Source organism: Kineosporia mesophila, from assembly GCF_021129235.1.
Lineage (GTDB): Bacteria > Actinomycetota > Actinomycetes > Actinomycetales > Kineosporiaceae > Kineosporia > Kineosporia mesophila.
This window is the reverse complement of the sequence record NZ_JAJOMA010000005.1, coordinates 287462-343925: the sequence shown is the minus strand read 5'-3', so window position 1 is coordinate 343925 and position 56464 is coordinate 287462. Positions and strand designations below refer to the sequence as shown.

Here is a 56464-nt window from a genome sequence, read left to right as displayed (position 1 = left end):
CTCGCTGAACTTGGCCCAGGGCGCGTTCAGCGGCACGGCCAGCAGGTCGACGCCGTCCGGCTGGGCCCCGTAGGAGTCGCCGGGGTGGAACAGGTTCAGGTCGCCCGGTGAGCTGATGGTCAGGCCCAGGTTGCCGATCAGCGGGATGTCGGCGTGGATCTCGGCGTGCGTACCGCCCACCGCGGTCAGCGTCGCCCCGGCGATCGGGACCGGCTCGTCGAGCGCCAGCGGTTTCACGGCCACCCCGGCCTTCTCCAGCAGCGCCGCGGTCTCCGGCTCGGCCAGCACCACGGCCTGCGGGTTCCCGGCCAGCAGGGCGGGCAGGCGCTCGGTGTCGAGGTGATCCATGTGCTGGTGCGTCACGGCGATCGCGTCCAGCCCGGTCAGGTCCTCGAAACCCTCGGCGAACGCGCCCGGGTCGGTCAGGATGCGGGCGCCCCCGGTCTCGACCAGCAGGCATGAGTGTCCGATATGAGTGATCTGCACATCGTCCAGACTGGCACGCGGGGGCCGGTGATGCACTGGGGACAGGCCGTACCCCGGCGTACGTCTGGCCCGAAGGCCCCGGCCGCGCTGGTCGTACACGTTTCCGCAACACGTGGTGGGTAGCGTCGGCGGCATGGTGGAGTCAGGTGGACGGCTGGTGATCCGGGGCGCCCGGTGGCCGGGTGACGTCGCGATCGAGAACGGCCTGATCGTGGCGGTCGGTGTCGTGCCGCCCGGGCCCGGTGAACAGGTGCTGCGGGTGGACGGCGACATCCTCACCGCGGGTCTGGTCAACACCCACCACCACCTCTACCAGTGGGCCACCCGGGGCCGGGCCGTCGACTCGACCCTCTTCGGCTGGCTGACCGAGCTGTACCCGGTCTGGGCGAAGCTCGATCCGGACGACGTGTACGCCGCGGCCCTGGTCGGCCTGACCGAACTGGCGCTGTCGGGCTGCACGACCGCCGCCGACCACCACTACCTGGTGCCGCGGGGCGACGACCGGGTGTTCGACCGGATCGCCGAGGCCGCCGGGCAGGTCGGCATCCGGCTGCACCTGGCCCGCGGGTCGATGGATCTCGGCGAGGCCGCCGGTGGCCTGCCGCCCGACGACGTGGTCGAGGACACCGAGGCGATCCTGGCCAGCACCGAGGCCGTTCACGCGCGCCTGCACGACGGCGACCGGGTCATCGTGACCGTCGCACCCTGTTCACCGTTCTCGGTGACACCCCGTCTGATGACCGAATCAGCCTTGCTGGCAAGGCGTCTGGGCCTGCGTCGGCACACCCATCTGGCCGAGACCCTGGACGAGGAGCAAGCCGTCGTGCAGAGGTTCGGCCTGCGTCCCCTGGAATTGATGGACGAGTGGGGCTGGCTGGGCGACGACGTCTGGTTCGCGCACGGCATCCACTTCGACGACGCCGAGATCGCCCGGCTGGGAGCGACGGGAACCGGTGTGGCGCACTGCCCGTCGAGCAATGCCCGGCTGGCGGCCGGGATGTGCCGGGTGAGTGACCTGCTGCGTGCCGGGGCCCCGGTCGGTCTCGGGGTGGACGGCGTGGCGAGCAACGAGGACGGTGGTCTGGCCACCGAGATGCGGCAGGCTCTGTTCACCGGTCGGCTGCGCGCCGGTGACCCGGGGAATCTGACCGTGCGCCAGGCGCTCGATCTGGCCACGGTGGGGGGTGCCGCCTGCCTGGGGCGGGACGACATCGGTGTCCTGGAACCGGGAAGGCGCGCGGACATCGCGGTTTGGCCGGGAGATGATGTGCAGGACATCGCCGATCCGGTCGCCGCGCTGGTGCTGGGACCCCGCCGCCCCGTGCGGCACCTGCTGGTCGGCGGCGAGCCGGTGGTCCGGGACGGGATCCCGGTCGGCGTCGACCTGCCCCGGGCGAGAAAGGAACTCGCGCGGGTGTCGGAGCGGTTGTCCTGATCGGGCGGGCCTGACGATGAAACATGACGAACAGGAACAGGTGGAACATGGCCGACGAGACCACGTGGCTGAACCAGGCAGTGGCCCTGGCCGCCGAGAACGTCGCAAACGGAGGGGGCCCCTTCGGTGCCCTCGTCGTCCTCAAGGACGAACTGATCGCGACCGGCACGAACCAGGTGACCCCGACGCTCGACCCGACGGCGCACGCCGAGGTGATCGCGATCCGGGCCGCCTGCCGGGCGCTGGGCACCTTCAAGCTCGACGGTTGCCTGTTGGTGGCGTCGTGCGAGCCGTGCCCGATGTGCTTCTCCTCGTCGCTGTGGGCGCGGGTGGACCGCATCATCTACGCCGCCGACCGCCACGACGCCGCCAAGGCGGGCTTCGACGACCGGGTGTTCTACGAGGTGTTCGAGAACGAGCCGTCGAGCTGGCCCCTGACGCTGGCGCAGGTGTCGTTGCCGGGAGCGACGCTCCCGTTCGACCGCTGGGAGGGCAAAGCGGACCGAACGGAGTACTGACCAGGCGCGATGCGGCTCTGTCGGTGAGGTCGGGTAGCGTCTGACGTGCATTGAGCCACCTCTCCACCTAGGGAGCACACGTCATGGGTCGCGTCGTGATCGACGTCATGCCGAAGCCTGAGATCCTCGATCCGCAGGGCAAGGCGGTCGTCGGGGCCCTCGCCCGGCTCGGTTTCGCCGAGTTCGCCGGCGCCCGGCAGGGCAAGCGGTTCGAGCTCGAGTTCGAGGGCGAGGTCGACCAGGCCGTTCTGGACCGTGCTCGCGAGGCGGCGCAGACGCTGCTCTCGAACCCCGTCATCGAAGACGTCGTCGCGGTCCGCGCGGCCTCAGACCCGGAGTGACGGCCATGCGCATCGGTGTCGTCACCTTCCCGGGCAGCCTCGACGACCGGGACGCCGTGCGCGCGGTCCGCATCGCGGGCGGTACCCCGGTCTCCCTCTGGCACGACGACGCTGACATCAAGGGTGTCGACGCCGTCGTGCTGCCCGGCGGCTTCTCCTACGGCGACTACCTGCGCTGCGGAGCGATCGCCCGGTTCTCCCCGGTGATGAACGAGATCATCCGGCTGGCCGGCCCGCCCGACCAGGTTTCCTCCGGCCTGCCGGTGCTCGGTATCTGCAACGGGTTCCAGGTGCTGACCGAGTCGCACCTGCTGCCCGGGGCCCTGGTGCGCAACGAGAAGCAGCAGTTCATCTGCCGCGACCAGAAGCTCCGCATCGAGCGCACGAGCACCGCGTGGACCAACGGCTACGCCGAGGGCCAGGAGATCGTCATCCCGCTGAAGAACGGCGAGGGCGGCTTCATCGCCGACGAGTCCACGCTCGACCGGCTCGAGGGCGAGGGCCGCGTGGTCGCCCGCTATCTCGACGTGAACCCGAACGGCTCGCGCCGCGACATCGCCGGCATCAGCAACGCCTCCGGCACCGTCGTCGGCCTGATGCCACACCCCGAACACGCCACCGAGGCGGGCTACGGCCCCGAGGCCAACAACGGCACCGACGGTCTGGCCTTCTTCACCAGCGCACTGCAGGGAGTGCTCTCCGCGTGACCAGCGACAGCATCAACACCTACGGCGAGAACCTCGATGCTCTGGGGGCCTCCGCGCCCCTGACCGAGCAGCAGCGGCAGGCTCTCGACACTGTGGACAAGGCCCGCAAGACGCCCGACGTCGACCAGCCCTGGGCCGCGCTCGGGATGAAGGCCGACGAGTACGAGGCCGTGCGCAAGATCCTCGACCGCCGGCCCACCGGGTCGGAACTGGCGATGTACTCGGTGATGTGGAGCGAGCACTGCTCCTACAAGTCGAGCAAGGTGCACCTGCGCCAGTTCGGCGAGAAGACGACGCCGGCGATGCAGGAACACCTGCTGGTCGGCATCGGTGAGAACGCCGGCGTGGTCGACATCGGCCAGGGCTGGGCGGTCACCTTCAAGGTGGAGAGCCACAACCACCCGAGCTACGTCGAGCCCTACCAGGGTGCAGCGACCGGTGTCGGCGGCATCGTGCGCGACATCATCTCGATGGGCGCCCGCCCGGTCGCGGTGATGGACCCGCTGCGCTTCGGCGCCCTCGACCACCCCGACACACACCGCGTGCTGCCCGGGATCGTCGCCGGTGTCGGCGGTTACGGCAACTGCCTGGGCCTGCCCAACATCGGTGGCGAGGTCTCCTTCGACCCCTGCTACCAGGGCAACCCGCTGGTAAACGCGCTGGCCGTGGGCACCCTGCGGCACGAAGACATTCACCTTGCCAACGCCCGCGGAAACGGCAACCTGGTGGTGCTGTTCGGCGCCCGCACCGGTGGCGACGGCATCGGTGGGGCGTCGATCCTGGCCAGCGACACCTTCACCGAGGGCGGCCCGACCAAGCGCCCGGCCGTGCAGGTGGGCGACCCGTTCGCCGAGAAGGTGCTCATCGAGTGCTGCCTCGACCTGTTCAAGGCCGACGTGGTGCAGGGCATCCAAGACCTCGGAGCGGCCGGCCTGAGCTGCGCGTTCTCCGAGCTCGCCAGCAACGGTGACGGCGGCATGCTCGTCCACCTCGACCGGGCCCCGCTGCGTGACTCCACGCTCGCCCCGGAAGAGATTCTGATGAGCGAGTCGCAGGAACGCATGATGGCCGTGGTCACCCCGGAAGACCTGCCCGGTTTCCTGGCGATCACCACCCGCTGGGACGTCGAGGCCACCGTGATGGGCGAGGTCACCGAGACCGGCCGTCTGGTGGTGCTCTGGCACGGCGAGACCATCGTCGACGTGCCGCCGCGCAGCGTGGCCCACGACGGCCCGGTCTACGACCGGCCCTACGCCCGTCCGGACTGGATGGACGTGCGTCAGGCCGCGGTGCCCGACCTGCTGCCCCGCCCGCAGAACGACACCGAGCTCGGCGAGCTGGTCGTGACGATGGCCGGTACGCCGAACCTGGCCAGCCGCTCGTGGGTCACCGACCAGTACGACCGCTACGTGCAGGGCAACACGGCGCAGGCCATGCCCGACGACGCGGGCGTGCTGCGGGTGGACGAGTCGAGCGGCCTGGGGGTCGCCATCGCCACCGACTGCAACCAGCGTTTCGCGGCGCTCGACCCGTACACCGGTGCGCAGCTGGCCCTGGCCGAGGCGTACCGCAACGTGGGCGTGGCCGGCGGTCGTCCGCTCGCCGTCACCGACTGCCTGAACTTCGGATCCCCCGAAGACCCGGCCGTGATGTGGCAGTTCGCCGAGGCCGTGCGCGGTCTGGCCGATGGCTGCCAGCAGCTCGGCATCCCGGTGACCGGCGGAAACGTCAGTCTGTACAACCAGACCGGCACCACGGCCATCCACCCGACCCCGGTCGTGGGTGTGCTGGGCGTGCTGCAGGACGTGGCCAGGCGCACCCCGTCGGGCTGGAAGGCCCCCGGCGCGCAGCTGTTCCTGCTGGGCACCACCAGGGCCGAGTTCTCCGGTTCGGAATGGGCCTGGTCGCAGCACGAGCACCTGGGTGGCCTGCCGCCGGCGGTCGACCTGGAGGCCGAGCGGGCCCTGGCATCGGTCATGGCCACGGCCGCCGACGAGGGTCTGGTGTTCGCCGCGCACGACCTGTCCGACGGTGGTCTGGCCCAGGCCCTGGTCGAGGCGTCGCTGCGCCACGGTGTGGGCGCCTCGGTCTCGCTCGACGCGGCCCTGGAGCGTGACGGCGTCGACGCGTTCACGCTGCTCTTCGCCGAGTCCACGGCGCGCGCGGTGGTGGCCGTGAAGCCGGAGGCCGTGGAGCAGTTCACGCAGGCCTGCGCGGGCAACGGCGTTCCGCTGGTGGAGCTGGGCACGACCGGTGGCGACTCGCTCGCCGTGGCCGGCCGGTTCAGCCTCACTCTCGACGAGCTGCGGGCCTCGCACGAGGCCACGCTGCCGGCGGCGCTGAACGCCTAGTCGTTCCTGGTCCTGGTCATCGCCCGTCGATCCGGTGGATCGGCGGGCGATACCGTTTTGCCCATGAGCGTCTGGGGCGTTGTTCTCGCCGGTGGTGGCGGTACCCGGTTCGGTGGGCTGAAGCAGTTCGCTGTGCTCGGCGGCCAGACCCTGCTGGAGCGGGTGGTCGACATCGCCGCGGAGAGTTGTGACGGGGTGGTCGTCGTGCTCCCGGCCGGTCACCCCTGGTCTGGCAAGGGTGTCCGGGCCACCGGCGGTGCCACGCGGGCCGAGTCGGTGCGATCGGGCCTGGCGGTTCTTCCCGGCGACGCCGGGATCGTCTGCATCACCGATGCCGCGCACCCTCTCGCCTCGCCCGGCCTCTACCGCCGGGTGATCGACGCGGTGCGTGCCGGTGCCGACGCGGCCCTGCCCGGACTACCGCTCACCGATGCGGTCAAGAAGATCGAAACAGTGGACGACGAAAACCTTCTGGGTCTGGCCGGGGCCACCACCCCGGCCGGCGGCAGCGTTTCCGCGCAGATGCCCATGGCCTTCTCGCTGCCGGTGCTGCGCCGGGCACACGAGCTGATCGCGGACGCGGTGGAGGACTCCGCGATGGTCGCTGCGGCCGGCGGTCGGGTCGTGGTGGTGCCGGGTGAGGCGATCAACGTGCACGTGACCACGCAGGCCGAGCTGTCGGTGGCCCAGGCCCTGCTACCGCTGTCCCAGGCCTGGAGTCAATAGCTGATCATTCTCGATATGCGCGGTTGGTCCGCCTGTGCGACGTTGGTCGTCGATCATCTTCATGAGGAGTGAGAGGCAGACGATGGCCAGTTCCACGCCGACACGAAACGGCTCGTCCGGCGCCGAGGGCAAGGCGTCCGGCGCCCAGAACACTGCTGAAGGTCTTGCCCGCCAGGCTAATTCGAAATGGCTGAAGCGGCTGGGGCAGGTCGGTGTGGCAGCCATCGGTATCGTCTACCTGCTGCTCGCCTGGATCTCCCTGCAGGTCGCCTGGGGCGGCTCGTCGGAGAACGCCGACAACACCGGTGCTCTCCAGAAGGTGGCGGAGAAGCCCTTCGGCGAAGCACTTCTCATCATCATGGGCATCGGCCTGATCGGTTTCGCGGTCTGGCAGCTGCTGCTCAGCATCATCGGCCCGCCCAGTGACGACAGCGCCTTCAAGCGCGTGAGCGCCGCGGCTAAGGGCATTTTCGGCGCCTCGCTGGCCGTGCAGTCGCTGCGCATCGGCTTCGGCGGCGGCAGCAAGAGCTCCAGCAGCAAGACCGCCGACTGGACGGCTTCGCTGATGGGAGCCCCGGCCGGTCGCGTGCTGGTGGTCATCGTCGGTCTGGCCGTCATCGCCTACGCCGGGTACATGGCCTACAAGGGCGTGAAGAAGAAGTTCCTGGAGAAGCTCGAGGGCAACCCGGGCCAGGGCATCACCCGTCTCGGTCAGGCCGGCTGGATCTCCCGGGGCGTTGCCTTCGGCACGCTGGGCATCCTGATCGTCGTGGCCGGGGTGAAGTCGCAGCCGGAAGAGGCCCGAGGCCTCGACGCCGCGCTGAAGACCCTCGCCGGCCAGCCGTTCGGCCAGTGGATCCTCACCCTGGTCGCCCTGGGCCTGGCCTGCTACGCAGCCTTCCAGCTGCTGACGGCCCGGATCCACAAGGAAGGCTGAGCCCGAGACCCCGCCGACGAGGGTGTTCACCCGACCTCCTGGGTGAGGCGGGCGTCCACCATCCTTGTTCCTGATCAGGCAAAGTGTCCCCGGACCGAATCGTCGGTCCGGGGACACTTTGCCTGATCACGCCGGGTCGGGAGGCCGGATCTCGCCGGAGCCCCGGGCAATCAAACGGGTCGGCACCACGTGTGTTTCGGGCGGGCCCTCGTTGCCCCCGATCCGGTCGAACAGAACCGTCGCGGCCAGCCGCCCGATCGCCGTCGGATCCTGCGCGACCACGGTGATTCCCGGATCGAGCAGGTCGGCCAGCGGGAAGTCGTCGAACCCCACCAGCGCCACCGTGTGCTCGCGCTTCATCTGCCGCAGGGCCCGGGCCACGCCGATGGTGACCAGGTTCTGGGCGGCGAACACGGCGGTGGGCGGGTCGGGCTGCTTCAGCAACTGGATCGCGGCGGCCTGGGCCAGGGCCTGACTGGTCAGGTCACTCAGCACGATGCTGGTGTCGACCGGGATCCCGGCTGCGGTGAGAGCCTCGGTGTATCCCTCGTACCGCTGCTGCGCCGTGGTGATGTCGGCCCGGTCACCGAGGAACGCGATCCGCCGGTGACCGTGGTCGAGCAGGTGCTGCATCCCGGCCGCGGCCCCGGCCACGTTGGTGGTGAGCACCGAGTCCACGTCGAGCCGCTTGGCCTCGCGGTCGATGCAGACGATGGCCGTACCCGCGCGCAGCTCACTCTCCAGGTACGACTGGTCGTTGCTGGCCGGCGCGATGATCAGGCCGTCGGCCCGCCGCGCGCTGAAGGCCCGGGTGAGCTCGCGCTCGCGCTGCGGGTCTTCGTCCAGACTGGCGGTGAACACCATGACGCCGCGCGGTATCGCGACGTCTTCCACGGCTCGCTGCAAAGCTGACGAGAACGGGTTCGACACGTCTTCGAGCAGCAGCCCGACCGTGGCCGTGCGACCCCCGGCCCGGCGCAGGCTGCGGGCTCCGATGTTGGGCCGGAAATCGAGTTCGTCGATCGCCTCGCGCACCCGCCGGCCGAGAGTGCTGGACACCCCCGGTTCGCCGTTCACTACTCTTGAAACAGTTTTGAGACTGACGCCCGCGACCGCGGCGACATCCCGCATCGTTGGCCGTCGCCCCAGTTGCTGGCTTCGTATCGGCATTCCTGCAGTCTCCGGCAGCTGGCTGTCCATGGCCCGCCGCTCCCCTCGCGCCCGAGATCGACATCCCCTGCCGAGAACCTACCGCGCGGTTGTGATGCACGGTGTGCGTTCGCACTAGCTGCGCCCAGCGGACTCGTTCAGTGACGAGGCGGTTACCGAATCTCCGGATCTGGCGTAACTTGTAAGAGTTCGTCCAGTAGCCGACGAGGATGTCGGGAGCCTGTCCGGGTGTGCCCACGCACGCTTGAAAATGCCCGGCCACGGCGGCTCGACGCGAACCGAAGGAGCCGCTTCGTGCCGCGTTCAGGTCCCTACCGGCTTGCCGCCGTCGTTCTCGCCGTGTCCGCCGTGGGCCTGGCCGCCTGCTCCGGTGGCAACGACGGTCGTCCCATCATCGGACTGATCACGAAGACGGACACCAACCCGTTCTTCGTGACGATGAAGAAGGGCGCGCAGGCCCAGGCCGCGAAAGACGGCATCGACCTGCGCACGTTCGCCGGGAAGATCGACGGCGACAACGAGTCGCAGGTCACCGCGATCGAGAACCTGATGGCGCTCGGCGCCAAGGGCTTCATGATCACGCCGAACGACTCACGAGCCATCGTGCCCGCGATCGACCGGGCGAAAGAGGCCGGGCTGGCCGTGATCGCGCTCGACACCCAGCTCGACCCGGCCGGAGCGGCCGACTCGACCTTCGCCACCGACAACTTCACCGCCGGAAAACTGGTGGGGGAGTGGGCCAAGGCCAAACTCGGCGACCGGGCCCAGGACGCCCACATCGCGTTCCTCGACCTCACCCCCGACCAGGTCTCGGTCGATGTGCAGCGTGACCAGGGATTCATGGAGGGTTTCGGCATCGACGTCGGCGACCCGAACCGGATCGGCGACGAGAACGACCCGAGGATCTCCGGGCACGACGTCACCGACGGCGCCGCCGAGGGTGGGCGCACCGCGATGGAGAACCTGTTGCAGCGCGAACCCGACATCAACCTGGTCTACGCCATCAACGAGCCGGCCGCGGCGGGGGCGTACGAGGCGCTGAAGGCCGCGGGCAAGGCCGACTCGGTGGTGCTGGTCGCCGTCGACGGTGGTTGTCCGGGCGTTCAGAGTGTGAAAGACCGTCAGCTGGGCGCCACCTCGCAGCAGTACCCGCTGAAGATGGCCTCCGACGGGGTAACGGCCATCTCGAAGTTCGCCTCGACCGGGGCCCGGCCGAGCAACCCCGCGGGTAAGGACTTCACCGACACCGGAGTCACTCTGATCACCGATGATCCGCAGTCCGGCGTGGAGTCGGAAGACACCACGTTCGGCGCCGAGAACTGCTGGGGGTAACGAGATGACAACTGGTTTCGAGGAACGCCGGCAGGAGTCGGCGCAGGACCGGATTCAGCACGTACTGCACGACCGACCCACGCTCGGCCCGCTGGCGGTGCTGCTGCTGGCCGTCATCGTGTTCTCCGTCATCAACACCCGGTTCTTCAACCCGGAGAATCTCAGCCTGGTGTTGCAGCAGGTCACCGTGATCGCGTTGCTGGCCCTCGGGCAGACCCTGATCATCCTGACCGCCGGCATCGACCTGTCGGCCGGGGCGATCGCCGTGTTCTCCTCGATCCTGATGGCGAATCTGGCTTTCGACGCCGGTTTTCCAGGGGTCCTGGCCCTTCTCCTGGGGCTGGTGTTCGGGACGCTGATGGGTGCGGTCAACGGCATCCTGGTCACCCGCCTCGGCTTACCGCCGTTCATCGTCACCCTCGGCACGCTGTCCGTCTTCTTCTCGCTGAACTCGGTGGTCTCCGGCAGCGAGACGGTGCGGGGTAGCGACATGCCCGCGATCATGACCTGGACCGGTGAGACCATCCCGATCGGCAGCTTCCGCCTGACCTACGGCTCGATCATCATGTTGCTGCTCTTCGGCTTCTTCTTCTACCTGCTGGCGCACACCGCGTGGGGCAAGCACGTGCGCGCCACCGGTGACGACGCCGAGGCCGCGCGGCTGGCCGGTATCCGTACCGACCGGGTGCTGCTGTCGGTCTACGTCGTGGCCGGCGCGGTCTACGGTGTCGCGGCCTGGGTGCTGATGGGCCGCCTGGCCTCGGCCGATCCGAACGTCGGCACCGAGTACAACCTCGACTCGATCACCGCCGTGGTGCTCGGCGGTACCAGTCTCTTCGGTGGCCGCGGCGGCGTGATCGGCACGCTCGTCGGGGCGCTGATCGTCGGCGTGTTCCGGAACGGGCTGGTGCTGGCCGGGGTTCAGGTGGTCTGGCAGGGCTTCGCGATCGGCCTGCTCGTTCTGCTCGCGGTCACTATCGACCAATGGATCCGGAAGGTGAGGGCATGAGTACCCAGACGCCCGGCGAGGGCGAAGTCCTGCACAGGGTGGAACTGACCGACCGGACGCCGGTGATGCGGGCCCGGGGGCTGGTGAAACGCTACGGCCGGGTCACCGCCCTGGACGGCTCCGACCTGGAGCTTTACCCGGGGGAGATCCTCGCGGTGATCGGCGACAACGGGGCGGGGAAGTCCAGCCTGATCAAGGCCCTGTCGGGGGCGCTGGTCCCGGACAGCGGGGAGATCTGGCTGGACGGGGAGCCCGTGCACTTCCGCACGCCGATGGACGCGCGCACGGCCGGTATCGAGACGGTGTACCAGACCCTCGCCGTGGCACCGGGTCTCGATATCGCGGACAACCTGTTCCTGGGCCGGGAGGAACGCCGTCCCGGCCCGCTCGGGTCGATCTTCCGGATGCTCGACCACCAGCACATGCGCTCCGAGGCCCAGCGGCACATGGGCGAACTCGGCATCGCGACGTTGCAAGACATCGGCCAGGCCGTCGAAAGTCTTTCCGGTGGACAGCGTCAGGGGGTGGCAGTGGCCCGGTCGGCGGCCTTCGGCAGCAAGGTCGTGATCCTTGACGAGCCCACCGCGGCGCTCGGGGTGAAAGAGGGCAACCGGGTGCTGCAACTCATCCGCGACGTCCGCGACCGGGGTCTGCCGGTGATCCTGATCAGCCACAACATGCCGCACGTGTTCGAGGTGGCCGACCGCATCCACATCCAGCGGCTGGGGCGGCGGGTCGCCGTGGTGACTCCCGCGTCCCACTCGATGTCCGACACGGTGGCCATCATGACCGGGGCCGCGCCGCCACCACCGATCGAATAATGGTGGACGTCCGGGAGACTCCAGTGTTCGGCGGCCAGGAGTCTCGGGAGACTGTCGGACCCCTCATCTAGAGTCCCCTCATGACGTGGGAACAGCAGCGGGTTTCATTCGGTGCCAACGCGACCACCTACGACAGCATCCGGCCCGACTGGCCCGCGGCCACGGCTGCGTGGCTCACCGGTGCCGAACCGGGGTCGGGCCGCGAGGGGGTGGCGCTCGACGTGGTCGACCTGGGCGCGGGCACCGGCAAACTCACCAGCACGCTGGCCTCGTCGGGGCACCGGGTGACAGCGGTGGAACCTGACGAGGGCATGCTGGCGGTGCTGGCCGGGAAGCTGCCGCAGGTGCGGGCGGTCCAGGGCTCCGCCGAGCAGATCCCGCTGCCCGACCACAGCGTCGACGTCGTCACCGTGGCGCAGGCCTGGCACTGGATGAAACAGCCGGCCGCCGCGCTGGAGATCGCCCGCGTGCTGCGCCCGGGTGGCCTGCTGGCGGTGGCCTGGCACAACCGTGATGTCACGGTGCCCTGGGTGGCAGAGCTCAACCAGGTGGCGGGCGTTCCGCGCTGGAGCGCTGAGATCAACGCCCGGGCCGATAGCACCGGTTCTGCGGCGAATCGTGGTCACGCCGACAGCGCCGACGGGCCGGTGCACAGCGGTGATGCCGTGGTCGGCCTACCGTCACAGCTCTACGGTCCGGTCGCGGACGTGGTCTTCGACTACACGCTGGTCCTGCCGACGGCGGCGCTGCCGCAGCTGGCGTCGAGCTGGTCGTACGTCGCGGGCCGGCCCGACCGCGACGAGGTGCTGGAACAGGTGCGGCGCCTGGCTGAACGGGTGGCCGCCGAACAGGGTGATCATCAGACGCTGCGCGTGCCCCACAAGACCTACTGCCACCGGGCGCGCACCGTGACCGGGTGACCCGAGCGTCAAAGGTGCGCATCCGCGTCCCCCATCAGTGCTCTGCCCTCACCCGCTCCACTCTCACCCGACCGGCCGCTCAGCGAACCCGAACGGATGCCGACAGGCAGCCCGATGGACGCCCAGACGATGCTCCTCGTGCGACGAGCCACCTACGGCCCGACCCCTGCCCTGCTGGCCGGGGTGCAGGGCCTGGGCCGGCAGGCCTGGCTCGACCGTCAGCTGAGGCCCGAGACGATCAAAGACACCTCCGCGGAAAGCATTCTCCGGCGCTTTCCCCGGGTGAACTGGTCGATCTCGAAGGTCCGCAGCGAGTACGCCAAGAGCTTCGGCAGCTGGGACGTCATGATCGAGCTGACCCGGGCGACCATGGTGCGGGCGATCTGGAGCGAGCGGCAGCTGTTCGAGCTGATGGTCGAGTTCTGGTCGAACCACCTGAACGTGACCTGCCCGTCCAGCGACGTCTGGGACTCGCGGGCCGATTACGACCGGGTGATTCGCAAGCACACGCTGGGCAAGTTCGCCGACCTGCTGGTGGCGGCGAGTCTGCACCCGGCGATGCAGAGCTATCTGGACAACACCTCGTCCACCAAGGATCACCCGAACGAGAACCAGGGCCGTGAGCTGCTGGAACTGCACACGGTGGGGATCAGCGCCGGGTACTCCGAAGACGATGTCAAGAACAGCGCGCGCATCCTCACCGGGCTGGGCACCGATGGCTCGGGCGAGGCGACCTACCGGGCCAGCCGGCACTGGGTGGGGCCGGTGGCGGTGCTCGGCTTCAGCTCCGCGAACGCGACGGCGGCGGGCGGCCGCGACGTTGCGGTCGCCTACCTGAACTACCTCGCGCGGCACGAGAACACTGCCCGGCAGCTGGCGACGAAACTGTGCCTGCGGTTCGTCGGTGACAGCCCGCCCGAGGCACTGGTCGCCCGGCTCGCCTCGGTCTACCTGGCCAACGACACGGCGATCGTTCCGGTGCTGCGAGAACTGTTCGGCAGCAGTGAGTTCGCCGGTTCAGCGGGGCAGAAGGTGCGCCGGCCGTACGAAGACCTGGTCGCGACGTTGCGCGTGCTCGGGGTGAAGCCGGACGCCTCGGGTATCGAGGGCATCGAGAACCTGCACTGGATGATTCTCGACATGGGTCACTCGCCGCTCTACTGGGGTCCGCCGAACGGATACCCCGACGTGGCCACGGCCTGGCAGTCCCCGGCCGGCACCCTGGCCCGCTGGAACTCGCACCTGAACATCGCCGCCCGCTGGTGGCCGACCACGCTGACCGGCCCGGACCTGGTCGCTCTGATCCCCAGGCCCCGCCCGGCCACGCACGGTGCGCTGATCGACGCCCTCTCCGAACGCCTGCTCCAGCAGAAGGCCACGAAGGTGCAGCAGGTGGCGATCTGCGACTTCCTGACCGACGAATGGCACAAGATCACTCCGTCCACGCCCCTGGTGAAAGACAGTTACGCCATCGGGGGGAGGCTTGCGTACGTGGTCAGTCTGCTGCTCGACTCGCCGGCGCACGCGTTGCGGTAAAGGGCTTTCGGACGAGGAAACGCCCGGTTCCCAGGGGCTCATGACTTCTCGCCCCCGGCCGACGGAACCGCCGTACGAGCTGTACCGCTCCTGCCGGGGCGCCCGCGCCGATCCGACGACCTCCTGCCGCCAGACCGATCCGACGCCGAGGACACCACAGCCCGCATGAGCATCCCCCCTCTCGCCCCTGACTGTCTCTGCCCCGACGCCCCCACCGGCCTTTCCCGTCGCACCTTGTTGCGGGGACTTGCCGCGACGGGCGCCCTCGGTGGTGTGCTGACCGCCGTCGAGGGGTTCAATGCCCAGTACGCCTTCGCCGCCTCGCCCGCCGCCTACACCGGTGACGTGCTGGTCGTGCTCTCGCTGCGCGGAGGCTTCGACGGGCTGAACGCGGTGGTACCGATCGGCGACCCGGGCTATCTGAAGGCCCGCCCGACCATCGGTATCCAGGAGCGCTCGCTGATCCCGGCCGGTGGCGTCTTCGGTCTGCACCCGGCCCTCAAACCGCTGAAGAAGTTCTGGGACGCCGGTACTTTCGGGGCCGTGCACGCGGTCGGCCAGGACAACCCGACCCGCTCACACTTCCAGGCCATGCAGGAGCTCGAGCGCGCCGCCCCCGGTTCCAGCCTGCGCACCGGCTGGCTCGATCGCACCCTCGGAAGCCGTTCCCGCGGAACGATCTTCCAGGCCTCGCAGGTCGGCTCCACACAGGTGCCCCTGGCCCTGGCCGGCCCGAACCCGGAAATGGCCCTGGGCAGCGTCGACTCGTTCCGGATCAGTGGAGCCTGGGACACCACCGAGCGCAAGCGCTGGACCAAGGCCCTGACCGCGATGAACGCCGGTGCCCCGGAGGCCATCTCCGCCCCGGCCGCCGCCACCCTGAGCGCCACGGCCACCACCGCCTCGATGGCCGCCTACAAGCCCGCGAACGGTGCTGCCTATCCGAAGGATTCGGCGGTCGGTGACGCCCTGCGCGACGTCGCCCGGATGATCAAGGCCAACGTCGGCCTGCAGGTGGCCTGTGTCGACGAGGGTGACTGGGACATGCACGCGGCCATGGGCTCGGCCACCGAGGGCTGGATGCACGACCACCTCAGCGACCTCGCGCTGGCCCTGGCCGCATTCGCCACCGACCTGGGCTCGAGGTTCGGGAAGGTCACGGTGGTCACTCTCTCCGAGTTCGGCCGGCGGGTGGCCGAGAACGGTTCCGGTGGAGTGGATCACGGCCACGGCAACGCGGTGCTGCTGATGGGCGGGGGAATCGTCGGAGGAAAGGTGCACGGCCGCTGGCCGGGTCTGTCCGACCCCGACCTGGTGGACGGCGACCTGGCCGGCACCACCGACTACCGCCAGATCCTCGGCGAGATCCTGCAGAAACGCTGCGGGGCCGGATCCCTCGCCCAGATCTTCCCGGGCCTGAGCGGATCCTTGTCAGGAATAGCCAAAGCCCCCTGAAACCCCCAAAACCTTCTCCGTGATCATGCAAAACCTCCCCGGAGTTCTAGAACTCTCACATCGACAGTTCTAGAACGCCGGGGAGGTTTTGCATGATCACGACCGGGTTTGGAGGAGGATGGGTCCGTGGTGGTGAGACGGCGCAAGATTGATGTTGAGGTGGGGCGGGGCGACCTGCGGGCGTGGGCGGCCGATCCGACCGGTGTTCCCCGGCCGACCCTGGCCAGTGCGGTGCGTTTCGCGCTGGAGGAGATCGCCGCCCGGGCGCCCGGGCCGACCACCGAGGTGCGCGTGCCGCCGTTCGGGGCGGTGCAGTGCATGGATGGGCCGCGGCACACCCGGGGCACGCCGCCGAATGTGGTGGAGACCGACCCACAGACCTGGCTGGAGCTCGTCACCGGACGTCTGACCTGGGCCGAGGCGGCTCATCGGGGCCGGGTGAGAGCCAGTGGCCAGCGGGCCGACCTGTCCGGCCTGCTGCCGCTGGGCGGTCTCGTCCCCGGTGACAGGCAATAGTCGGTACCGTCGTGTCCGTGGCTGAGAGCAAGGAACTGCCGGGGAACGCTGCCGAGGGTCAGGAGCCGGTGAAGCCGGCCGACGACCGGGTGGTCGATGTGCCCGCCGAGCCGGAGTCGCCCACTTCGTACCGGTTGCGTCGAGCGCCGCGTTATCGCGCCTTCGGATTCACCGGGGCGGCGATCGGGATTCTGATCGGGGCGGTGATCGCCCTCTCGACCCAGGTGGCCGGGGACTACTCGGAGCAGACCATTCTGGGTTACTTCGTGGCCATTTTCGGGCTTTTCGGCGCCCTTCTCGGCTGTGGCTCGGCCGTTCTCCTGGACCGTCGCAAAGACTGAAAGGCAAGGCCGCCGGGCCGTGGCCGGGCGGGTCCGCCCTTCCGGCCGATGCCGCGACCTCCTCCAGATGTGCGACACTCGACGACGTGGCGCGCGGCGACGGACGGCTTTCGCACGAACTGCTCCCCGGCGAGAAGGGTCCGCAAGATGCTTGCGGGGTCTTCGGAGTCTGGGCCCCCGGTGAAGAGGTAGCGAAACTGGCCTATTACGGCCTGTACGCACTTCAGCACCGCGGCCAGGAGGCAGCGGGGATTGCTGTCAGCAACGGCAAGCAACTGCTGGTCTACAAAGACATCGGCCTGGTCTCCCAGGTCTTCGACGAGACCTCACTCGAGTCTCTTCGTGGGCACATCGCGGTCGGTCACTGCCGGTACAGCACCACCGGCGGGTCGACCTGGCAGAACGCGCAGCCCACGCTGGGCGACACTGCTGCCGGCACGGTGGCCCTGGGGCACAACGGCAACCTGGTCAACGGCCACGAACTGCGTGAGCTGGTGGCGGAGCGCTACGGCACTCTCGACCGCGGCGAGATCGTTCAGGGCAACACCACCGACACCGCACTGGTGACGGCACTTCTGGCCGGTGATCCCGATCACACGCTGGAGGCGACCGCTCTGGAGGTGCTCCCGCACCTGCGCGGGGCCTTCAGCTTCGTCTTCATGGACGAGCACACGCTCTACGGCGCCCGTGACCCGCACGGCGTGCGCCCGCTGGTCATCGGCAAGCTCGAGACCGGCTGGGTGATGGCCAGCGAGACCGCCGCCCTCGACATCGTCGGGGCCGCGTTCGTGCGTGAGGTCGAGCCCGGCGAGTTCATCGCGATCGACGCCGACGGCCTGCGCTCCCGGCGTTTCGCCGAGGCCACGCCCACCGGCTGCATCTTCGAGTACGTCTATCTGGCGCGGCCCGACACGACGATCAACGGCAAGGTCGTGCACGAGGCCCGGGTCGACATGGGCCGCCAGCTGGCCCGCGAGCACCCGGTGGAGGCCGACCTGGTCATCCCGGTGCCGGAGTCGGGTACCCCGGCCGCCGTGGGCTACGCCCAGGAGTCGGGCATCCCGTTCAGCCAGGGCCTGGTGAAGAACGCCTACGTCGGGCGCACCTTCATCCAGCCCAGCCAGACCATTCGCCAGCTGGGTATCCGGCTGAAGCTGAACCCGCTGAAAAACGTGATCAAGGGCAAGCGCCTGGTCGTGGTGGACGACTCGATCGTCCGCGGCAACACCCAGCGTGCCCTCGTGCGCATGCTGCGTGAGGCCGGCGCCGCCGAGGTGCACGTGCGCATCTCCTCCGCCCCGGTCACCTGGCCGTGCTTCTACGGCATCGACTTTGCCAGCCGGGCCGAACTGATCGCCAGTGGTCTGGGCATCGACGAGATCCGCGCCAGCATCGGCGCCGACTCACTGGGATACATCTCCCTGGACGGCATGGTCGAGGCCACCGAGCAGAAGCCCGAGCGGCTCTGCACGGCCTGCTTCACCGGCAAGTACCCGATCGCGCTGCCCGACTCCGAGCATCTGGGCAAGCACGCCCTGGAGCAGCCTCAGCTCCCGCTGGGCCTGGAGATCACGGAGACGACCGGGCGCCGTGACGTCGAGGGTGTGTCGACCGGCATCGCCGGTGGCGCCGTCGACGCTCTCACCCGTCCCTGAGACCGACCGATTCTCGGTCCGTCTGCATTTCCTTGAGTAGGGTGATCTCTGTGGCTTCAGTTGAGCCGGGTTCCACGGCCCTGACCTATGCCTCTGCCGGTGTCGACACCGAGGCCGGTGACCGCGCGGTCGAATTGATGAAGGCTTCCGTCAAGCGCACCCAGGGCCCCGAGGTCCTGGGCGGCCTGGGCGGCTTCGCCGGGCTGTACGACGCGAGTTTTCTCACGTCCTACCGGCGGCCGCTGCTGGCGACGAGTACCGACGGGGTCGGTACCAAGATCGGCATCGCGCGGGCGCTCGACATCCACGACACGATCGGCATCGACCTGGTCGGCATGGTCGTGGACGACATCGTGGTGTGCGGTGCCCGCCCACTGTTCATGACCGACTACATCGCGGTCGGCAAGGTCGTGCCCGAGCGCATCGCCGCGATCGTCAGCGGCATCGCCAAGGGCTGCGAGCTGGCCGGCACCGCCCTGGTGGGCGGTGAGACGGCCGAGCACCCCGGTCTGATGGCGGCGGACGAGTACGACGTCGCCGGGGCCGCCACCGGCGTGGTGGAGGCCGACGACGTGCTCTCACCCGAACGGGTCCGGGCCGGCGACGTGGTCATCGGCCTGGCGTCGTCCGGGATGCACTCCAACGGCTACTCGCTGGTGCGCAGTGTGCTGAAGCTGGCCGGCTGGTCGCTCGAGCGCAACGTGCCGGATCTGGGCCGCACCATCGGCGAGGAGCTTCTGGAGCCCACCCGCATCTACACGGCAGACGTCCTGGCGGCCGCACAGGCCCTGGGAGGCCAGCTGCACGCCGTGTCGCACGTGACCGGTGGTGGACTGGCCGCCAACCTCGCCCGGGTTCTGCCGGTCGGTAGCAGCGCCGTGCTGGACCGCTCCACCTGGAGCCCGCAGCCGGTGTTCGACCTGCTGATGAAGCTCGGGTCGGTGCCCTTGGCCGACGCCGAGGGCACGTTCAACCTGGGTGTCGGCATGGTGCTCGTGGTGGATCCGGCCGCGGCCGACCGCACGCTGGAACTCTTCGCCGGCCGCAATCTTCCCGCCTGGGTACTGGGCCAGGTCGGAAACCACGACGGATCAGCCGCTGAGGGCACCGTCCAGGGCACCAAGGGTGTCGACGGTGGTGCGGTGCGTCTGGTCGGGAACTACCGGGCCTGAGGGCCGGCGTGGCGACATGGACCGCACTCTGACAGGGCGAGACATGACAAGAGGTGAACCCGGCACATCCTGCTGCCGGGTTCACCTCAAGCACCGTGCGGACACGCGACCTCATCGTGGCGTGCCGTCCTGCTGTTCGTTCTTGCTCGTCGCCGGGCCTGGTCAGCCTTGCGGAGGAGGAGGACGATGATCGCCCGGAGTCGCCCTGACAGACTCGGCCCCGGTACCCCTGAGGGCACCGGGGCCGAGTCTTCAGTCAATGGTGACGACCGTTTGATGCCCAATCGGCGTACTCGTCGTACTCATCGTCGTCTCGACCGGCATCCGTGTCCTCCACAGGCATGCTCGGGCTCGGCCGACGATCATGAGTGCCGAGTTCCTGCTGCAAGGCGTCATAGTCGGTGCTGGGGCTGTAGTACTTCAGCTCCCTAGCGACCTTCGTCTGCTTGGCCTTCTGACGGCCGCGCCCCATGGCGTCGACCCCCTTAAACGTCGACCCGGCGCAGGCGCACATGGCGCGGCCCCGGAGTGGTCATCAGTCTCTCGTGACGCCAAACGCTACATCGTCTGGTGCGGTTCCGGCATCCCGGTTGGAACGACTGACCCAACCAGGGGGTAGTCGTAACCCGTTTGCCGACCGCGGTGTTGCGTGTTCCATCCTACGTGCAACCTGCGTACGACGCTCACCCCGCCGCTCCGGGAGTCACTTCTCGCGGTCACCGATACCTCTCCGTGCAGTGTCCGGTCTCACATGACGGTCACACGAAGCGACGAAACGGCACGCGTGGTTTGATAGCTATGTCCTAATCGTGGGCAACACGCCCGTGAAGGTTATGGCGATCGCCGGGGGGTCGGCTCGTGGTCACGAGGGGTTCACCCGGGGTGGGGGTCACTGTGAGAAATGACGTCACCCGGAAGCCGCACCGTGACGCTTCGTCCCCATCGGGGTCTGAGAATATGGATCTGGGCGCTTCGGGGGTGCTCCACACAGTGATGGCTGCTTTAGTGGGGCACACACCGACCTCGAGGGGGTTTGATGTGTTCTGGGTGATACCGCATGGCTCGATTGAGGGGCATACATCCGGTGTTCAGCGGACACATCGGCTATCGAGGGAGTGCGCACGAGAGCGAACGTTAGAACCGACCCGCGAGGCGTGTCGGATGGGCCACATTCGTGGTTCGATCACTGTAAGGTGCCATGCCGTGACCGTACGTACACAACCAACGTCATGCTTCCTCCTGATGGGGGATCATCCGTCTGGATTGTTCCCGCGACGTGTCCTAACAAGGCACGATGTCGGAAGCCGGGGTATCCGCCCCGTTCATGGAGGCTGACATGACCACCCGATCGCCCGACGCCGAGCCGCTGCTGACACCGGCTGAGGTTGCCGCGCTATTCCGTGTCGATCCGAAGACCGTCACCCGGTGGGCTAAGGCCGGCAAGCTCTCTTCGATCCGAACGCTCGGTGGCCATCGCCGCTACCGCGAGTCGGAAGTTCGGGCTTTGCTTGCTGGAATCCCACAGCAGAGGCTCGACGAGGACTGAGATCCTGACGACCCGAAAATCCGTAACCGCCGGGGCCCACTGTGGCCTCGGCGGTTTTCGGCTTCTCGGGCGTCACTAGTGGAAAACACCTACCCGCATTGAGTTTTTTTTGCACGCGGGTGGCCCGGTCGTAGACCGTCTCGTGCTGTCCGGATGTCATTGTCCGGATCGGTGCGGGTGTTCTTCCCGGCTGTCAGGTACGGCTCTGGCGCCCGAAAGTGCTAGAGGCCATCCTGTGGCACTAAGTGGTGTCACTAGCGGCCTCTAGTAGCTCTCCGGAGCCTTATGAGTGTCTGGTGTGCTGGCGTCAGAAGATCGTCGGCACGTTAGCTGGATCGCTGAGAGTCGCGATGATCGAACTGGCGCTGGCCGAGGCTGCCTTCGTCGTACCCTCGCTGGAATCCGACTCGGGTGTGTCTGCCGCCGAGGTGCTGGGTTCTTCTTCCGGCGGGGTCGGCTCGCTCGTCGATGTCGACGGGGTCGAGCTGGTGGTGGGCGACTTCGTGGGCGACTTGGTCGGCGACTTCGTGGGTGACTTGGTCGGCGATTTGGTGGGTGACTCGGTCGTGGTCGACGTCTTGCTCGTCGACTTCGTGGTCGAGGGCTTGGACGTCGACCTCGTGGTCGAGGGCTTGGTCGTCGACGGTTTGGTCGTCGTGCCCGAGTTCGCCGTGCTGCCGTTGTTCACGGCCGGGCGCGTGGTAGTTGTCACCACACGGTTGCCCTGGGCGTCCGTGGTCGTGGTGACCACCACTTCGGCCGGCGTGTCCCCGGTCGCCGCGCCCGACGGGGCGCCGGTGGCAGTGGTCGTCGGCACGTCCTCGGCGTCGAGTGCGTCGGCTGTGGGGTCGCCGTCGGCCGCCGCGGGCAACTGGGTGCCGTCGGCGATGCTGGTCGCCGAGTCGCGGGCCGGGCCGGTGGGCTGGTGCAGCGGGCCACCAGTGACGGCCCAGGACGGCACGGCAATGACAACGGCTGCCGCGACGCCACCGACAATCGGGCGGCGTAGCAACAGGGGGCGTGGTGCCCGGTGTCTACCGACGTACCTCATGGCTCGCTCTCGTCTGCCGGATCTGCTGACCCCGTACGTCCTGACCGGTCGGTCAGGGGTGTGCCCACCGGCGTCCGATTCGATACCTGAGGTGCACTATGCTCTATATCGAGCTGTGCCCCGTCTGTGTTACTGACCGGACGTAAACAGGCCTCTCGCCTCAGGAAGGATCCCGATGTGGATACTCGGGCGTCCTGCCCAGCGCATCCCCGGTCACCGTTCCGTTCCCGGCGATCAGTCCTAGCTTGCTGCAGCCAAGGCGTTTGCGGCAGGTGTTCGGGAGATTGATAAGGCCTGGATAGCCCTTATTTGAGCCAACGGGCCACATGAATGGCTTCGCTCACAGCGGGAACAGCCCGTTCTGGTTCGCCGACCGCAAGGTGCGAGGGCACCCGGACATGTGTGAGGCCGGCCTCGGGAGAACCCGTGGCCGGCCGAGGACGAACGTGTCCTAGTTGTGCAGGATGCAGCGAGCGTTAACGACCTCGACGCACTCGCCGTAGCGGTCGCTGAGGTGTCGCTCGATCGAGGCGACGGTGGCGCTGCCGCTGACGTCGACCTGGGTGCTGCGGGTGAACCGGCTGGACGGAATCGTGACTTTGAGCTCGAACCGGCCCCGCTCCAGGACGGTGCCCGGGGTAACAGGGATGAACTGCGCAAGCGCAGCGGTGCTGGCGTTCTCAAACATGGGAAACAGCGATCCTGAACGTAGTGCCCTTCGTGGTAGATGCGGGCACTTCACCGTGCTCCGCATCCATACCACAACGTGACAGTTGAGGCGGTTATGCCGTCGACGAGACACAGATTACTCCAGACCGAGGCCCAAAGACTCCACTACTACTGACTGTGAGTCACGGCATGCCCCGGGTAATAAATCCCGGGAAACTCTCGGCGTTGCGGGTCCTAAGCGGAAGGAATCCGACCGGATGACCTCTTACGGTGCTGCCGCGGACGCCGGTGGGGGTCCGTCACGCGATCCGACGGAGGCTGAGATGTCGATCACCGAGATCACCGGGAATGGCACGGGGCAGGAGACGACCGAGCTGCTGGAGACCCTGGCCGAGCGCCGGCAGTTCTTCCGGCACACGGTGCGGAACCTTTCGCACGAGCAGGTCACGGCCCGGCACACCGCCAGTGAACTCACCCTGGCCGGACTGGTGAAGCACGTCAGCGAGATGGAGGAGAAGTGGGTGGACTTCATCGTCGAGGGCCCGTCCCGGATGGCACTGCCCGAGAACTGGCAGACCGATCCCACCTTCTGGGAGAACGGCTGGAAGTTGCTCGAGGGGGAGACCCTGGAGAGCACGCTGGCCCACTACGAGAAGGTCGCCGCACACACCGAGGAGGTGGTGCGTGGTCTGCCCGACCTCGACCTCTCCCATCCGCTGCCCGAGGCTCCCTGGTTCGCGCCCGGTGCCTCCTGGTCGGCGCGCAGGGTGCTGCTGCACCTGATCGGTGAGACGGCCCAGCACGCCGGGCATGCCGACATCATCCGCGAGACCATCGACGGTCAGAAGACTATGGGGTAAAAGCGCAGGTCAGGCTGGTCCTAGTACCTCCGTCGCATAGCAACCGGAACTCTTCCTCCCCGTCAATGGGTACCAAGCGGAAAGAATGGCCACCCAGGAGGACGACATGAAGAAGATGCTGATCATCAGTGGCGCTGCGGCGGCGGCGATCATCCCGGCCGCGCTCGGGCTCGCCGCCAACCCCTCGCTGAGCGCCCAGCGCCCGGTGGACTCCAGCAACGTGCAGCTGGTGGAGAGCTCGACACCGCGCACCACCGCCACCTCCAGCCCCTCGGCCACGGAGGACGACCACGGCCGTCGCCACGGTGGTCACGGCGCCGACGACAACCGGCGCACGGTCAGCTCCAGCACCCGTTCGGCCACCAGCACCCACCGGGCCACCAGCTCGGCGAGTTCCACCCACGACGCCGGTGACGACCACGGCAAGCACAGCATCACGCACAAGCGTCACAGCAGCGACGACGGCGGCGGTCACCAGCACCGCGGCCGGGGCAGCGACGACAAAGGTAGCGACGACAAAGGCGGGGACGACAAGGGTGGCCGTCACGGTGGTCACGGCAGCGACGACTGATGTGGTGACCACGAATGTGCGATGGCCCCCCTTCGTTCGTGATCATGCGAGGTTCCCCAGGAAAACTTCGCATGATCACGAACGGGTGCCTGAGAAATGAGGGACGCACGGGCACCCGAGCGGCCGGGTCGCCGATGCGGGGCAAGGGGCTTGCCAGTGACGGACCGGATCGTGTGCATTCCTTGCGGTCAGGGCGCAAGGAATGCACACGATCCCGCCGAGTGAGGATGTTGAGCCAGGAGTGACGATGCGGGCATGACCGATGCCGAGCCCGGCCGGGGCACCGAGCCGGCCGGTGGGGGTTCAGCTTCTGAGGGCCGGGTGAGTTCGGGGCCGCCGACCGGGGGTTCCGCGGCGGAACCCGGCCCCTGGGTCAGCGTCACCGGCGCCGGCCCGGGCCGCCCCTCCGAGCAGCCACTTCACTGGGGCCGGCTGGTCGGAGGGGTGGTCGTGCTGGCCCTGCTGGTGTTTGTCGGGGTCGCGGCGGCCAGTGCCGTCACGGCCCGCCGCGCGGCCGGGCGGGAGGCGGTGAACGACGCCCTGGCCATCACCGATGTGCTGGGCGAGTCGGTGATGCAGCCCGCGATCACCGGCGACCTGTTCTCCACCGACACCGCGACCCGGCAGGCGGCGATCGCCCGGCTCGACACCACGGTGCGCGAGCGACTGCTCAGCGACACGATCGTACGGGTCAAGCTCTGGAAGCCCGATGGCACGATCGTCTACGCCGACGAGCCCCAGCTGATCGGCATGCGCTTCGCGCTCGACGACGAGGAGACGCAGGCGCTGGACGACCGGGTCACCAAGGCCGAGATCAGCGACCTCAGCGCCCCGGAGAACCAGTTCGAGCGCAGCAACAACCGCAAGCTGCTCGAGGTCTACCGCCCGGTCTGGGCCGCCGACGGCCAGACCCTGCTGTTCGAGACCTACTCCGCCTACGACGCCGTGACGGCCCGGACCGGTGATCTGACCCGGGGTTTCGGCGGCATCACGCTCACCAGCCTGCTGCTCATGCTGGTCGCCCAGGCCCCGCTGACCTGGGCCCTGGTGGCCCGGGTGCGGCGTTCGCAACGTGATCGCGAGGCCTACCTGGCCCGGGCCGTGCAGGCCTCGGACGACGAGCGCCGCCGCATCGCCGCCACGCTGCACGACGGTGCTGTCCAGGAGCTGGTGGGCAGCGCGTTCCTGGTGGCGGGAGCGGCCGACCGGGCTCGGGCCGCGCACGACGACACAACGGCGGCCCAGCTCGATCTGGCCGCGGGCTCGGTGCGTTCGAGCATCGGTGGCCTTCGCTCGCTGCTGGTCGACATCTACCCACCGAGCCTGCGCAACGCCGGGCTGCGGTCGGCACTCACCGACCTCACCGCACCCTTGCGGGCCCAGAGCGTGGCGGTCGAGGTCGAGGTGCCGGACGAGCTGCAACTACCTCCCGAGAAGGAGGAGCTGGTGTTCCGGGTGGCTCAGGAATGCTTGCGCAACACCATGAAACATGCGGACGCGGAGAGCGTACGGGTCACGCTGGACGATCACCAGGGAAGAACGGTACTGGACATGATGGACGACGGGGTCGGGTTCGATCTCGACACGGTGATGAAGCGACCGCAGGAGGGGCACTTCGGGGTTCGGCTGATCGCCGACCAGGCCTCCGCGGGCGGGGCCGAGCTGCTCGTGCGCACCGCTCCGGGTGCCGGAACCCATTGGCGACTGGAGATCTCGCGGTGACCGACGACGTCCTAAAGGTTCGTGTTCTGCTCGTCGACGACCACGCCCTGGTGCGGGCCGGGCTGAGCGCGCTGCTCGACGCCCACCCGCAGATCACCGTGGTGGGTGAGGCCTCCGACGGGGAGCAGGCCGTCGAGCTCGCCCAGAACGCCGACCCCGATGTGGTGCTCATGGACCTGTCGATGCCGGGGATGGACGGTGTGACCGCGACCCGCAAACTCCTGGCGCTGCGCCCGGAGATCCAGGTGCTGGTGCTGACCTCGTTCTCCGACCGCAACCGGGTGCGCGATGCGCTCGCCGCCGGCGCGATCGGTTACCTGCTCAAGGATTCCGACCCACAAGACGTGGTGTCCGGGGTACTCGCCGCGGCGAAGCAGGGCTCACCGATCGACCCCCGGGTGGCCCGCACCCTGCTGACCGAGGGCACGGTCGGCCCGCCGCCCCCGCTGTCGCCGCGGGAGACCGACGTGCTGCGCCTGGTGGCCAAGGGCATGGCCAACAAGCAGATCGGCCGGGCCCTCGGAATCAGCGAGCGCACGGTCAAAGTGCACCTGGGCAACGTGTTCCGCCGCATCGGGGTGCAGGACCGGACCAGTGCCGCGCTCTGGGCGAAGGAGAACCTACAGAGCTGAGCGGGTGACGCGCAGGTGCTCGCAGGCCCAGTCCACGGCGGTGCGCACGAACGTCACCCGGTTCTTGGTGTCGAGCAGGTCGTGCCCCTCTCCCGGGAACTTCAGGAACCGGTGCGGCACGCCCTGTTCGGCCAGGGCCGAGACCACCTGCCCGGCCTCCTCCACCGGCACGTTGGTGTCGTCCGCGCCGTGCACCACGAGAAGCGGTGCCGTGAGCCGCCCGATCCGGTGGATCGGTGAGAACTCCCGCAGCACGGTGCTGTCCGTGGCCGGGTCGCCGTACTTCGAGACCGCGGCCGTGGCGATCCACGGTTCGGTGTGCTCGTAGAAGGTCTCCAGGTCGGCCATGCCGCAGACGTCGATACCGACGCTGAACAGGTCGGGGAACCAGGTCAGGCCGGCCAGCGTGAGGTACCCGCCGTACGACCGGCCCATCAGCCCGATCCGCCCGGGGACTGAAACTCCCGAGGTGACCAGGTGATCCACGGCCGCCGCGACGTCCTCGATCGACCCGAGCCGCCGCCCGACGTCGTCGGCCGTCTCGAACGTCCGCCCGTATCCCGACGACCCCCGCACGTTCGGTGCGAAGACCGCGATGCCCTCGGAGACCAGCGACTGGAAGAGCGAGTTGTAGACCGGGCGTTCCTGCGACTCCGGGCCACCGTGCAGGTGCACCATCGTCGGCCAGGGGCCGGAGGAATCGGGCCGGTACAGCCAGCCGCTGAGACCCAGCCCGTCCCGGGCGGGGAACCGCCGCAGCACCGGCCGGGACAGGTCGGCGGTGTCCACCGTGGCGTAGCTGGATCCCCGGGAACCGCGCAGCTCCCCGTCGGCCCGGCTGGTCAGGGGCAGCGTGGCGCCGGTGGCCAGGTCGATGGTCCAGGCCCCACGCGGGTCGGACCAGTCCTCGGCCGTGAGCATCAGCGACTTGCCGCCCGCGAAGAGCTGGCAGTCGTCCACCACGTCGCGGGGCAGCGGCCCGATCTCGTCCTCGTGCCGGGATCCCAGGTCGAGCAGGCTGACCGCGTTGGTGCCGCCGAACTCGTTCCACAGCAGCACGGCCGTGGTGCCGTCGGGTGCGAGCGTGACCCGCTGAAGCTCGGCGTCCTCCCGCCGGGCCAGGAGCCCGGCCGCACCATCCCGCAGATCCACCCGGACCAGCGCCGCCAGGTCGTGATCGGCCTCGCTGCGGGCGTACAGGTACCGGCCGTCGGGCGAGAGGCAGCCCTGATCGGCGAAACCGCCGCGCTCACCGGTGACCGAGGTGTCCACCGGGCGCTCGTCCGAGCCGTCCAGGTCGCACACGGCCAGCGTGCGGTAGCTGCGCGGCCCGCGGCGCAGCAGCGCCCGGCCCCCGGCCACGTCGAGCAGCGAGATCAGCGGCCCGGAGGCGATCACGGTGCGCTCACCGGCCAGGGGTGAGACGAGCACGGCGGAGGCGACCCCACCGAGTGACTCGGTGACCATGAGACGTCCGTCGGGCGTCCACCCGTGCCGCGACCCCGCACCCAGCCACGCCGTCGCACCCGGTCCGCCCGAGATCAACCGCAGGCCCGAGCCGTCGGGCCGCACCACCCAGACCTCGTCCCGCGAACTGCCCGCCCCCGCCACCAGGCAGGCCAGCCAGACCGCATCGGGCGACCAGCTGATCGAGAGCACCCGGTCCAGGCTGATGCCGGGATTGACGGCCCGCCCGGTCTGCGAGTCCTTGATCCAGATCGCCGGGGCGCCACCCCGGTCGGAGATGAACGCGATCCGCGTCCCGTCCGGGTCGGGAGTGGGCGACCAGCTGCCGTAGACGTCTTCGGGTACCAGTTCGGACGACTGATCCTCGGTCGGCTGCGGGTTCACAGACCGATCCGCTGCAGCCAGAGCTCGAGCAGGCCGAGCTGCCAGACGACGTTGGCACCGATCGTGGTACGTGCCGTGTTGGGGTCGGCCAGCAGAGTGCTCACGACCTCCGGACGGTACAGGGCCCGGTCGGTCGCTGTCCTGGACAGCAGCGCGTCGCGCACCCGATCGAGGATCTGGCCGTCCAGGTGCCGCACCCCGGGCACCGGGAAATAGCCCTTCGTACGGTCGATCACGGCATCCGGGACAACTCCTCGCGCGGCTTCTTTCAAGACCCCCTTGCCGCCGTGGGCGAGTTTCAGTTCCGGCGGGCAGAGGGCGGCGAGCTCGACCAGCTCGTGGTCGAGGAACGGCACGCGGGCCTCCAGGCCCCAGGCCATGGTCATGTTGTCGACGCGTTTCACCGGGTCGTCGACCAGCATCACGCGGCTGTCGATGCGCAGCGCGGCGTCCAGCGTGGTCTCGGCTCCCGGCGCGGCGAAGTGATCGCGCACGTACGACAGGCTGGGGTCGCCGTCCACGTGCCACTGCGGGTTCAGCAGGCCGGCCACGAGATGGCCGGGGCGGTCGAAGAACACATCGGCATAAGCTTCAACGGCCTTCGAACGGGGGACGCCCGCCAGCGGCGGGTACCAGTCGTACCCGGCGAACACCTCGTCCGCCCCCTGGCCCGACTGCACCACCGTGATGCTCCGGGAGACCTCTTCGGAGAGCAGGTAGAAGGCCACGCAGTCGTGGCTGACCATCGGCTCGCTCATCGCCCCGATCGCCCCGTCCAGCCCGCCGGCCAGCCGGTCGTCCGCGATCATGATCTTGTGGTGGTCGGTGCCGAACTCCCTGGCCATCAGGTCGGAGTATTCGAACTCGTCACCGCTCTCACCGGCCACCGAGTTGAAACCGATGCTGAACGTGGCCAGTCCACTCTGCCCGGCCCTCGCCAGCAGCGACACGATCAGGCTGGAGTCCAGCCCGCCGGACAGCAGCACGCCCACCGGCACGTCGGACACCATGCGCCGGCGCACGGCCACGTCCAGGGCGGCCCGGGTCCTCTCCCGCCATTCGTCGGGGGCGAGCCGGAGTTCCCGGGTGGCAGGGGGATTCCAGTAGACCGATTCGGTCGACGAGCCGTTCGGCTCGATCACGCGCACGGTGGCGGGCGGCAATTTGCGGACGCCGGTCAGCATCGTCCGCGGGGCGGGCACCACTGAGTGCCACGAGAGGTAGTGGTGCAGGGCCACCGCGTCGATGCCCGTGTCCACGTCTCCGGCCGCCAGCAGGGCGGGAAGGGTCGACGCGAACCGGATGCGCTGCGGGGTCTCGCTCAGGTAGAGCGGCTTGATGCCCAGCCGGTCGCGGGCCATCACCAGCCGGCCACTGTCGAGCTCGTGGATGACGAACGCGAACATGCCCAGGAAACGGTCCACACAGGCTGTGCCCCAGTGGTGGTAGGCCGCCAGGATCACCTCGGTGTCGGAGGTGGAACGGAACCGGTAGCCGTGCCCCTGGAGCTCGCGCCGCAGCTCGTGGTGGTTGTAGATGCAGCCGTTGAACACCAGGGCCAGCCGCAGCTCCTCGTTCACCATCGGCTGTGACCCGGCCTCGGAGAGGTCGATGATCTTCAGCCGATGGTGCAGGAACGTGACCGGCCCGTGTGACCAGGTGCCCTTCGAGTCCGGCCCGCGGCGCTCCAGGCACGGTGACATCCTCGCCACCGCGTCCCGATCTCCTCGGGCGCCGTCCAGCCGGAACTCGCCACCCAAGCCACACATGCACGAACCTCCCGGACCACGTCACCGAATGCCGTTCTGAGTTGACACGGGTGACGGGGTGGTCCGCAACCCGGGAGGGTCAGGTCAGCAGCCAGGTGTCCTTGGAACCGCCACCGCGTGAGCTGTTCACCACCATGCTGCCCGCCGGGGCCACCCGGCTCAGCGCGGTCGGCGCGACCACGAGCTCCGGGGCGCCCGAGTTCAGCACGAAGGCCCGCAGGTCCACGTGGTGGGCCGTGAAGCCGTCGTCGGTGAAGCAGGGCATGCTCGAGAGCTGCACCATCTCCTGGGCGATCCACCGGTGCGGCGCGGTGAGCAGCTGCTTGCGATGCGCCTCGATCTCCTGCTCGCTCGCCATCGGGCCGATCAGCACCCCCTCGCCGCCGTACCCGTCCACCGGCTTGAGCACCAGCTCCGGCAGGCGGCTCAGCACCTGCTCGGCCTGGTCGGGGATGCCGCACAGATAGGTCGGCACGCTGTTCAGCAGCGGCTTCTCGGAGAGGTAGTACTCGATCATCTGCGGCACGAAGGTGTAGATGGCCTTGTCGTCGCCCACCCCGTTGCCGGGGGCGTTGGCCAGCACCACCCGGGCCGCGCCGACCGCGGAGAGCAGCGACGGGCCGAGCGGACGGCCGTCGGCGCCCGCCGAGTGCAGCAGGGCCTCCTCGTCCACCCGCAGGTAGAGCACGTCCACCCGCTTGCGGCCGCCTTCGCGCAGCAGGTAGACGGTGTCGTTCTCGATCAGCAGGTCGCCGATCACGGCGACCGGCACGCCCATCTCGTTGGCCAGCATGCGGTGCTCGAACCAGGCCGAACCCTCCGGGCCCTCGCTCAGCAGCACCACCTGCGGGCTGTCGGGGGCGCTGGGCAGGGCCGCGGCCTCCAGCGTCTCGCGCAGCAGGGCCGGCACCCGGTTCGGGTCGAGCATGCCCGCGGGCCGGGGCAGATCACCCATCACCGCGTCGGTCAGCCGCCGGTTCTGCACCGAGTAGCCCAGGCCGGACGGCACCCGCAGGTTGTCTTCCAGCAGGAACCACTCGCCGGTGTGCGCGTCTTTCACCAGGTCCATGCCGCTGATGTGGGCGCGCACCTTCTGCCGGTGCACCAGGGCCCCGGTGCCGCGCAGACCGGGAGCGGAGTCGATCACCCAGCTCGGCACCACGCCGTCCTTGACGATGGCGCGATCGCCGTAGACGTCGTGCAGGAACGCGTCGAGGGCGGCCGCCCGCTGCCGCAGCCCGATACCGAGCGCGGACCATTCGTCGGCCGGCACCACGCGGGGCACCAGGTCGACCGGGAACAGCCGGGCACTGGCCCGGCCCGGCACGCCGAACGTCACCCCGTGCGAACGCTGCTCCTCGTCCCGCCGCCGCTCACGCTGCCGCATCCCGGCCGGGCCGAGATCTTCCAGCACGGCGAACAGGTCGGAGTAGGGCGCCGTCGGGCCGTTCTGGCCGAGCGCCTCGTCCCCTTCGAGCTGGTACAGGGGCAGGGCCGCCGGGTGCCCGGCCTCGCCCGGCACGGTCGGTGCGGCCTGGTCCGGGTCGGTGCGGCGCACCAGCATGTCGACCACGTCGGCGAAGCGCTCGCGGCGTTCGTAGATCGCCCGCTGCTCGGCCGCCGAGCTGCCACGCACCAGGGCCCGTTCGGTCAGCTCGCTGATCAGGGTCCAGTCGCCGGCGTCTTCCAGCTGCGGACGCAGGTCTTCCAGCAGCGCCTGCACGGCCTGGGTGGCCGGCACCGGCCGCGACGAACGCGGCAGGTCGAGCAGGTCACCCTCCAGCCCGGACCGGGCGGCCCGCCAGATGGCGCTGCGCAGCAGGGGGGAGGGCCAGCGCCGGCTCGGCTCGCCCGCGGTGATCGCGGCGGCCTCCTGGCGCACCATCGCCCGGAACAGCCCGGCCAGCAGCACCACGGTGTCGAGGTCGGGGCAGGCGTCGGTGAGGCGCAGTTCGAGGGTGGGCAGGTGCGACGAGGGCCGCACGTCGAAGTAGATCATCCCGGCGTCGCTGATCGTGCCGGACTCGACCAGGTCGGCGATCAGCTGGTCGTGCTCGGCGGCCGTCGTGACCTCACCGCTCAGCCCGGCGGTGGGCCAGCGCGACCACAGCAGCGACCGGTTGCTGGCGTAGCCGGAGTCTTCACCCATCCAGAACGGGGACGACGCCGACAGCGCCAGCAGCACCGGCAACCGGGGCGTGACCCGCTGCGCGATCTGCACGGCCAGGTCGCGGTCGGTGACCTGCACGTGCACCTGGGCGCCGCAGATCAGCTGCTCGCGCACCAGGGTCTGGTACTCGTCGAGCATGCGCTCGTAGCGCTGGCTCGGCGTCACCGACAGCTGGAGCGGGTCGACCAGCGGCACCGTGCCCGCGGCCACCACGCCCAGCCCCATCGGGGTCGCCACCTCGACCAGCTGGCGCCGGGTGTCGATCAGCGCCTGGCGCAGATCGGCCAGGGTGTTACAGACCGGGGTGTTGCTCTCCACGACGCTACGCTGCAACTCGTCGGAGTAGGTCTCCGCGGGCAGATGCTCCAGCAGTTTCGGGGCCTGAGCCACCAGCTCACGGGAGAGCAGATCCACCACGTGGAACTCTTCCTCGACACCGAGACTGGTCAATTCACCGGGACCGGTCACGTCTGGTCGCCACCTCGCCTGCCGTTCGAACCCGCCGTGACGGACGACGCGGCGGTGGGGCGGCTGAACGCCTTACGCGTCCGTCTCACCGTCATTGGAGGTTAGGCGAGAAGCATGACCTGCACATTTCGAGCGCGTTGCGCGGTCTATGACTTCAGGGTCCTCAGGATTTCCGCCTCCTTCTCCGGGTCGAGGCCCGGCTGCGGCCGGCCGGGACGCTGGGGAGCCTGTCCCCCGACGGACTGCAACCAGGCCCAGGTGTCGCCGATCGTCTCGGCCACCGGACGGTTGTGCAGGCCGGCGGCCAGGGCCTTGGCCGGGTCGCTGAGGTGCAGGGCGGCGTGGTCCGGGCCCGGTGGGATCCACACCGGCAGCTCGGTCCAGGGCTCGATGCCCGCCTGCTCGATCAGCTCCGGCGGGGCCCAGCGCAGCACGGCGTCCGAGGCCGTGACCTCGACGCAGGTACGCAGGAACTCACCCATCGTGGTGTGCCCGGGCGGGCTGACCAGGTCGAACGGCCCGGACAGCCCCTTCTCCGCCGCGCTGACCGTCCAGATCGCCAGGTCCCGCGCGTCCACGTACTGCAACGGAAGGTCTTCCGGCCCGGGCGCGAGCACGTCCCCTCCCCGGGCCACCCGCCCCAGCCACCAGGGCAGCCGGCCGATGTTCTCCCACGGCCCGAGGATCAGCCCGGCCCGCACATGCACGTACCGATCGCCGAAAACCCTTTCCACAGCCATCTCCGAGCCCCGTTTGGCCTCGCCGTAGGGCACTTCGGAACCGTCCCGCCCGGCCTCGGGGTCGCCCTCCACCAGCGGGGCCGACTCGTCTCCGCCGACCGGTGCCGGGAACTCGTACACCGAGCGGGTGGAAACAAAAAGATAGCGATCCACACGGTCTTTCAGGGCCTCGACGCTGTCGCTGACCACATAGGAGTCCGAGCTCCAGGTGTCGATCACGACGTCCCACTCACCGGTCAGGGCGTCGAGCCCGCCGGGTTGCCGCCGATCGCCGTGCCGGGCGGTCACCTGCGCCTGCTCCGGGGCCCGGGTACCCCGGTTCAGCGTGGTCACCTCGTGCCCACGCCCCACCGCCTCGTCGACCAGGGCCCGCCCCACGAACTCCGTCCCACCCAGCACGAGAATCCTCATGCGCCCACCCTGCCGGTCCGATGCCGGGCGAACCAAGCGTTTCTGCGGTGGGGAGAACCAGATTGAGGACGCCGGTGGGCACCATCGGTGCCCACCGGCGTCCTCAATCGGTGAGGGTTCGTGAACTCAGCCCGCCGAGCGCTCGCGATCCCCGGTCGGGCGTCCTTCGTCGTCCAGCCCCCGGCTCGCTGCCATCAGGGCCTCGGGGGTGAGGGTCTCGCCCTGGGCCAGGCGGGGCAGGGGCGGGACGGGGTCCTCGTGGTCGAGGTGGTCGATGGTGCGCAGCCGGTCCAGGGCCGCGCGGGCGGTGTCGCTGTGCCGCTGCTCCACGGCGCGGTCGGGGCGTACCACCAGCGTCGTCTCCCGCATCGCCTCCGGCGGCTGATCGTCGCCCGGCAGACGTAGCCCGAGGTAGGACGACTTGCGCTGGTCGTAGCCGTCGGCCAGGGCGAAACCCTGGTACTGCCAGTCCAGTTCGTCGGCAATCGCGGAGACCAGGCCGGACTCCAGCACCGAGCGGTCGCGCAGGCGGGGCAGGTACGGCAGCGAGGTGTAGAGCTCCCACAGCTCGCCCACACTCACGTGGCCGGTACGCCAGCGGGAGGTGAGCGGTCCGTCCAGATCGCTGCGGATGGCGTGATCGTCGCGGGAGGTGACGAGCTCACCCTCGGTGCGCAGGGTGAGCGCGGCCCGCTCGGCCAGCGTGCCGCTCGCACCCTCGGCGGTCAGCACCCGTAGCGCCAGCGGTTCGTCCGGCGACCCCTGGCCCGGGATCAGCAACCAGAAATAGGTCTCCGGCAGCAGATTGCCGATGTCGTTCTCGGCGGCGTCCTTCCACACCAGCGCCTCGTGAGCGGCCTCGTCGGGCAGACCGAGGGCGTGGGCCATGGTGACGACGTGCGACCAGGCGAGGAACTCGCGGACACCCGCCGCCAGCATCGGGTAGTGGTGGGCATCGGCGGCCAGCGCGATCACCGCGTTGCGGTGCCGGCGGGGCTGGGCCCCCCGGGTCGAGGTGAGCCGGAGCGTCTGTTCGGCGGCTGCCGAGGTGACGACCGGGTCGGCCAGCGATCCGTGCACATCGGCGGGATCGTGCAGGTGACGCGGATGGAGGATCGCGAGTTGCACCTCGGCCTGGTCCGGGAGTCCACTGGTCGTGTCGACCACGTGCACCGCCTCGAAACCGGTCTCGTCCGCACCGGTCGTGCAGTGCTGTTCCAGGCGGCGCACGATCTCCGCCTGGATCCGTTCGGTGCTCAGGCTGTCTGCGAACTCGTGGGCCACACGGTCGATCTCGGCCATCGAATCGGGCCTGGACGTTCGCGTGAGGTGGGGCAACGGGCGCATCGTGTGTTCCTTTCCTGCCGCCGTGCCCGACGCATCGACGCATTGCTCCAGAAGCTTGAGCCACCTCCCGGGTTACCGTGGAACACTGACCGTGCGTCGTCGGGGAGCCGGAGAGGGTGGATGTCGATGAGGGCCATCAGGATCACGCTGTCGACGTTCTTGCTGGGCCCACTGCTGGTCGCCTGCGGGGGTGGAGGGGCTCAGGTGGGCTCGATCGGCTCGACCGAGAACCCACCCGCCGAGCAGGCCGTGGCCACCCGGCAGAGTGAGAGCGACCTCGCCGACCAGCGCGAGCGGGAACGGCAAGACGATCCCCGCACCGCGCAGGAGCAGCGCCGCGACGAGGCCCGCGACGTGGCGAACAAGGTCAAGCAGGTCGCCGACGAGGTGAAGAGGGGCATCACACAGTCGCACTTCACCATGCCGCAGCTGGTGGGCCGCAACCTCCAGAACGCTCAGGACCAGTTGCAGAAACGAGGAAGCTACCTGCTCGACCAGGTCGACGCCACCAGCCAGCACCGCTTCCAGCTGCTCGACTCCGACTGGAAGGTCTGCCACCAGTCACCCCGGGCCGGGGCGAGCGTGCTGAAGACCAAACTGGTGCGGCTCGAAGCCGTCCGTCTCGACGAGAGCTGTCCCTAACACTCCTGAAAGTGGTAGGCACTCTCCCCGCGCGGAACGATGTTCTGGTCACGGTAGATGACCGAGATCCGGTCGCCGCGTTCGGCGCAGGCCGCCTGCCAGTTCCCCGCGCCGTTCGTGGTGTACTCGATCTCGAACCAGCTGTCGCCGTAGGCCTGGTCGTAGAGCCCGCACTCGTCGTAGACCTGGCACGACTCCACCACGGCGAAGTCGAAACCGACGGCCAGCCGGGTCTTGCGGCTCAGCTCACCGGCATTCTTCTGGGCGATCGCCATGCCCTGACCGTGCGCTCGCTTCGCCAGCAAGGTCGCCAGGGCCAGGTTGCCGGCCCGCTCCAGCTGCGGAAAGCGCGTCCAGGTATCCAGGTTGTCCGGGTCGATGGCCTGAAAACCCTTGGCCTTGCAGGCATCGATCCAGGTGTACTCGATCTTCGCGATCGCCGCCCGCTTGTTCCTGGTGCGGGTGTCGAGGATGAACTCACCCGGCCAGTTCGGGTCCTCGTACGGCTCACCGGTCGCGTCTTTCAGCAGAAGGGCCCGGCGTGCGCGGGTCTTCGTCCAGAAATCCTTCTGGTAGTCCTGCGTCTGAAAGGCGTTGACGTAACAGATCGAGTAGACACCCTCCACCGCCTCGCCGGTACTGTCCCGATCGACCACCTTCACCGACCGTACCGGGGCGTAATCACCCCCGAGCTGTACGTCCACCCGCCCGTTGGGCGGAAGAGCCGGAACGGTGGACGAGGCGCCGGCCGAGGCCGGGTTCGCGAGGGTCCCGGCGATCCCGGCGATGACAAGTGCGGCCGTGGCCAGACGACGAAGCACGGGATCTCCGATCAGCGACGGGCATACCGAAAGACTCGATCGCCCAACCGAAGATCAACTGAAGCCAGGGCGAGAGCGTCCCCCCATTTTTTGCCGTGATCATGCAAAACCTCCCCCGAGTTCTAGAACTCTCACCGCCACAGTTCTAGAACTCGGGGGAGGTTTTGCATGATCACGGAAGGGGTTGGGTGGGGGTGGTCAGGCGGCCCCGGCCTTCGCGGTCGACCGTCACCGTGGCCTCGTCCGGGCCGAAGCGCAGGCCGCTCACCCGCAGGGCCCCGAACGGGGAGTTCTGGGGCGGTAGGCACTCCAGCGTGCCGTTGTCGGCCGAGAGCCCGGCCAGGACCTGCACGAGCGGGCCGATCGCCGCCGCGGACCAGGCCTGGGGGCGGCAGGCGGCCGGGTAGGGCACCAGGCTCCCGCCCTCACCGCTGTGCAACTCCGGGAGCCGGTAGCCGAACTCCGCCGCCGTCCGCAGCAGCCCTTCGACCAGGCCGAACGCCGATGCGCCGAGCCCGCTGCGGTGCAGCCCGTGAATCGCGATCGCCGTGTCGTGGGCCCAGACCGAGCCGCAGTGATAGCTCAGCGGCCAGTACCCGCCCTCGGTGGAGGCCATGGTGCGCAGCCCGAACCCGCTGGACAGGGCCGGGCCCCTCAGTAACCTCGCGACCTGCTCGGACTCCGCCGACGAGAGCAGACCGGTGCCCAGCAGATGCCCGATGTTGCTGGTCAGCGCGTCGACGGGGCGTCCGGAACCGTCGAGGGCCAGGGCCGGGAAGCGCTCGCCGTCGGCGCCGGTCACCCAGAACGACTCGCGGAACCGGGTCGCCAGCCGCTGCGCCCGGTCCCGCCATGACACCCCACCGGGCCGGCCGAAATGGTCGAGCAGGTCGGCACCGTGCACGGCGGCCTCGTGCGCGTAGCCCTGCACCTCGCACAGTGCCACCGGCCCGTCGGCGATCGTGCCGTCGGCGAAGCGGACCGCGTCGGGCGAGTCCTTCCACCCCTGGTTGGCCAGGCCCGTGCTGGAACCGGGGTACCGGACGAACTCGTCCCCCTGGTCGCCGAGCCAGCCCAGGGCCGCCTCCAGGGCCGGAACAAGGGACCGCACAGTGTCTTCGGCCATTCCCCAGCGCCAGGCGTCGTGCAGCAGGCAGATCCACAGCAGCGTGGCGTCGATCGTGCCGTAGTACAGCGGCGGAAGGCTCATTCCGCCCTCGACACCGCCCTGGGCGTGCCGTGTGGCCGTCGCGCGCAGTTCGTGCAGGATCTTGCCCGGCTCCTCGTCGGTCGCCGGATCGGTCGTCGTGCCCTGCCGGGCCGCCAGCGCCCGCAGGGTGCCCTCGGCCAGATCGGTGCCGAAGGGCAGCAGCAGGCGCGCGGCCCACAGGCTGTCCCGTCCGAAAAGAGTGAAATACCAGGGAGATCCCGCTCCCAGAAAGACGGCGCCCGGATCGTCGGCCGGCGCCATGCGCAGGGCCTGCAGATCGCTCCAGGAGGTGCCGATCAGGGCCGCCAGGCGCCGGTCGTCGGCCTGGGCCTGTGGTTCCCGGTGCAGAGCAGGGACGTTCCGGTCGCCGAGGCCGGTCACCGGCGCCGTGGGGGCCTCGAGGGTCAGCCGCCAGGTCAGGCTCACCGCGCCGCCGACGGGGACCTCGACCGTCCAGTGCAGCCGCACCGCCTGGCCGTCGTCGTCGATACGAGCCCCGGGCGCGTCGAGATCGGCCACCACCTCGTCCGCACCCCAGCGCACGTGCGACTCGTCCACCGACCGGTCCGGTGCGACCAGTGGCGGGGACCCGGGCGACCGGATGGTCTCGACCCGCTGCCGGGCCGGCGCCACCACGAGCGTCACCGTCGCCGGGACCGGCCGGGGGCGGTCGGAACTCAGCTCGATCCGTTCCTCGACCCGCCCCGCCCCGACCGACCGGGTGCGATCGACCCGCATCACCGCGTCCGGACCGTCACCCCCGAGCCTCCGGGGCACCGCCACGAACCGGGCCACACCGGCCGAGACCGGGCCCCCACCGATCGGGGTGGGTTCCTCCCCGTCGACGAGCAGCACGGCCGACGAGAGCACCCGGACGTCGCAGTGCAGCACGCCCTGCACCCCGCGCTCGCGGATCTGCCCGGAGGCATCGCTCAGCACCGTGGTCGGCGCGCTCAGGGACGTGACGAGGTCGTGCAGCCACGGGTGCTGGGTCACCGGGTCGGTCTCGGGCATCAGGTCTCCCCTCGGGCAGGACGGACGAGACCATCGTGCCCTGAAACCCGGCCGGGTCAACGCATCAGCGCGTCACGGCTTTCGACGTGTGGGCGCCGGTGGCTCGTCGAGGTCGCTGTTGGCGAAGGTGGTGTGGAGAGTGACGTCGCGCTGCTTCCTACCGACGGCGAAAGCAGTTGCCAGGCAGGCAAAAGCCCGGCGGGGCGGCTTCATGATCGGGAAGCTGGCATCCGCCGGGCGCGGTGGCGCGGGACTGTCCTGAACGTTACCTTTCGGTCATCGGGTAACTGAGGACGAGGTGCGGGCCCCGGTGGTGCCGGTGCCGGCGTAGGTGGCCCGCCAGCGGTGCTTGCCGAGCTTCACGGTGGCCGAGAAAGCGCCCTTCTTGCTGGTTTTCACGGTCCTGGCGGTGACCCAGGAGCCCTTGCCGTTGAGGTACTGCACGCGCACCTTCTGGCCTGACAGCTTCTGCCACTTCGTTGCCCCGGCGCCGAAGTTCACCCGCTTCAGGGTGCCCGTGACCTTCCGCGACGACGACACCGTCTTCACCGAGATGGCGAGATCAGTGCCGCGTTTCAGGTGGAACGACGCCGAGCAGCTGTCGATGGCGGTGCCGTTCTGGCGCTGCACCTTGACCGCGTACGAACCGGCGTCGGCGTTGGCGAACCGCGACGGGCTGAAGGTCGCGATCCGGTCGGCCTTGCCGTCCACCTTGTACACGGACAGGTTGATGTCGGCGATCGAGAGGGTCCAGTACTGCGCGGAGGGAACGTTGAAGGTGACGTTCTTCGACCGCTGGTAGAGGGTCGTGCTACTGGGGGTGATCTTGCACGAGGCGGCGCTGGCGGGCTGGGCCGACAGCAGAATCGCGAGGGGAACCGCGCACGCGGCCAGGCCCGCGACGGTCCGGCGCAGAAGGGTCGTCATACTGAATATGACGGGCGGTGGGCGCCTCACGGTTCACGAAGGCCACCACCGACCGACCCGGAGGGTCGCGATCCGTCGTGATGCGCGTCCTCCATCCCGATCCACAGCAGCTCAGCCGGTGACCTCGGAGGAGTAGTCGGACCCGGAGATGTCGGTGCCCTGGAAATAGGCGCGCCACGTGCGTTCACCGATCTGCTTCGTGAAGGTGAACCGGCCGTGCTCGACGGGTACCCGGCCGCCGTACTGCCACTGGCCCCGGGCGTTGACGAACTGGATGTCGACCTCCTGGTCGGAGTACGTCGCCCAGCGGGTCTTCGGGGTCTTGCCCCAGTTCACCCGCTCCAGCGTGCCGGTGACCTTGCGGCCGTACTTGATCTTCTGCACCCTGGTGATCTCGATCCGGGTGCCGCGCCGCAGGCGCCAGATACCGGTGCAGGTATCGGTGGTGCCGTCGCCGCGTTCGCGCTCCACGGTGCCCAGGTGCCAGCGGGCGTCGGCGTTCTCGAGCTTCTTCGGGTCGACCTGAGCCACGCTGGCGTCGCCGTCCACCGAGGTGTCGTAGACGTACAGGCCGATCTCGGGGAGCCGGAAGGTGAAGTGCCGCGCCGAGGGAACATCGAAGTCGATGGTCTTGGGCTGGGTGAGGAAGGTGGTGCCCCGGGGTCGTACGTCACACGACGGAATCGTCTGGGCGGCCGCCGGGGTGGTGACGAGCGCGAGCGGGCCGACGAGAGCAGCGGCGGCCACGATGCCGGCCGCGGACTTCCGCAAGGTGAACATGAAAGCTGAGCCTACGAGCCGTACACCGGTTCCGGATGTCCCCCGAACATGGGATTCGCGGCCGCCCCGGGGGTTTTCCGGGACGGCCGCGAAGTCTTGCGGATCAGCCGATCAGGCTGAGGGGATGCCCACCCGGACGTCGGGTGCGCCCAGACGCGCGGAGTCGGCGGTCTGGTCGTCGGGCTGCTTCTGCGACTCGATCTCCGCCGCGACCCGCTTGGTGTAGTGCTCGATCTCGCGGGCGGTCTGGCCGGCGTCCCACCCGAGGATCGGGGCCACCAGCGCGGCAACCTCCTGGGCGGCCTCGACCCCGCGGTCCCGCACCTCGATCGAGAGGCGGGTACGACGGGCGAGGATGTCGTCCAGGTGCTGAGCCCCCTCGTGCGAGGCCGCGTACACGACCTCGGCCTTGAGGTACTCGTCGCCACCGGTGAGTGGCTCACCCAGCTCGGGCCGCTCCTCGATCAGGCTGAGCAGCTGCGTGTACAGGCTGCCGTACCGGTTGAGCAGGTGCTCCAGCACGTGCACCCGCAGCCCGGCCCGCCTGGCGATCGCCTGCCGGTTGTTCCAGGCCGCGAAATAGCCGTCGGCCCCGATCAGCGGGATGCGCTCGGTGCAGGACGGTGCGACGACCCGGTCCAGGCCGTGCACCGCGTTGTCGACGGCATCCTTGGCCATCACCCGGTAGGTGGTGTACTTCCCACCCGCGATGACGGTCAGGCCCCGCACCGGGCTGGCCACCGCGTGCTCCCGGGAGAGCGTGCTGGTGGACTCGCTCTCCCCGGCCAGCAGCGGCCGGAGCCCGGCGTAGACACCCACCACGTCGTCCCGGGTCAGCGGGTCGGCCAGCAGGGCGTTCGCGTGGTCCAGCAGGTAGTCGATGTCGGTCTGGCTGGCGGCCGGGTGGGCCTTGTCGAGCTCCCAGTCCGTGTCCGTCGTGCCGATCACCCAGTGACTGCCCCGCGGGATGATGAAGAGCAGGCTCTTCTCGGTGCGGTGGATGATCCCGGTGGCACTGTTGATGCGGTTGCGCGGGACCACCACGTGCACGCCCTTGGAGGCGCGGACCCGGAACGAGCCGCGTCCGCCGACCATCTCCTGGATCTCGTCGGTCCACACGCCGGCCGCGTTGATCACGTGCTGCGCGTGGATCTCGAACTCCTTGCCCGACTCCAGGTCCCGGGCGACAACCCCGATGACCCGGTCGTCCTCACGCAGGAACCGTTCGACCCGGGTGCTGTTCGCGATCGCCGCACCGTAGTTGGCCGCCGTCCGGGCGATCATCATGGTGTGACGGGCGTCGTCGACCTGGCCCTCGTAGAACGAGATGGCACCGGAGATCTCCGAGCCCTTGCCCGAGGGGAACGACTCCTTCGCCTTGGCCCGGCGCATGTACCGCATGTGGTGCGGTACACCCCGGCCCGAGCCCATGACGTCGTAGACGCCCATACCCAGTGACACGTAGGCGTGATCGAACGCCTTGGTCAGCGGGTAGATGAACTCCACCGGGTGCACGAGGTGCGGCGCCAGGGTCTCCAGGTTCAGCGACCGCTCCTTCAGCGCCTCGAAGACGAGGGCGAAGTTGAACTGCTCCAGGTAACGCAGGCCACCGTGGAACAGCTTGGTCGATCGGCTGGAGGTGCCCGCGGCGTAGTCCCGCATCTCGACCAGACCGGTGTTCAGGCCACGGGTCACGGCGTCCAGAGCCGCACCGGCCCCGACCACCCCGCCCCCGATCACCAGGACGTCGAGTTCCTCTGATGCCAGTCGTGCCAGTGCTGCCTCACGGCCGGCCGGGCTGAACGGTTCCTGCGTGGTACTCAATCTACGTCCACCCATCCCATCGTTCGGTCCACGGCCTTCTTCCAGCCCGCGTAACCGCTGCTGCGCTGTTCGTCGGACCACTCCGGCGTCCAGCGCTTCGATTCGTTCCAGTTCGCCCGCAGCTCGTCGGTGTTCTGCCAGAACCCGACGGCCAGGCCGGCCGCGTAGGCCGCACCCAGGGCAGTGGTCTCGGCGACCACGGGCCGGCTGACCGGCACGTTGAGAATGTTCGCCTGAAGCTGCATGGCCAGCTCGTTCGCGGTCACCCCACCGTCCACCTTCAGCACATCGACGTGCACCCCGGAGTCGGCCTCCATGGCCTCGGAGACGTCCCGGCTCTGGTAGCAGATCGATTCCAGCGTGGCCCGGGCCAGGTGCGCATTGGTGTTGTACCGCGACATCCCGACGATCGCTCCACGGGCGTCACTGCGCCAGTACGGGGCGAAGAGGCCGGAGAAGGCCGGCACGAAGTACATGCCCCCGGTGTCCTCGACACTGCGGGCCAGGGTCTCGACCTCCGAGGCGCCGGAGATGATGCCGAGCTGGTCGCGCAGCCACTGCACGGCCGATCCGGTGACCGCGATCGACCCTTCCAGGGCGTAGACCGGGGCGCTGTCGCCGAACTGGTAGCACACCGTGGTGAGCAGGCCGTTCTTCGAGCGGACAAGCTCGTTACCGGTGTTCAGCAGGAGGAAGTTGCCGGTGCCGTAGGTGTTCTTGGCCTCGCCGGCGGCGAAACAGACCTGGCCGACCATGGCGGCCTGCTGGTCGCCGAGGATGCCGGAGATCGGGATGCCGTGGAATCCGGAGGGGTCGACGACCTCGCCGTACCAGGACGGCTCGGACGAGGGCTTGATCTCCGGGAGCATCTGGCGCGGGATGTTGAAGAACCCCAGCAGCTCGTCGTCCCAGTCCAGCGTCTCCAGGTTCATCAGCATGGTGCGGCTGGCGTTGGTCACGTCGGTGACGTGCTTGCCACCGTTGACGCCACCGGTCAGGTTCCAGACCAGCCAGCTGTCGGTGTTGCCGAAGACCGCGTCGCCCTTCTCCGCGTCTTCACGCGCACCGGGCACGTTCTCGAGGATCCACTGGATCTTGCCGGCCGAGAAGTAGGTGGCCGGCGGGATGCCCGCCTTCTGCCGGATCACGTCGCCCTTGCCCTCGCGCTCCAGGGCGGAGGCGATGCGGTCGGTACGGGTGTCCTGCCAGACGATCGCGTTGTAGTACGGCCGGCCGGTCTTCTTGTTCCAGACCACCGTGGTCTCGCGCTGGTTCGTGATGCCCAGCGCGGCCAGGTCGGAGGGCTGAAGGCCCAGGCCGTTGAGCGTGTTGGTCATGACCGACCGCGTGCGCTCCCAGATCTCCACGGGGCTGTGTTCCACCCAGCCGGCCTGCGGCATGATCTGGCTGTGCTCGAGCTGGTGCTTGCCCCGCTCGTTGCCCTCGTGGTCGAAAAGCATGAAACGCGTACTGGTCGTGCCCTGGTCGATTGCACCGACGAGATCTGCCATGACTTAGAGCTCCTTTGCGCCAGCGCTGGCGGTTTCCGGGGTTTCGGCCTTGGGGAGGAAGATCTGGAGGCCGTACTTGTAGAGGGCCCCACCGATCAGGGCGCCGATGATCGGGCCGATGATCGGGACCCAGAAGAACAAGTCGCCGTTCTGATCACGCATCGCCCCGCCGTATCCGGTGAAGAACGAGGCCAGACGCGGGCCGAAGTCACGGGCCGGGTTGATGGCGTAGCCGTCGAGGGTGCCCCAGGCCATACCGATCGCGACGATCAGCAGACCGACGACGACGGGGGCCAGGTTGCCCAGCGGGGCGGAGTTCCGGGCGTCGCCGATGGCGAACAGCATGAACACCAGGATCGCGGTACCGATGATCTGGTCGCGCAGTGCGCCGCCCTGACCGATCGGCAGGGCGCCGTTACCGGGCAGGGTGCTGAAGATGCCCTGGGTCTTGATCGTGTGGCCGGGGTCGACCATCGCGATCAGGTCGGTGTAGTTCCAGCGCACGATCAGCGCGGCGACGAAGGCGCCGGCGGTCTGGGCCAGGGAGTACGGCAGGACCTTTTTCCAGGGGAAGCCCTGGTAGGCCGCGAGAGCGATGGTCACCGCGGGGTTGAGGTGGGCCCCGCTGATCCGGCCGGCGGCGTACACGCCCAGCATGACGCCGAAGCCCCAGGCCCAGGTGATGCTGTCGTGGTCCCCGATGCCGCCGGCGACCACCTGGGCCACCACCCCGACGCCGAAGAGAATCAGGATGCCGGTGCCGAAGAATTCGGCGGCCAGTTCACCGGCCAGGCTCGGAATCCGCCGGGTGGCGGAGGGCAGCTGCCCGCTCGGTGGTTCGGATGCGGTCGTCTGACCGTCTGCGCTTGCCGTCGTTGGCATGGCGTCACCCTCGATCTGATGATTGTTGCCCCGATGTTTCGGGGTCCTTCGACGCTATGAAAACGCTGGCCACAGCGACACGCCTCTCTGTCGACATTGTCGAACATCCGCTGACCGGTCTACGTTGGCCGCATGCCGGGCTCGATCCAGTCCATCGAGCGTGCCGCCGCGATCCTGCGTCTGCTCGCCGCGGCGCCGGGTCCCCTGCGTCTGACGGAGATCAGTTCATCCGTTCAGCTCTCGCGCGGAACGGCCCACGGCATCCTGCGCACGCTGAACGACGTGGGGTTCGTCGACCAGGACCGGGTGACGGGCAAATATCTGCTGGGTGCCGGGCTGGCGGCGCTCGGCGGCGGCCTGGTGGACCCGAACGAGCTGCGGGCGCGCAGCATGAACTGGGCCGACCCACTGGCCGCGCGCACCGGTGAGGCGGTGCGGGTGGTGGTGCCCGAGGGTGGCGACGCCCGCGTGGTCCACTACGTGTTCCGCCCCGACCACTCGGCCCAGAAGGCCGACGTCGGCGCCGTGCTGCCCGGTCACGCCACCGCCCTGGGGAAGGTGCTGCTGGCCTTCCACCCCGTGGCCGTCCAGGACGTGCTCACCTTCTACACGGCCCGCACCCTCATCACCCGCAGCGCCCTGACCGCCGAGCTGACCCGGATCCGGCGCCAGGGGTGGGCCGTCGAGCGGGGGGAGCACCAGATGGACATGGCGGGTATCGCCGCCCCGCTGACCGGGCTCGGGGGTCTGGTGGTGGGAGCCATCGGTATCCACGGTGCGGTAGACCGCCTTCTCGACCCGGCCGGGGTGCCCCGCCCCCGGCTGCTCGCCCTGGTGCAGGAGTGCGCCCGCGCGGTCGGCCGGGAACTGACGACCTTGAGGACGCAAGTGTGAAGCCGCGATTCGTGATGGCTATCGACCAGGGCACGACGAGCACCCGCTCGATCCTGTTCGACCACGGCGGTCAGCTGGTCGCCGTGGCCCAGCTGGAACATCACCAGTACTTCCCGAAGCCCGGCTGGCTGGAGCATGACGCGGAAGAGATCTGGCGCAACGTGGACAAGGTGGTGAACCGCGTCCTGGGCGACGTCGGCGCCACTGCCACCGACATCGCCGCCGTCGGCATCGCGAACCAGCGCGAGACCATCGTGATCTGGGAGCGCAAGACCGGAAAGCCCGTGCGCCGGGCCATCGTCTGGCAGGACACCCGCACCGACGCGATGGTGGAGGAGATGCTGCGCGCCCCGGGCGCCGAGCAGATTCCGCAGCTGTCCGGCCTGCCGCTGTCCTCCTACTTCAGCGCGCCGAAGCTGCGCTGGATGCTTGACGAGACGCCGGGCCTGCGGGAGCGGGCGCAGCGGGGCGAGGTGCTGTTCGGCACCATGGAGTCGTGGCTGATCTGGAACCTCACCGGGGGGCCGGACGGCGGGGCGCACGTCACCGACGTCACCAATGCCAGCCGCACCATGCTGATGAACATCCGTACCTTGGAATGGGATTCGCATCTGCTCGACTTCTTCGGCATCCCGGAGGCGATCCTGCCGGAGATCCGCGGTTCGCTGGAGACCTACGGCACCGGGCGCGGCCCGCTCCAGGGCGTGCCGATCGCGGCGGCCCTGGGCGACCAGCAGGCCGCCTTGTTCGGGCAGACCTGTTTCTCCGCCGGTGAGGCGAAATGTACCTACGGCACGGGTAGTTTCCTGCTGCTCAACACCGGCACCGAGCTGGTCGCCTCGACCCACGGCCTGCTCACCACGGTGGCCTACCAGATCGCGGGGGAGCCGGCCCACTACGCGCTGGAGGGCTCGATCGCGATCACCGGCTCGCTGGTGCAGTGGTTCCGCGACGGCCTGGGGCTGATCGGCAGCGCCGCCGAGATCGAGACCCTGGCCCGTACGGTCGACGACAACGGTGGCTGTTACATCGTCCCCGCGTTCTACGGTCTGTTCGCGCCGCACTGGAGGCCCGAGGCCCGCGGGGTGATCGCCGGCCTGACCAGCTACATCACCAAGGGACACCTGGCCCGGGCGGTGCTGGAATCGACCGGCTGGCAGACCCGGGAGGTGCTCGACGCGATGAACGCTGACTCCTCGCTGCGGCTGAAGGCGCTGAAGGTCGACGGCGGGATGACCTCCGACAACCTGCTCATGCAGTTCGTCGCGGATGTGCTCGACGTGCCGGTGGTGCGCCCGATGGTGGCCGAGACGGTTTCCCTCGGAGCCGGTTACGCGGCGGGGCTGGCCGTGGGGTATTGGTCCGACCTGGAAGGTCTGCGCCGTAATTGGCACCTGGCCGCGGAATGGCTGCCCGAAATGGACGAAGAACGCCGGGAGTCGGAATTCCGGAACTGGACATATGCGGTTCAACTCACCTTGGACTGGACTAGCAAGGTAGGTAATGCCACGACTCGTGTGAAATCACGATAAAAGGATATTCCTAACCCCGGCGGCAGGGGTCCCGGGAAATCCCGGAGGCAGTCAGGGGTTATTCCAAGGTGGCGCCCGAGGGGCTTCTGACCTGCTGAATTGATAATCTTTCGGCGTTCTCGAGCAAGGCGTCGCCGGTCGTCGCCGGGTTTCTTCCGGGGCTGGACCGTAAGGTTAGGTCTGCCTGATTCCGATGATTCGAGTCGGCTTCATGCACCATGGGCCAAGCAGTCAGCCAGGCGTTCGCGGGAGCCGTCCGACCGGATTCCCGTGCGGCGAATATGGAGGCACGACCGGCTATGAGGCAATCATGACCATCATTACTTCGCGGTTCGAGCGGCGGGCGGGCAAGGGCGGGAACGCCGAGTCCGCCGACCGGGAGAGCACACTCGGCGTCGCCCGGCGCCTGAGCGCCCGCCGCAGCGACCGGCACCGGGGCGAGCCCTGGCGAGACTGGGCCGCCATCGGCCTTCTCAATCACGCACAGATGCTCGCCGTCGCCCTGATCGCCCCGAGCTGGCCCTGGTTGCTGCTGGCTGCACTACCTCTCAGCCTGACCTTCGCCACCGGCACCCTGACCATCCTGCACGACGCCGGTCACCGCCGGTTCTCCCGCAAGACCTGGCCGAACGTCCTCGCCACCCAGACGGCCATCCCGCTGGGCTTCTTCGTGCAGCACTGGACCCTGAAACACCGTGTGCACCACCGGTCGTCGCAGGTGTACCCGCTGGACGAGGCCACCCGTAACACCACGGTCCGGATGCACCCGGGCATCGAGCGCAAGCCGATCCACCGCTATCAGCACTTCTATGCGTGGTTCCTCTACGCGTTCGCCTGGGTGGGCGAGCTGGACAGCCAGATCACCTACGTGCGCAAGGGCAACATCATCGGCCTGGAGGTGCCGCCCTTCCGGGTGCGGCTGGGCCAGTGGCTGTTCGAGAAGGCTTTCTGGGCACTGGTGATCAGTCCGTACGGGATCCTGCTGGGGCCGGGCAAGTTCGCGCTCTACTTCATGGTGGCCATGAGCCTGGGCGCGGTCCAGGCCGCGATCGTGCTGGTGGTCGGGCACATCAACGAAGGGCTCTACGCGCCGGACGAGCAGCCGGCGCCGAAGGACTGGTCCAAGCACCTGGTCGCCACCACGGCCTCGTTCAACACCGGCAGCCTGCCGATGCGCTGGCTGACCGGTGGCATGACCCATCACCTGGCTCACCACCTCAAGCCGGTGGCCCCGCGGCACCAGCTGCCGCAGCTGCACACCACCGTGGTGGCGAAGGTGGTGCAGGCCTCCGGGCTTCCGCACGTGGAGTACCCGACCCTGACGTCCGCCACGATCAGCCACTACCGTCGGCTGAAGGAACTGGGGCACAGCGACGGCGGTCCGCCCGTGGTTACCGGGCCCACCGCCACCTGAGAGAAAGCACGTGAGTAGACGGTGAACGCACCAGCGATCCTGGTCGCCTTTCTCGACGCGATCGCCTTCGGTGCGTCGACCGCATTGATGCACCACAGCGCCTCCCGTGCCCCCGAGGGGCCGGGAGGCCTGCGGGGTCTGGCGCACCTGCTGCGGCACCTCGCCAACCAGCCGACGTGGCTGGCCGGGATCGCGGCCAGCCTCGGGGGTCTGGGCCTGCACGCCGTCGCCCTCAGGCTCGGGTCGCTGGCGGTGGTACAGCCGATCGTCGTCACCGGGCTGGTCTTCGCGTTCGTCTTCCGCGCGGTGCTCGATCGCCGGTGGCCGCAGCCCCGCATCATGATCTGGGTGGTCGTGGTGGCGGCCGGGATCGCGGTGTTCCTCGTCGGCGCGCGCAGCAGTGAGAGCTCACCCGACGTCAGCTCGAGATCGGCACTGGTCTTCGTCGCCGTGGCCGGCTGCGCCGCGGCCGTCACCTGGTGGCTGGCCACGCGAGCACCCACCACCCGGGCCGGTCTGCTCATGGGCATCGCCGGCGGCCTGATCTTCGGCCTGATCGCCTCGATGATCAAGGTGGTCACGTCGTCGGCCAGTATCTGGGAAGCCCTCACCACCTGGCCGATCTACGTGCTCGCGGGGCTCGGCGCATCCGGGTTCCTCAGCAACCAGTACGCCTACAACCGGGCGCCGCTGTCGCACTCACTACCGGTGCTCAACGTGGTGAACCCGGTCATCGCGGTCACTTTCGGCGTGCTCGTGTTCAGCGAGTCCCCCAGCTCCGACCCGGCCCTGCTGAGCCTCGAGGTGGCCGGGCTGATCACGGTGCTGACCGGCGTGGCGTTCCTGGCCCGCGAGGGTGACGAACACCCCACGTCGTCACCGGGCCAGCGACTGGAAGCCCCACTCCCTGGTGATCAGGCAAAGTGTTCCCGGAGTTCCAGAACTCCGGAACGCTGAGGCATCAGCCCAGTAGGTCTACCGCCTCGTGGAACTCGTCCAGCGTCTCGCGGGCGAGCACGGTCAGATCCGTTGCGTAACCCGGTGAACGCCATCGCACGAAGGCCTCACGCAGCGCTCGCGCGCCGAGGTCCGCGGCCAGGCCCGCCGTCGCGGCCGGCACCGCCCGCTCGATCAGCGCCTGCTCCAGGGCCTGCGCCAGACGGGCGTGCTTGAAGGCCGACCGCTCGCGCAGGTCTTCGTGGGAGGCGACGACGGCGTGCAGGCGGGCACTGGGTTCCCGGCGTTCCGGCGGGAAGTACGCGGCCAGCTCGACGACGGCGGCGGCCACGGTCTCGAACGGCGTCGCCGAGGCCGGTGCGGCGGCGACGGCGTCGTGCAGCATCTTCACCTGTTCCTCCTGCCCGGCGAAGAGCACCTCCCGCTTGTCGGGGAAGTGCCGGAAGAAGGTCATCTTGGAGACCCCGACGTGGGCGGCGATCTGGGCGACCGTGGTGGCCTCGTAACCGTTCTCGGCGAACAGCTCGACGGCGGCGTCGATCAGCCGCAGACGCGTGTTCGGTTCCCAGCGAGCCATGGACGACAGCCTAGTGACGTGACTGGGTAACGTCACCAGTGCTACCTTGATGTTACTCAGTCACATCAAGGAGGACGTCATGCGAGTTTTCGTCACCGGAGCCAGTGGCCACATCGGTTCGGCGGTCCTGCCGGAGCTGGTCGGCGCCGGTCATGAGGTGGTCGGGCTGGCCCGGTCCGACGCCTCCGGGAAGAAGGTGCGCGAGCTGGGGGCCGACGTGCGGCGCGGGTCGCTGGACGACCTGGACCTGCTGCGTGAGGCCGCGACCGAGGCCGATGCGGTGATCCACCTGGCCTTCAGCAACGAGCTGATGATGAGTGGGGATTTCGCCGGGGCGGTGGCGAAAGACCTGACGCACGTGGGCGCCCTGGGTGATGCGCTGGCCGGCACCGGCAAGGCGCTGTTCGGGATCGGCATGCAGCGCACGGCCGACGCGAAGGCTAACGTCACGATCGACGCCAACCCGCGCTCCCAGGTCACCCGGCTGATCGCGGACTACGCCCAGAAGGGCGTTCGGTCAGTGACTTTCGCCGTCCCGCCGGTGACCCACAGTGATCTCGACCGGCACGGCTTCATCCCGCTGATGATCAGCATCGCCCGCCGCACCGGGATCTCCGGCTACCCGGGCACGGGCGAGAACACCTGGCCGGCGGCGCACACCCGCGACGTCGCCACGCTGTACCGGCTCGCCCTGGAGAAGGCCCCGGCCGGCGCGCAGCTGTACGCGGCCACCGAGCAGGGTGTGCCGCTGAAGAAGATCGCCGAGGTGATCGGCCGGAAGCTGGGCATCCCGACCGAGAGCATCCCGGACGAGAAGACCGACGAGCACTTCGCCGGGTTCCCCTTCGTGCGCATCGATTTCCGCATGCCCAACGACGAGACCCGGAAGCTGCTCGACTGGACGCCGTCGTACCCGGGCCTGCTGGCCGACCTGGAGGAGGGCCACTACTTCCACCCCTGACCCCTTGTCGTGATCATGCAAAACCTCCCCGGCGTTCTAGAACTCTTGCGGTCACAGTTCTAGAACTCCGGGGAGGTTTTGCATGATCACGGGGGATTGGGAGGTCAGAGACCGCGGGCCCGCATCATCTCGCCGAACGGGAGCACATCGGCGAAAGGATCTTTCACCACAGACTTTCCAGCAGTGGACGAGGAACCCGCCCCGGCCATCAGCGCCGTGAGCTGGCGCGCCGCGCGCCCGACCCGGCCGGACAACTCGGTGCTGCCGGCCGACGCCCAGTCCTCGCTCGCCGCGTACACCGCGGTGGGCACGACGACCGCCTTCAGGTAGCTGAACAGCGGCCGCACGGCGTGTTCCAGGGCCAGCGAGTGGCGGGACGAACCGCCGGTGGCCGCGATCAGCACCGGCTTGCCCTCGAGGGCGCCCAGCTCCAGTACGTCGAAGAAGGACTTGAACAGTCCGCTGTACGACGCGCTGAAGATCGGCGTCACCGCGATCAGGGCGTCGGCCTCGGTGACCGCCTTGATCGCGGAAACCAGCTCACCGGTGGGGAAACCGGTCAGCAGGTGATTTGTGATGTGGTGCGCCAGATCGCGCAGCTCGATCACCGTGAGCTCGACGTCCGTCCCGGCCGCGACAGCCGCGCCGAGCTTGTCGGCCAGCAATCGGGTGGACGACGGCTGACTCAGACCGGCGCTGATCACGACCACCGATGACGTACCCATGACTGTTACTTCCCGACCGACGAGACCGACGAGACCGACGAGACCGACGCGTCCTCAATTTTGGCCTTCGAAGCCGCGAGAAGCGAAGCGTGCGTAGGCGCGTCGGGTGTACCCGGTGCCCGGCGCGACGCGAACTCGGCCCGCAGCGTGGGCAGGATCTCGCCGAGCAGGTCGAGCTGCTCCAGCACCGTCTTCAGCGGCAGGCCGGCGTGGTCGATCAGGAACGACTGACGCTGGTAGTCGCCCACGTACTCGCGGAAACTCAGCGTGCGGTCGATGACTTCCTGCGGGCTGCCGACGGTCAGCGGAGTTTGCGAGCTGAAGTCCTCCAGCGAGGGCCCGTGCCCGTAGACCGGCGCGTTGTCGAAGTACGGCCGGAACTCCCTGACCGCGTCCTGCGACTTCCTGCGCATGAAGAACTGACCGCCCAGGCCGACGATCGCCTGCTCGGGCGTGCCGTGGCCGTAGTGCGCGAACCGCTGACGGTAGAACTGCACCATCCGCTGAGTGTGCTCCGGCGGCCAGAAGATGTGGTTGTGGAGGAATCCGTCACCGTAGTAGGCGGCCTGCTCCGCGATCTCCGGGCTGCGGATCGAGCCGTGCCAGACGAACGGCGGGATGCCGTCGAGCGGGCGCGGCGTCGCGGTGAAGCCCTTGAGCGGGGTGCGGAACTTGCCCTCCCAGTCGACGACGTCCTCACGCCACAGCCGGCGCAGCAGCGCGTAGTTCTCCAGCGCCAGGTCGATGCCGTTGCGGATGTCCTGGCCGAACCACGGGTAGACCGGGCCGGTGTTGCCGCGGCCCATCACCAGGTCGACGCGGCCGTCCGCGAGCTGCTGCAGCATCGCGTAGTCCTCGGCGATCTTGACCGGGTCGTTCGTGGTGATCAGCGTGGTCGAGGTCGAGAGGATGAGCTTCTCGGTGGTCGCCGCGATGTAGCCGAGCATGGTCGTGGGTGACGACGGCACGAACGGCGGGTTGTGGTGCTCACCCGTCGCGAAGACGTCCAGGCCGACCTCTTCGGCCTTCTGGGCGATACGAACCATCGCCTTGATCCGCTCGCGTTCGCTCGGCTCGTGACCCGTGGTGGGGTCCGGCGTCACGTCGCCGACCGAGAAAATTCCGAACTGCATCACGAACTCCCTGCTCAGGCTGGTTGTCACCGCTATCGGTGACATCATCTCCAATACATCGTTGCCTGAGCAACTACTTGGCGGTCCCCGTCATTCCCGCGACCCGCCCGGCGCTTGGCGGGCGCGTCGCGACGGGTCTGTGTAGCGTTCCTCGCCGTGCCCGGGGCCGGTCCGCACAACCGGTCCTCCCCCGGCGTACCGGAACGGATGGACATCCAGATGGTGAACAGGAACCGAGTGCGGAACTCCGAAGACGGCACCAGTAGTTATCCAGACATGAACGAGTCACGTACGGCCGGCCTCTCAGGTGCCTGGACCGTTCGTCGTGCACGCCTCGTCGACATCCCCGCGGTGTCCCGCATGCTGCGGGCGCCGTCCCTGGCCGACTGGCCGCTCCCCGGCGGCGTCTCCGGCGACGACATCACCTCGGCCACCCGGCTGATGCTCACCCACGTCGGGCTGGAGCACGGTGAGTTCTGGGTCGCCGATGAGAACGGCCAGGTCAGGGCCGCGGTCGTGCTGCTTCCGCCGATGGTGCCCACGGGTGCCGGCGATCTGGAGGGCGCCCTGAAGGTCGGGCTCGGGCTGGCGCCCGGCCTGCACGACAGCACTGATGTGGCCCAGCTCGCCGAGATGGCCGGCGCCCCGGTGATGCACTGGCTGCTGATGCCGCTGCATGCCCCGGGTGATGACGAGGTGCTCGCCGAGCTCCTCGAGGCCGCGCTGCCCGCGGTCGACATGACCGGTATGCCGGTCTTGTGTCTGGAGCCGATCGCCCCCGCCGCCCCGATCCGGGCGGCCGGGTTCGAGCCGCTGGTCGTGCCGCTCGACGTCGCGGTCACGGTCTCCCTGCGTCCGGGCGTCCAGGCGCCCGACGACGCGGGATCGTTGTTCGCAGACGTTCTGTAGCCACCCCCCGTCAGCCTCTAATTGAGGACGACGTGGGCACCGCGCGCTGGCGGCTCCGGTTGGGTGGGGGCTCACCTTCTTTGTTGGTGATCATGCAAAACCTCCCCGGTGCTCTAGAACTCTTAGGCCCACAGTTCTAGAACTCCGGGGAGGTTTTGCATGATCACGGGGGTTTGGTGGTCGGGTCAGCGTGGGGGCATGCGGATGGCGCCGTCCATGCGCACGGTCTCACCGTTGATGTAGTCGTGGTCGATGAGCATGAGGGCGAGCTTGGCGTACTCGTCGGGGCGGGCCAGGCGCTGGGGGAAGGGGACGGCGGCGGCCAGGCCGGCCAGGTACTCCTGGGTGACGCCGGCCAGCATCGGCGTCTGAACCGTGCCGGGCGCGATGGTGTTGACCCGGATGCCGTACTGGGCCAGGTCGCGGGCCGCCGGCAGGCAGAGCCCGACCACGCCACCCTTGGACGACGCGTAGGCCGCCTGCCCGACCTGCCCCTCGAACGCGGCCACCGACGCGGTGTTGATGATGACTCCGCGCTGGCCGTTCTCGTCGGCCGTGGTCTCGGCGATCCGCTCGGCGGCGTAGGTGAGCACGGTGAACGTGCCGATCAGGTTGATCTGGACGACCTTGGCGTAGAGGGCGATGTCGTGGCGGCCCTTCTTGCCGAGAATTCTTGCTGCGGAACCGATCCCGGCGCAATTCACGACGCTGCGCAGGGGTGACCCGTAGGAGGACGCCTCGGTCACGGCAGTCTCCACCGAGTCCGGGTCGGTCACGTCCACGCCCAGGTAGGTGACGCCGTCGATCGGTTCGGCCTTCTCGATACCGGAGGGCAGGTCGAACCCGTACACCCGGGCCCCACCGGCCGCCAGCGCCGTCGCGGTGGCCCGGCCCAGCCCGGAGGCCGCACCGGTGACGATCGCCGCGGTGTTCGAGATCTGCATCAGGATCCTTCCGCTGTTCGGATAATGCCTTTCGTGTCCTTGGCGAGGGACCGGCCGATCACCATCCGCTGGATCTGGTTGGTGCCCTCGAAGATCTGCATCACCTTCGCCTCGCGCAGGTAGCGCTCCAGCGGGAAGTCGCGGGTGTAGCCGACCCCGCCGAGTACCTGCACGGCGTCGGTGGTCACGCGCATCGCGTTGTCGGTGGCGACCAGCTTGGCGATCGAGGCCTGGCGGGTGAAGGGCAGCCCGAGGTCGCGCCGGCGGGCCGCGGACAGGTAGGCCGCCCGCGAGACCTCAACGGCCGCGGCCATGTCGGCCAGCAGGAAGCTCAGACCCTGGTGGTCGATGATGGCCCGGCCGAACGTCTCGCGCTCCTGCGCGTAGGCCACGGCGGCGTCGAGTGCGGCCTGGGCCAGGCCGGTGGCGACCGCCGCAATGCCGAGACGGCCCGAGTCCAGGCCCTTCAGGGCAATTTTCAGCCCTTCGCCCTCGGCCCCGACGCGGTTCTCGACCGGGACCCGGACGTCGGTGAGCCGGATCGAGGTGGTGTGCGAGGCGGTGAGGCCCATCTTGCGCTCGGGCGGATCGGACTCCAGGCCCGGGGTGTTCGCCGGCACCAGGAAGCAGGAGATGCCGGTGCCGGTGCGGGCCATGACCTTGTAGAAGTCGGCCTGCCCGCCGTGGGTGGTCCAGGCCTTGACCCCGTCGAGCACGTACTCGTCGTTCCTCAGCACGGCCCGGGTGCGCATCGCGGCCGGGTCGGATCCGGCGTGTGGCTCGGAAAGGCAGTAGGCGCCCAGTTGTTCGCCGCCGAGCAGGCCGGGCAGCCAGCGCTCGCGTTGCTCCGGGGTACCGAACTCGGCCGGGCCGAAGCAGGACAGCACGTGCACGCTGACACCGACCCCGACGCTGGCCCAGACCGTCGCGATCTCTTCCAGCACCTGGAGGTAGACCTCGTAGGGCTGGTCGCCGCCGCCGTACTCGCCCGGATAGGGCAGGCTCAGCAGTCCGGCCCGCCCGAGCAGGCGGAAGGTGTCGCGGGGGAAGATCTCGTCGGCCTCGTGCCGGACCACCTGGGGTGCGAGCTCACGGTGCGCGAGTTGCCGGGTCAGCGCTATGAGGTCGGCCGCCTCAGCGGTCGGCATGACACGGTCGGCGGGCAAGCGTCCCTCCTCACTGAGCGGCGGAGTTCAGTATGCCGCTTCAGTGAGGAGTTTGTTACTGCCTGAGCATGGCGAGATCCGTCGTCAGCCGGCCTTCTGGAGCTCCGCGTTGTGCACGCGCTGGGTCGATGCCGGGAACTCGGCCAGCTTGGCCGGGGCCCGCAGCGGACGGGAGACCAGGTTGCCCGTGTCGTTCGGGCACGCATTGTCAGCGAAGGACGCTGCGCAGTCGGTGCACCAGGTGCACTCGAACGAGCAGATCCAGACATCGGGGGAATCCGCGGGGAGGTCCACGTCACAGGATTCGCAGTTGGGTCGCAGCTCAAGCATGATCGGACGCTAACACGCTCCGATACAGCGTTTTTCGGCCGTCACGACCCTCTCTTTACGTAGTCCCGCGACTACT

The 56464-nt window shown here is 69.0% G+C and carries 52 protein-coding genes (1 of these 52 only partly in view); 29 read left to right on the top strand and 23 right to left on the bottom strand.

What is annotated here, in order from left to right; genetic code table 11:
* A protein-coding gene (locus tag LR393_RS09925) for an MBL fold metallo-hydrolase (RefSeq protein ID WP_231483288.1) crosses the window boundary here: on the bottom strand, positions 1 to 486 show its 5' portion. Its footprint begins 165 nt before the window's first position; the window shows 486 of its 651 coding nt (coding positions 1-486); the start codon lies at positions 484 to 486; its stop codon lies off the left edge, out of view.
* 133 nt (positions 487 to 619) lie between these two features.
* Here LR393_RS09925 and LR393_RS09920 point away from each other — a divergent pair, with 133 nt between their 5' ends.
* The 7 genes from LR393_RS09920 to LR393_RS09890 all read left to right on the top strand — a co-directional run bounded on the left by LR393_RS09920 (position 620) and on the right by LR393_RS09890 (position 7501).
* The gene (locus LR393_RS09920) at positions 620 to 1921 is read left to right on the top strand and encodes an 8-oxoguanine deaminase (protein WP_231483287.1); all 1302 of its coding nucleotides are present in this window, start codon (positions 620 to 622) and stop codon (positions 1919 to 1921) included.
* Between the two features lie 47 nt (positions 1922 to 1968).
* Positions 1969 to 2439, top strand: a complete 471-nt coding sequence (locus tag LR393_RS09915; protein WP_231483286.1) for a nucleoside deaminase — start codon at positions 1969 to 1971, stop codon at positions 2437 to 2439.
* Between the two features lie 83 nt (positions 2440 to 2522).
* The gene (gene purS, locus LR393_RS09910; protein ID WP_231483285.1) at positions 2523 to 2780 is read left to right on the top strand and encodes a phosphoribosylformylglycinamidine synthase subunit PurS; all 258 of its coding nucleotides are present in this window, start codon (positions 2523 to 2525) and stop codon (positions 2778 to 2780) included.
* Between the two features lie 5 nt (positions 2781 to 2785).
* Positions 2786 to 3487, top strand: coding sequence for a phosphoribosylformylglycinamidine synthase subunit PurQ (purQ, locus tag LR393_RS09905; protein WP_231483284.1), 702 nt, complete (start codon positions 2786 to 2788; stop codon positions 3485 to 3487).
* Between the two features lie 59 nt (positions 3488 to 3546).
* Complete coding sequence (gene purL / locus LR393_RS09900) at positions 3547 to 5838, top strand: phosphoribosylformylglycinamidine synthase subunit PurL (RefSeq protein WP_345718698.1); 2292 nt, start codon at positions 3547 to 3549, stop codon at positions 5836 to 5838.
* A 63-nt stretch (positions 5839 to 5901) separates the two neighbouring features.
* Positions 5902 to 6564 (top strand): IspD/TarI family cytidylyltransferase, encoded by a 663-nt coding sequence (locus LR393_RS09895; RefSeq protein ID WP_231483282.1) that lies wholly within the window; start codon positions 5902 to 5904, stop codon positions 6562 to 6564.
* Positions 6565 to 6646: 82 nt separating this feature from the next.
* Complete coding sequence (locus LR393_RS09890) at positions 6647 to 7501, top strand: DUF1206 domain-containing protein (RefSeq protein WP_231483281.1); 855 nt, start codon at positions 6647 to 6649, stop codon at positions 7499 to 7501.
* Between the two features lie 126 nt (positions 7502 to 7627).
* Here LR393_RS09890 and LR393_RS09885 read toward each other — a convergent pair whose 3' ends face one another.
* Positions 7628 to 8632, bottom strand: a complete 1005-nt coding sequence (locus tag LR393_RS09885; protein WP_231483305.1) for a LacI family DNA-binding transcriptional regulator — start codon at positions 8630 to 8632, stop codon at positions 7628 to 7630.
* Positions 8633 to 8965: 333 nt separating this feature from the next.
* Between LR393_RS09885 and LR393_RS09880 the strand changes: the two genes are divergently transcribed.
* From LR393_RS09880 to purM, 10 genes are all read left to right on the top strand, one after another.
* Positions 8966 to 10003: a sugar ABC transporter substrate-binding protein gene (locus LR393_RS09880; RefSeq protein WP_231483280.1), complete on the top strand. Its 1038-nt coding sequence runs from the start codon at positions 8966 to 8968 to the stop codon at positions 10001 to 10003.
* Positions 10004 to 10007: 4 nt separating this feature from the next.
* The gene (locus LR393_RS09875) at positions 10008 to 11012 is read left to right on the top strand and encodes an ABC transporter permease (protein WP_231483279.1); all 1005 of its coding nucleotides are present in this window, start codon (positions 10008 to 10010) and stop codon (positions 11010 to 11012) included.
* A 65-nt stretch (positions 11013 to 11077) separates the two neighbouring features.
* Positions 11078 to 11833, top strand: coding sequence for an ATP-binding cassette domain-containing protein (locus LR393_RS09870; RefSeq protein ID WP_345718696.1), 756 nt, complete (start codon positions 11078 to 11080; stop codon positions 11831 to 11833).
* Between the two features lie 80 nt (positions 11834 to 11913).
* Positions 11914 to 12753 carry a class I SAM-dependent methyltransferase gene (locus LR393_RS09865; RefSeq protein ID WP_231483277.1) on the top strand — a complete coding sequence of 280 codons (840 nt, stop codon included), beginning with the start codon at positions 11914 to 11916 and terminating at the stop codon, positions 12751 to 12753.
* Positions 12754 to 12849: 96 nt separating this feature from the next.
* On the top strand, positions 12850 to 14289 hold the full coding sequence (locus LR393_RS09860; RefSeq protein ID WP_231483276.1) for a DUF1800 domain-containing protein: 1440 nt from the start codon (positions 12850 to 12852) through the stop codon (positions 14287 to 14289).
* Positions 14290 to 14454: 165 nt separating this feature from the next.
* Positions 14455 to 15744: a DUF1501 domain-containing protein gene (locus LR393_RS09855; RefSeq protein WP_231483275.1), complete on the top strand. Its 1290-nt coding sequence runs from the start codon at positions 14455 to 14457 to the stop codon at positions 15742 to 15744.
* Between the two features lie 126 nt (positions 15745 to 15870).
* Entirely contained in the window at positions 15871 to 16260 is a 390-nt protein-coding gene (locus LR393_RS09850; protein ID WP_231483274.1) for a sterol carrier family protein, read from the top strand.
* Between the two features lie 17 nt (positions 16261 to 16277).
* Entirely contained in the window at positions 16278 to 16601 is a 324-nt protein-coding gene (locus tag LR393_RS09845) for a hypothetical protein (RefSeq protein WP_231483273.1), read from the top strand.
* 86 nt (positions 16602 to 16687) lie between these two features.
* Positions 16688 to 18256, top strand: coding sequence for an amidophosphoribosyltransferase (purF, locus tag LR393_RS09840; protein ID WP_231483272.1), 1569 nt, complete (start codon positions 16688 to 16690; stop codon positions 18254 to 18256).
* A gap of 50 nt (positions 18257 to 18306) precedes the next feature.
* Positions 18307 to 19428: a phosphoribosylformylglycinamidine cyclo-ligase gene (purM, locus tag LR393_RS09835; protein ID WP_231483271.1), complete on the top strand. Its 1122-nt coding sequence runs from the start codon at positions 18307 to 18309 to the stop codon at positions 19426 to 19428.
* Between the two features lie 256 nt (positions 19429 to 19684).
* On the opposite strand, the gene LR393_RS09830 is transcribed toward purM, so the two are convergent.
* Positions 19685 to 19900 (bottom strand): DUF3073 domain-containing protein, encoded by a 216-nt coding sequence (locus LR393_RS09830; protein WP_231483270.1) that lies wholly within the window; start codon positions 19898 to 19900, stop codon positions 19685 to 19687.
* Positions 19901 to 20764: 864 nt separating this feature from the next.
* Between LR393_RS09830 and bldC the strand changes: the two genes are divergently transcribed.
* Complete coding sequence (bldC, locus tag LR393_RS09825) at positions 20765 to 20974, top strand: developmental transcriptional regulator BldC (RefSeq protein WP_052533586.1); 210 nt, start codon at positions 20765 to 20767, stop codon at positions 20972 to 20974.
* A 307-nt stretch (positions 20975 to 21281) separates the two neighbouring features.
* On the opposite strand, the gene LR393_RS09820 is transcribed toward bldC, so the two are convergent.
* Both LR393_RS09820 and LR393_RS09815 read right to left on the bottom strand, forming a co-directional pair.
* Positions 21282 to 22025 carry a hypothetical protein gene (locus tag LR393_RS09820; RefSeq protein WP_231483269.1) on the bottom strand — a complete coding sequence of 248 codons (744 nt, stop codon included), beginning with the start codon at positions 22023 to 22025 and terminating at the stop codon, positions 21282 to 21284.
* Positions 22026 to 22476: 451 nt separating this feature from the next.
* On the bottom strand, positions 22477 to 22713 hold the full coding sequence (locus LR393_RS09815; protein ID WP_231483268.1) for a hypothetical protein: 237 nt from the start codon (positions 22711 to 22713) through the stop codon (positions 22477 to 22479).
* 304 nt (positions 22714 to 23017) lie between these two features.
* Between LR393_RS09815 and LR393_RS09810 the strand changes: the two genes are divergently transcribed.
* From LR393_RS09810 to LR393_RS09795, 4 genes are all read left to right on the top strand, one after another.
* Positions 23018 to 23554 (top strand): DinB family protein, encoded by a 537-nt coding sequence (locus LR393_RS09810; RefSeq protein ID WP_231483267.1) that lies wholly within the window; start codon positions 23018 to 23020, stop codon positions 23552 to 23554.
* A 106-nt stretch (positions 23555 to 23660) separates the two neighbouring features.
* Positions 23661 to 24125: a hypothetical protein gene (locus tag LR393_RS09805; RefSeq protein ID WP_231483266.1), complete on the top strand. Its 465-nt coding sequence runs from the start codon at positions 23661 to 23663 to the stop codon at positions 24123 to 24125.
* 255 nt (positions 24126 to 24380) lie between these two features.
* Positions 24381 to 25847 (top strand): sensor histidine kinase, encoded by a 1467-nt coding sequence (locus LR393_RS09800; RefSeq protein WP_231483265.1) that lies wholly within the window; start codon positions 24381 to 24383, stop codon positions 25845 to 25847.
* Positions 25844 to 26479, top strand: a complete 636-nt coding sequence (locus LR393_RS09795; RefSeq protein WP_231483264.1) for a response regulator — start codon at positions 25844 to 25846, stop codon at positions 26477 to 26479. The genes LR393_RS09800 and LR393_RS09795 overlap by 4 nt, the downstream gene beginning before the upstream one ends.
* Here the strand turns inward: LR393_RS09795 and LR393_RS36285 are convergent.
* The 5 genes from LR393_RS36285 to LR393_RS09770 form a co-directional block, all read right to left on the bottom strand.
* Complete coding sequence (locus LR393_RS36285; RefSeq protein WP_231483263.1) at positions 26468 to 28330, bottom strand: prolyl oligopeptidase family serine peptidase; 1863 nt, start codon at positions 28328 to 28330, stop codon at positions 26468 to 26470. The genes LR393_RS09795 and LR393_RS36285 overlap by 12 nt on opposite strands.
* Positions 28327 to 30099 carry an N-acetylglutaminylglutamine amidotransferase gene (locus LR393_RS09785; protein ID WP_231483262.1) on the bottom strand — a complete coding sequence of 591 codons (1773 nt, stop codon included), beginning with the start codon at positions 30097 to 30099 and terminating at the stop codon, positions 28327 to 28329. Before LR393_RS09785 ends, LR393_RS36285 begins: the two co-directional genes overlap by 4 nt.
* 79 nt (positions 30100 to 30178) lie before the next feature.
* The gene (locus tag LR393_RS09780; RefSeq protein WP_231483261.1) at positions 30179 to 32737 is read right to left on the bottom strand and encodes a carboxylate--amine ligase/circularly permuted type 2 ATP-grasp protein; all 2559 of its coding nucleotides are present in this window, start codon (positions 32735 to 32737) and stop codon (positions 30179 to 30181) included.
* Positions 32738 to 32883: 146 nt separating this feature from the next.
* The gene (locus tag LR393_RS09775; RefSeq protein ID WP_231483260.1) at positions 32884 to 33888 is read right to left on the bottom strand and encodes an NAD-dependent epimerase/dehydratase family protein; all 1005 of its coding nucleotides are present in this window, start codon (positions 33886 to 33888) and stop codon (positions 32884 to 32886) included.
* Positions 33889 to 34014: 126 nt separating this feature from the next.
* A complete protein-coding gene (locus tag LR393_RS09770) occupies positions 34015 to 35190 on the bottom strand; it encodes a hypothetical protein (protein ID WP_231483259.1) in 1176 nt (391 codons plus the stop codon).
* Between the two features lie 171 nt (positions 35191 to 35361).
* Here LR393_RS09770 and LR393_RS09765 point away from each other — a divergent pair, with 171 nt between their 5' ends.
* Positions 35362 to 35877, top strand: coding sequence for a PASTA domain-containing protein (locus tag LR393_RS09765; protein WP_231483258.1), 516 nt, complete (start codon positions 35362 to 35364; stop codon positions 35875 to 35877).
* On the opposite strand, the gene LR393_RS09760 is transcribed toward LR393_RS09765, so the two are convergent.
* From LR393_RS09760 to LR393_RS09730, 7 genes are all read right to left on the bottom strand, one after another.
* Positions 35874 to 36698, bottom strand: a complete 825-nt coding sequence (locus LR393_RS09760) for an endo alpha-1,4 polygalactosaminidase (protein ID WP_231483257.1) — start codon at positions 36696 to 36698, stop codon at positions 35874 to 35876. The genes LR393_RS09765 and LR393_RS09760 overlap by 4 nt on opposite strands.
* Positions 36699 to 36870: 172 nt before the next feature.
* Positions 36871 to 38922, bottom strand: coding sequence for a glycogen debranching N-terminal domain-containing protein (locus LR393_RS09755; RefSeq protein WP_231483256.1), 2052 nt, complete (start codon positions 38920 to 38922; stop codon positions 36871 to 36873).
* A 276-nt stretch (positions 38923 to 39198) separates the two neighbouring features.
* Positions 39199 to 39849 carry a hypothetical protein gene (locus LR393_RS09750; protein ID WP_231483255.1) on the bottom strand — a complete coding sequence of 217 codons (651 nt, stop codon included), beginning with the start codon at positions 39847 to 39849 and terminating at the stop codon, positions 39199 to 39201.
* Between the two features lie 111 nt (positions 39850 to 39960).
* Positions 39961 to 40629 carry a hypothetical protein gene (locus LR393_RS09745; RefSeq protein ID WP_231483254.1) on the bottom strand — a complete coding sequence of 223 codons (669 nt, stop codon included), beginning with the start codon at positions 40627 to 40629 and terminating at the stop codon, positions 39961 to 39963.
* A 111-nt stretch (positions 40630 to 40740) separates the two neighbouring features.
* On the bottom strand, positions 40741 to 42468 hold the full coding sequence (locus LR393_RS09740) for a glycerol-3-phosphate dehydrogenase/oxidase (RefSeq protein WP_407937301.1): 1728 nt from the start codon (positions 42466 to 42468) through the stop codon (positions 40741 to 40743).
* Positions 42450 to 43964: a glycerol kinase GlpK gene (glpK, locus tag LR393_RS09735; RefSeq protein ID WP_231483252.1), complete on the bottom strand. Its 1515-nt coding sequence runs from the start codon at positions 43962 to 43964 to the stop codon at positions 42450 to 42452. Before glpK (LR393_RS09735) ends, LR393_RS09740 begins: the two co-directional genes overlap by 19 nt.
* A 3-nt stretch (positions 43965 to 43967) precedes the next feature.
* The gene (locus LR393_RS09730) at positions 43968 to 44846 is read right to left on the bottom strand and encodes an MIP/aquaporin family protein (protein WP_231483251.1); all 879 of its coding nucleotides are present in this window, start codon (positions 44844 to 44846) and stop codon (positions 43968 to 43970) included.
* A 132-nt stretch (positions 44847 to 44978) separates the two neighbouring features.
* Here LR393_RS09730 and LR393_RS09725 point away from each other — a divergent pair, with 132 nt between their 5' ends.
* The 4 genes from LR393_RS09725 to LR393_RS09710 all read left to right on the top strand — a co-directional run bounded on the left by LR393_RS09725 (position 44979) and on the right by LR393_RS09710 (position 49643).
* Complete coding sequence (locus LR393_RS09725) at positions 44979 to 45740, top strand: IclR family transcriptional regulator (protein WP_231483250.1); 762 nt, start codon at positions 44979 to 44981, stop codon at positions 45738 to 45740.
* A 14-nt stretch (positions 45741 to 45754) separates the two neighbouring features.
* On the top strand, positions 45755 to 47272 hold the full coding sequence (gene glpK / locus LR393_RS09720; protein WP_269326977.1) for a glycerol kinase GlpK: 1518 nt from the start codon (positions 45755 to 45757) through the stop codon (positions 47270 to 47272).
* A 310-nt stretch (positions 47273 to 47582) separates the two neighbouring features.
* Positions 47583 to 48686: a fatty acid desaturase family protein gene (locus LR393_RS09715; RefSeq protein ID WP_231483248.1), complete on the top strand. Its 1104-nt coding sequence runs from the start codon at positions 47583 to 47585 to the stop codon at positions 48684 to 48686.
* 21 nt (positions 48687 to 48707) lie between these two features.
* Entirely contained in the window at positions 48708 to 49643 is a 936-nt protein-coding gene (locus LR393_RS09710; RefSeq protein WP_231483247.1) for a DMT family transporter, read from the top strand.
* A 4-nt stretch (positions 49644 to 49647) separates the two neighbouring features.
* Here the strand turns inward: LR393_RS09710 and LR393_RS09705 are convergent, their stop codons facing one another.
* Entirely contained in the window at positions 49648 to 50220 is a 573-nt protein-coding gene (locus tag LR393_RS09705) for a TetR/AcrR family transcriptional regulator (RefSeq protein WP_231483246.1), read from the bottom strand.
* A gap of 79 nt (positions 50221 to 50299) precedes the next feature.
* Between LR393_RS09705 and LR393_RS09700 the strand changes: the two genes are divergently transcribed.
* A complete protein-coding gene (locus LR393_RS09700) occupies positions 50300 to 51181 on the top strand; it encodes an SDR family oxidoreductase (protein WP_231483245.1) in 882 nt (293 codons plus the stop codon).
* 104 nt (positions 51182 to 51285) lie between these two features.
* Here the strand turns inward: LR393_RS09700 and LR393_RS09695 are convergent, their stop codons facing one another.
* Positions 51286 to 51906 carry an FMN reductase gene (locus LR393_RS09695; RefSeq protein ID WP_231483244.1) on the bottom strand — a complete coding sequence of 207 codons (621 nt, stop codon included), beginning with the start codon at positions 51904 to 51906 and terminating at the stop codon, positions 51286 to 51288.
* A gap of 5 nt (positions 51907 to 51911) precedes the next feature.
* Complete coding sequence (locus LR393_RS09690) at positions 51912 to 53039, bottom strand: LLM class flavin-dependent oxidoreductase (protein WP_231483243.1); 1128 nt, start codon at positions 53037 to 53039, stop codon at positions 51912 to 51914.
* A gap of 276 nt (positions 53040 to 53315) precedes the next feature.
* Between LR393_RS09690 and LR393_RS09685 the strand changes: the two genes are divergently transcribed.
* Positions 53316 to 53948, top strand: a complete 633-nt coding sequence (locus LR393_RS09685) for a hypothetical protein (protein ID WP_231483242.1) — start codon at positions 53316 to 53318, stop codon at positions 53946 to 53948.
* Between the two features lie 185 nt (positions 53949 to 54133).
* On the opposite strand, the gene LR393_RS09680 is transcribed toward LR393_RS09685, so the two are convergent.
* The 3 genes from LR393_RS09680 to LR393_RS09670 all read right to left on the bottom strand — a co-directional run bounded on the left by LR393_RS09680 (position 54134) and on the right by LR393_RS09670 (position 56388).
* Entirely contained in the window at positions 54134 to 54892 is a 759-nt protein-coding gene (locus tag LR393_RS09680; RefSeq protein ID WP_231483241.1) for an SDR family oxidoreductase, read from the bottom strand.
* Positions 54892 to 56058, bottom strand: coding sequence for an acyl-CoA dehydrogenase family protein (locus LR393_RS09675; RefSeq protein WP_231483240.1), 1167 nt, complete (start codon positions 56056 to 56058; stop codon positions 54892 to 54894). Before LR393_RS09675 ends, LR393_RS09680 begins: the two co-directional genes overlap by 1 nt.
* An 84-nt stretch (positions 56059 to 56142) precedes the next feature.
* The gene (locus LR393_RS09670) at positions 56143 to 56388 is read right to left on the bottom strand and encodes a DUF1272 domain-containing protein (RefSeq protein WP_231483239.1); all 246 of its coding nucleotides are present in this window, start codon (positions 56386 to 56388) and stop codon (positions 56143 to 56145) included.
* Between the last annotated feature and the right edge of the window lie 76 nt (positions 56389 to 56464).

Excerpts from the sequence above, each read along its gene's own strand:
- LR393_RS09805 (WP_231483266.1), top strand. The coding sequence starts at position 23,661 with ATGAAGAAGATGCTGATCATCAGTGGCGCTGCGGCGGCGGCGATCATC.
- LR393_RS09705 (WP_231483246.1), bottom strand. The coding sequence starts at position 50,220 with ATGGCTCGCTGGGAACCGAACACGCGTCTGCGGCTGATCGACGCCGCC.
- LR393_RS09770 (WP_231483259.1), bottom strand. The coding sequence starts at position 35,190 with ATGGCCGAGATCGACCGTGTGGCCCACGAGTTCGCAGACAGCCTGAGC.
- LR393_RS09745 (WP_231483254.1), bottom strand. The coding sequence starts at position 40,629 with ATGTTCACCTTGCGGAAGTCCGCGGCCGGCATCGTGGCCGCCGCTGCT.
- LR393_RS09690 (WP_231483243.1), bottom strand. The coding sequence starts at position 53,039 with ATGCAGTTCGGAATTTTCTCGGTCGGCGACGTGACGCCGGACCCCACC.
- LR393_RS09680 (WP_231483241.1), bottom strand. The coding sequence starts at position 54,892 with ATGCAGATCTCGAACACCGCGGCGATCGTCACCGGTGCGGCCTCCGGG.
- LR393_RS09670 (WP_231483239.1), bottom strand. The coding sequence starts at position 56,388 with ATGCTTGAGCTGCGACCCAACTGCGAATCCTGTGACGTGGACCTCCCC.
- LR393_RS09715 (WP_231483248.1), top strand. The coding sequence starts at position 47,583 with ATGACCATCATTACTTCGCGGTTCGAGCGGCGGGCGGGCAAGGGCGGG.
- LR393_RS09870 (WP_345718696.1), top strand. The coding sequence starts at position 11,078 with ATGCGGGCCCGGGGGCTGGTGAAACGCTACGGCCGGGTCACCGCCCTG.
- LR393_RS09820 (WP_231483269.1), bottom strand. The coding sequence starts at position 22,025 with ATGAGGTACGTCGGTAGACACCGGGCACCACGCCCCCTGTTGCTACGC.
- bldC (WP_052533586.1), top strand. The coding sequence starts at position 20,765 with ATGACCACCCGATCGCCCGACGCCGAGCCGCTGCTGACACCGGCTGAG.
- LR393_RS09765 (WP_231483258.1), top strand. The coding sequence starts at position 35,362 with ATGAGGGCCATCAGGATCACGCTGTCGACGTTCTTGCTGGGCCCACTG.
- LR393_RS09865 (WP_231483277.1), top strand. The coding sequence starts at position 11,914 with ATGACGTGGGAACAGCAGCGGGTTTCATTCGGTGCCAACGCGACCACC.
- LR393_RS09895 (WP_231483282.1), top strand. The coding sequence starts at position 5,902 with ATGAGCGTCTGGGGCGTTGTTCTCGCCGGTGGTGGCGGTACCCGGTTC.
- LR393_RS09750 (WP_231483255.1), bottom strand. The coding sequence starts at position 39,849 with ATGACGACCCTTCTGCGCCGGACCGTCGCGGGCCTGGCCGCGTGCGCG.
- LR393_RS09755 (WP_231483256.1), bottom strand. The coding sequence starts at position 38,922 with ATGCCCGAGACCGACCCGGTGACCCAGCACCCGTGGCTGCACGACCTC.
- LR393_RS09785 (WP_231483262.1), bottom strand. The coding sequence starts at position 30,099 with ATGTGTGGCTTGGGTGGCGAGTTCCGGCTGGACGGCGCCCGAGGAGAT.
- LR393_RS09730 (WP_231483251.1), bottom strand. The coding sequence starts at position 44,846 with ATGCCAACGACGGCAAGCGCAGACGGTCAGACGACCGCATCCGAACCA.
- LR393_RS09810 (WP_231483267.1), top strand. The coding sequence starts at position 23,018 with ATGTCGATCACCGAGATCACCGGGAATGGCACGGGGCAGGAGACGACC.
- LR393_RS09860 (WP_231483276.1), top strand. The coding sequence starts at position 12,850 with ATGCCGACAGGCAGCCCGATGGACGCCCAGACGATGCTCCTCGTGCGA.
- LR393_RS09800 (WP_231483265.1), top strand. The coding sequence starts at position 24,381 with ATGACCGATGCCGAGCCCGGCCGGGGCACCGAGCCGGCCGGTGGGGGT.
- glpK (WP_269326977.1), top strand. The coding sequence starts at position 45,755 with ATGGCTATCGACCAGGGCACGACGAGCACCCGCTCGATCCTGTTCGAC.
- LR393_RS09685 (WP_231483242.1), top strand. The coding sequence starts at position 53,316 with ATGAACGAGTCACGTACGGCCGGCCTCTCAGGTGCCTGGACCGTTCGT.
- purS (WP_231483285.1), top strand. The coding sequence starts at position 2,523 with ATGGGTCGCGTCGTGATCGACGTCATGCCGAAGCCTGAGATCCTCGAT.
- LR393_RS09890 (WP_231483281.1), top strand. The coding sequence starts at position 6,647 with ATGGCCAGTTCCACGCCGACACGAAACGGCTCGTCCGGCGCCGAGGGC.
- glpK (WP_231483252.1), bottom strand. The coding sequence starts at position 43,964 with ATGGCAGATCTCGTCGGTGCAATCGACCAGGGCACGACCAGTACGCGT.
- LR393_RS09815 (WP_231483268.1), bottom strand. The coding sequence starts at position 22,713 with ATGTTTGAGAACGCCAGCACCGCTGCGCTTGCGCAGTTCATCCCTGTT.
- LR393_RS09725 (WP_231483250.1), top strand. The coding sequence starts at position 44,979 with ATGCCGGGCTCGATCCAGTCCATCGAGCGTGCCGCCGCGATCCTGCGT.
- LR393_RS09830 (WP_231483270.1), bottom strand. The coding sequence starts at position 19,900 with ATGGGGCGCGGCCGTCAGAAGGCCAAGCAGACGAAGGTCGCTAGGGAG.
- LR393_RS09885 (WP_231483305.1), bottom strand. The coding sequence starts at position 8,632 with ATGCGGGATGTCGCCGCGGTCGCGGGCGTCAGTCTCAAAACTGTTTCA.
- LR393_RS09920 (WP_231483287.1), top strand. The coding sequence starts at position 620 with ATGGTGGAGTCAGGTGGACGGCTGGTGATCCGGGGCGCCCGGTGGCCG.
- LR393_RS09695 (WP_231483244.1), bottom strand. The coding sequence starts at position 51,906 with ATGGGTACGTCATCGGTGGTCGTGATCAGCGCCGGTCTGAGTCAGCCG.
- LR393_RS09700 (WP_231483245.1), top strand. The coding sequence starts at position 50,300 with ATGCGAGTTTTCGTCACCGGAGCCAGTGGCCACATCGGTTCGGCGGTC.
- LR393_RS09855 (WP_231483275.1), top strand. The coding sequence starts at position 14,455 with ATGAGCATCCCCCCTCTCGCCCCTGACTGTCTCTGCCCCGACGCCCCC.
- LR393_RS09875 (WP_231483279.1), top strand. The coding sequence starts at position 10,008 with ATGACAACTGGTTTCGAGGAACGCCGGCAGGAGTCGGCGCAGGACCGG.
- purQ (WP_231483284.1), top strand. The coding sequence starts at position 2,786 with ATGCGCATCGGTGTCGTCACCTTCCCGGGCAGCCTCGACGACCGGGAC.
- LR393_RS09775 (WP_231483260.1), bottom strand. The coding sequence starts at position 33,888 with ATGAGGATTCTCGTGCTGGGTGGGACGGAGTTCGTGGGGCGGGCCCTG.
- LR393_RS09915 (WP_231483286.1), top strand. The coding sequence starts at position 1,969 with ATGGCCGACGAGACCACGTGGCTGAACCAGGCAGTGGCCCTGGCCGCC.
- LR393_RS09740 (WP_407937301.1), bottom strand. The coding sequence starts at position 42,468 with ATGGGTGGACGTAGATTGAGTACCACGCAGGAACCGTTCAGCCCGGCC.